A 51,395-nucleotide genomic window follows, 5' to 3' on the forward strand; every position below is an offset into this window, starting at 1 on the left:
GAGCAGATGCGGCGCTCGCGCTAAAACTGCCGGTGAGTTCGAAGCGCCGTCGAGATAAGTGTGACTTTGAGCGTCTACGCCAAGCCAATCCAGCCAGTCGAAGACCCTAACGCGGGCGCTGCCGGCCCTTCGTCCGTAGGACGTGACCGTCTGAAGGTGATGCTTTTGATGTTCGATCATGGGTTCCTCTCGCATGCAGCTGCCGAGTTTCAGACGCCGTCCGCTGACGTCTCTCCGACAAGTTCACGGTCATCGCTTCCAAGATGCTTGAAAATAGCGGGATCGGTACTGGTCATGAGTGAAGACTTTCGACGTAGTACGTGTTGAGCCGGTCCCAGACATCCGCTCGATCGAATTGCGCAGTAACCCGGATACGTGCTGCCTCGCCCATGCGGCTGCGCAGGCTTTCATCGGCAATAAGACGCTCCAACGCGTCGGCCAACTCCGTTGCGGAGCCGACAGCGACAATCAGCCCGGTAATCTCCGTGACAACGGAATCTACGGCTCCTGTGGCGTCCGTGGTCACGGCCGGGACGCCCGACGCTGCAGATTCGAGAACGACATTGGGAAATCCCTCACGGTATGTGGGGAGGCAGAAGATATCCATGAGTTGAAAGTAGGGGCGCGTGTCATGAACGTGACCGGTAGCGATCATTTGCCGTCCCGAAAACCTGATCGCTTCGATGAGGGACCCGTCTTCGCCCTCGTCAAGACCACCAACTACCAAGAGCTGATGATCAACCCCCCTTTGGGTTAGGAGCGCCCGCGCCTCAGACAAGACTGTCAGGCCCTTGTCGGCGCTGAGTCGCCCGACGAAGCCGATGACCGGAACTTCAGCGACGATGCCTAAGGATTCGGCGAGGGACGCAATTTTGCCCGGTGCGAAACTATCACGGGTAAACGCCTCCACGTCGACGCCGTTCGAACTGCCGTGACCGAGAACGCGCACTTTTGCCGCTGATACGAGCCCGTATTCAACGACCCTGCGCGAGAGACTTTCACTCACGGAAACCACATCGTGCGCTACGCCCATGGAAATGCGTTCCAGTGCGGCAAGCATGCGTCGCTGCATTCCCGAACAGGTCTCCAGTCGGAGACCGCGCAGTATATATATGCGGCGGGGGACTTTAGCGAGAAACCCAGCTATTCCACCTAGGAGGGCGGCTTTGGGGGTGCCGACGGATATGACGTTGGGACGGACCTGACGTAGCAGACGATGCCAGGCGATGAGAGAGCGAAGGTCCTGAAGTGGTGACGGCTGTCGGACCATAGCGACTGCATGGGTCGCGATACCTGGCACCGTGCCGAGCGCGCTCAGTGCCGGACCTGGAGCGCTGACGACATGCACATCCCACCCCTCGTCACGAAGGTACTCCGGGAAACCCCGCATCAGTGTCAGCGACATATCACTGGTGACGCCGAGCAGAATTCGTGGGGGGTGAGTCATGCGCTTTCGGCGGCTTCGGTCTGAGTGTCCTTGAACCAAGTGAGAGTCTGCTCCAGGCCAGAGGTCAACGAAACCGGTTCAACGGCCGGAAACAGCTGGCGAACACGAACCCCATCCGACTGTGATGCGCGGACATCGCCGACGCGTGTTTCCTGATGCGTTTTGGTGACGGCGTGTCCCAGGAGGGTTTCCATCTCGCTGATGAGTTGCAGGAGCGTGGTGTTGGTGTTGAAGGCAAGATTGACGGGATCGTTGGAGTGAGTCCCCTCGGCGATAGCGGTGGTGATCACGGCGCACACGGTGCCGACGAAGGTGAAGTCTCGAGACTGCAACCCATCGCCATGCACGAGCAGGGGCGCATCGGACAGTGCAGCATCGAGAAATTGAGGTATGACGGCGGCGTAGGCGTGGCCGGCAGCTTGCCCGGGACCGTAGACGTTGAAGAAACGGAACGCTAGGTTCTGCATTCCATAAGAGAAGTTGTACGCGAGCGGGTAGCCCTCCGTTGCTTGTTTGCTCACCGCGTAGGGACTCATTGGCCGAGTCCAATCGAATTCCGACTTGGGCAGCGCCGGGTTGCTGCCGTAGACGGAACTGGACGAGGCGACGATAACCTGATTGATGCCGGATGCCCGTGCGCTCTCGAGCACGTTGAGGGTTCCGGTCGAGTTCGCGTCGTGTGTCGGCCGAGGTGCGGCGACGGAACGCGGGACGCTGGGGATTGCAGCGAGGTGCACGATCGAATCAACGCTCGCCGCGGCCTCGGCCAGAATGTCCAGATCGAGAATACTTCCCTCGAAGAACTGGGCGTTAAGACCGGTCAGGTTCTCGCGATAGCCCGTACTGAGATCGTCGAGGATGCGTACTTCCCAATCGGGAAAGGTGTTGTTGATGTATCGGGTCAGATTCGATCCGATGAATCCGGCGCCGCCGGTGATGAGAACCTTCATTGCAGTTTCTTCTCCTTGATCTGTGACATTCGAGCTAGCGAGCTGGGACGCCCTTGACGGTAGTGGCGTCCGGTACGTCCCGCACGACACAGGCGGCCGCACCGATTGTGCTGTCTGACCCGAGGCTGAGGCCCTGAAGCACGACGGCACCGGCGCCGATGAGCGTTCTGGACTGCACGGTGACGTCACCGGATACGACGGCGGCCGGGTTGACGGAGACGAAGTCGTGAATAACAGTATCGTGACCAATGGTCACATTAGGGTTGAGGTGAACATGGCTGCCCAGCCGCACGTTCGTGGAAACCTGCACGCCGGCACAGATAATACTTCCAGGCCCGATCTGAGAATCAGCGCCGATTCCGGCCGAGGGGTGCACTGCAGTGGCAGCTGTGAATCCTGCCTTGAGGAAAGCCCGCGTCACAGTCGACCGCACGGCCGGGGCCCCGATGGCCACCAGGAAATCTGCCGTCTGCCCCTGACGAAACCAATCGGCTTCGGTCCCAAGATACGAGATGCCGAGGGAGCGGAGCCTAGTGAGATTGACGCTGCTCGGTTTGGCATCGACCACGCCGACCACGCGGAACGGCGGCACCGCTGACGCCCCGTTGAGTGCAGCTACGACGTCAAGGGTCTCACGGCCGAATCCTCCGGCACCGACAATGACCAGTGCCCGTGTCATCGTGTCTCTGGTTCGGTCGGAGAGCCGAAAAATTCGGGCATGGTTGCGTTGCCTGAGGCGCTGATCTCATCGCGTCGGGTCAGCGCCCCCACTGTCTTCAGCAGAATCTTGAGGTCAAGAGCAAAGGAACGGTGTTCGACATAGTAGACGTCGAGTGCAAACTTCTGTTCCCAACTCAAAGCGTTGCGACCCGATACCTGGGCGAGGCCGGTCACTCCGGGGCGAACCTCGTGACGGCGGGCCTGCACGGGCGTGTAGCGGTCGAGGTAAGCCACGAGGAGTGGACGTGGGCCAATAAGACTCATATCGCCGCGGATCACGTTGACGAGCGTCGGAAGCTCATCAAGGCTCGTGGCGCGCAAGGCACGGCCGAACGACGTCAGTCGCTGCTCGTCGGTGACCATGCCTCGACAAGGTGCCGTGTTCTTCATCGTGCGAAATTTGAACAAGGTAAAGACGTCGCCGTTCAAACCCGGCCTGGCCTGTTTGAACAGTACGGGGCGGCCGAGTTTCGCCGCCACAAGTACGCCGACTGCCACCTGAATCGGGAGCGAAACAATCAGAGCACCGCAGGCGAGAATTACGTCGCCGGAGCGCTTGAAGCGATCGTACGCCAATACATGAGCCGCGCTCATTTCGAACCGAGAAAGCCGCGTATTCGGGTACTAATGCGCTCGACGTCCGCATCGCTGAGCACGGAGCCACTCGGCAGGGTGATTCCGGTTTCGAACAGGCGTTGCGAGACACCATTGACCAGCGAACGGTCCTGCGCGAAGACCGGTTGCAGGTGCATGGGCTTCCACAGCGGGCGGCTCTCGATGTTATCGGTGGCGAGAGCGGCCGACAGCTCGCCAGCCGGCCAGCCGGTGACTCCTGGGTTCACCAAGATGGAGGTGAGCCAGAAATTATCTTCGGAGTCAGTCGTGCCCCCAAAGATCTCCACGCCCGCGACGTCCGCAAACAGCGCGCGATACATCTCGCGAATCTGACGGCGCCGAGCGATCATGGTCGGGAGCCTTACCAACTGGGCACGGCCGAGAGCAGCCAGGATGTTGCTCAGCCGGTAGTTGTAGCCGATCTCGGTGTGTTCGTAGTGCGGCACGGGTTGGCGCGCTTGAGTCGCGAGGTAACGCGCGCGATCGGCAATGTCGGCGCTGTCGGTGAGGAGCATCCCTCCACCAGACGTGGTCATGATCTTGTTGCCGTTGAATGAGATTGCCGCTATTGCGCCGAAGGATCCCGCCGGTCGGCCGAGATGACTGGCGCCGAGCGACTCCGCTGCATCAGAAATGAGGGGAATGTCGAAGCGTTCTGCGAGGGCAGCTATCGCCGGGTAATCGGCAACCTTGCCGAGTAGGTCGACAGGAAGCAGAGCCGCGGGTCGCTGACCGCTTGCTTCTAGGTCGGTGAGGGCTTCCTCAAGAAGCGCCGAGTCCATGTTTCCCGTTGATTCAATGGAATCGATGAAGTACGGGTGCGCACCCACGTATCGAATGGCATTTGCTGTTGCCGCGAACGTCATCGTCGAGGTCAGAACGATGTCTCCTGGTTTCACCCCGTGCGCCAAAAGCGCCAGGTGCAGGGCGGCGGTTCCGGAACTCAGCGCTACCGCGTAGGAGCGCTCCGTGAGGGCAGCCAACGACTCCTCGAACGCATTCACGTCGGGTCCCAAAGGTGCGATCCAACCTGAGCGCATCGCATCCAGTACGTAGCGCTCTTCCAACTCGCCCACATCAGGGGCAGACATATACAGGCGGTGATTCATTCTGTTCGCGACTCCGTTGCGCGGCGGTAGGGCGTAGCGACTCCGGCCCGTCGGTCCCATTCGGGCTTGTCAAGGTTCTTGGGGTCGAGGGCATCGACCATGGCGTGGGAAATCTTCGGGTGCAGGGGACGGGAGTCTGACTCGGTGTCGCCAAGAAGGACCTCGTGAATTTTTTCGCCCTGACGCAGCCCAGTGTAGACAATCTCAATCTTCTTGCCGGACATGGCGATCATGCGTTGGGCAATGTCGAGGATGCGAACGGGGACGCCCATGTCAAGAATGAGCACTTCGCCAGGACGGCCGATCCCTCCAGCTTGCACCACCAGCTGGCACGCTTCCGGGATAGTCATGAAGAATCGTGTGACGTCAGGGTGTGTGATCGTGACCGGGCCGCCCGCTTCGATCAGGGAGGTGAAGGTGGGAAGCATCGAACCTCGGCTGCCAATCACGTTTCCGAACCGCACAGACAGATATGCCCGCCCTGTGGCGACGGCTGTCCAGGAGGTGAGCTTCTCGGCGACCCGTTTGGAATGACCCAAAATGCTCGTCGGATTCGCGGCCTTGTCCGTCGAAATGTTGATGAATGTGCCCACATCGACCGACCGCGCCGCCTGAAGCACGTTGAGGGTACCAATGACGTTGGTCTTCCACGCCTCGTCGGGGTACTGCTCAAGCATCGGCAGATGCTTCAGGGCAGCCGCGTGGAAGACGACTTCGGGGCGGCGTTCGGTGAAGATCTTATTCAGCGCTTCGGGGTCTCTGATGTCCGCCAGAATGACGTCTCGCGAGTCCAGCAGGCCGTTGCCGTCGATGGTGATCTGCGTCGCTTGCAGTCCGGACTCATCGCGGTCGAGCATCATGAGCTCGGCCGGGCCGAACCTGGCGATCTGCCTGCACAACACGGAGCCAATCGACCCGCCGGCGCCGGTAACCAAGACCCGCTTGCCGGTGAGGTAGTCGGCAATCGACTCTACTTCCGTGTCGACGGGATTGCGGCCGATGAGGTCTTCTATAGATACGTCTTTGAGATCGCCGACGCCGAAGCCGCCCTCTAGGAGTTTCTCCATCAGTGGAAGCACGAGAACGCGGAGGCCGGCATGGCCTGCTGCGTCCGTGATGTCTCGGATGAGCGCAGCATCGGCCCGGGCCACGCAGACGATCAGCGAGGTTGCCTCAGTGCGCTGTGCAATATCGGTCAGATCATCTCGAGTACCCATGACGTGGATTCCGTGGACGGAAAAATTGCGTTTGGCGGGGCTATCGTCCACGAGCGCCACGGGCAGGTACTTGGAATGCCGGTCCGTGAGCATTTGTGGCACGAGGTGACCGGCTAGATATCCTGCGCCGTAAATGATTGCGCGTTCGGCCTCTTCGCCCGGTTTTGCCTTGATCTCGGCGGCCAGCCTGCGAAGGTACCGCGCCCCCCCCATGAGAACGAGCACGATCGGCAATGCCACGAGAACTGAACTTCTGGGCACGTGCATGACGGTGCCGAAAATGAGGACGGGGACGCCGATGACCACAGCGACGCTGCTCGCCGTTAGGGCGAGGGCTTGGACCTCGTGGAACGTGCCAACCCTGAACCGCCCGCGGTACAAATGCAGCAGCCGTCCAATGCTCCACTGGAGAACAATTGCGACGGCGCACAAAATCAACAGCGACACCCAATTTACCTGACGGACTGAAAATTCGTAGCGAAAAAACACTGCGAGAATGATCGCGAGGGTCCAAGCGGCTGAGTCGAAGACGAATTGGCCACCGAACATCGTTCGTAGGGGAGCGACTCGGAGATACACCCGACGCCGGTAGTTTGGTTTTTTCATGGCCCCTGATTCTCCCACACCACCGGGAGCTTGCCGACGACGCGAACGCCGTCAGGCTCAAACTCTTTCCCACTGCCGACGGTCTCTAGCCGATTAGCCCGTGACGACAGGCGCAGCGGCATTTCAGCTCGCGAACCATATCCAGCCCGTCCAGTCAGTCCAAATCTGCAGTTTGGACCAGCCGGGCACGGACGCTCTACGTACCGACGGCAGCCGATAGGCTTCGAAGACGTATATGTAAAGGACTAAAATGTTTTCCCTAATCGCCTCGCTGATACTAGGGGCACTTCTGCTCGGGCCTCTCGCTTGGCGTGCCAAGGTCATAGGCCCGACGGCGACGTCGCTCGTGATGCACAGCGCGAGCGCAATCTATATATTTCTTGCCTTCGGGATCACCGCAACAGACGCTTCTGTGTATCACACGCAAGCGATGGAGATGTTACACGGCGACTCGCAGCGGGGGATCGCAGCGGGCAAAGAACTCTGGGTTTACATGCTCAATGGCATATATTCGGTCTTTGGAATTGAACCTGGAATTGCTATCGCCCTGAACGTCATTCTGCTGGCGGCACTTCCCGTTATCTCCGCGGCACTTGCTTCTTCGCTGTCCCTTCCCCGCAACACCACAGCATGGATAACCGCCCTAGTTCCCCAGAGTCTCTTCTGGGGAGTCATCTTGCTCAGGGAAAGCCTTGTTTGGTTTCTCATCATGATCAGCGTTCTCGCGCTCGCGAAGATCTGCTCGGATGAACGAATGCTGGTATGGGTTCCAACTCTGTCGGTTTCGTTGGTCCTGTTCTTTTTCGCTCGAGGCACGATAGCCGTTATTTTCGCTGGAGCGTGTCTTATCGTCATGGTGATCGTGCGCCGGAAAATCATTCTCCCCGTTCTGTTCGGCTTCGGACTGTGGCTCTCAAGTCTCTTGTTGCCGGGTGCTGCCGAAATCACTTCGAAAGTTTCCGGCGCGGTCACGCGGACGCCGCCGACTTCTACTGGTTCAGGCGTCGTTACGAGCGGAGGTTCGGCATCAGGAGCCTTTTCCTATTTCGATGTCGGCGATGGGATAGCAGGTTATATCGCCCATAAATTCGCTTCGGGAGCGAGCGTAATGTTCGGGCCGTTCGTGTGGGAGTGGTCCCACATGAATGTGATTTTTATCGCGGATGGACTCATCTGGGTTGTTGCGTTTGTTCTTGCCTTGGTGGGGTTTTTCGCCACGAAAAACCGGCTTCAGGCTCTCGTGCTGGTGATCCCCATTGCCTTTTTAATTCTTAGCATGACTTGGACGTTGTCGGACTATGGAACTTCGGGACGACTGAAACTCATGGCATTATTTGTGATGCTTCCTCTCGTGGCTCAGGGGCTGGTGACTACCTTTTCCTACTGGAAATCAAGGCGGCACCGGCGCTAGTGGATCATGATGCGTGCGCTATCCGCACCGTCCACGTCGGTTCATCGTCATCGATTGTGGTCTGAGCGACAGTGGAGTTTCTGACTTGAATTCCGGTGTCAAGCGTCGCTGGCTCGTTGCACGTGAGAGCTCTCTTGATTGAGAAAGGCGCTCGCGGCGGCGAGCGGAAGGAATATGGCCCACATATGCCCTGGGGCCTGCAAATACGGGTTGGTCGCGTTGCCCACCAGCATGGCGATGGATGTGGACAAAAAGACGATAACCGTGGGTTTGAACCGGAGTGAGTGAGCCACCGATCTCCGGATGAGAAGGAAGCCGACAGCGAGGGTCATGACGAGCAGTAGCAGGCCGACGAGCCCAACGTTGAATGCCAAGAGATGATACTGCAGCTCAAGCACCCACGGTCGTTCTGACGTACGGGCGTAGCCGGGGATCTGTGTGCCGAAGCCGCTTCCAAAGATAGGACTCACTGTCCACGCCTGGGTGAGCTGTGAGGCTTCGTCGGTTCGGATACTTTCGTCGGCATTCAGGCTCGCCGAGGTTCCGGTGAAGAAGGATGAAATCGATCGCAAGGTCGTCTTGAGAGGTGCAAAGAAGTCGATCGCTGGAGCGAAAACTGCAATCGCGCCGACCAAAATTGCGCCGCTAAATAATGCGATTGCAGCGGTTCGGGGACGAACAGTCGCGGAGACGCGGGGGCCAGCGCGAAGATAAACGTGAACCATCAGGACGATGAGCGGCGTTAGCACCATCACGATCATGATGGCGCTTCGGCTGGAAACCATGGCGGCTGCGAGGGCGATGCCCGCGCAGAAAAGCCGAATGGGCCAAGGCGGCAGCAGTGGCGGCCGTTGCACTAGCAATGAGGCGACCCACAGAGGCCCCAATGCGGTCAGAGAGGAGAGACCAAAAGAACGTGCTTGAGTGCCGTCAAAAAAGAACGTCGCTCCCAATCCTGTCTGTTCTTCTAACCAGGGCGGAACTAGTTGCGGAATGGCGCCTGACTCGCCGTAGACGAAGAGAATCAGGGTCATCGACACCAAAACTGTAGCGACAGCTGCCCCCCAAAAAAGGACTTCGAGCGCGAACGGCGTTGCAGCTGCTGCGCAGGCCAGAAGCAGTCCTGGTGCCAATACCCAGATGAGCAAGGTGTAGGGCAGGCCTGGGTTTGAGCCGCCAATGGCGATTCCGTAGGCCGCGAGGATTGCGATGGCGAGTGCAATAGCGATGAGTTCGGGTGCAATTTTGCGCCCTCGCATGAGGGAAGCTACGGCCAGAAATCCAATGATTGTGAAAACGGAGTAGAGCACCAAATTGTTCGAAACAGGGCGAAGCATGATGTACGTCAGGCCGAGTGCGGCGAGAACGGATGTCGCCCGGGCCGGGCCCTTGCCGTGGAATTTTTCCAGTAACTGTGAAGGGGCGCGGGCGGGCAAGAACTTACCTGTCATCGCGTGGACTTCGGGCGAATCGGCCCAGAGGAACAGAGCCGTTCTGAGTAAGTACGATGATTCCGCCTGCGGGAACGGCCAGAAGTTCAAGTTGCGCGAGCACAACGTTGATTCCAGGGATTGTGTCCTTGCCGAGGCACACCACGACCACAGCGCTGTCTACTCGGTCGGGGGACTCCAAGGCTTCCCGACTCCCCAGCCTTGCCGGAGAATCAACAACCGTATAGCGGTCACCGAGTGCCAGGGAAAGGCGTTCGCTTAGCACCGACTTTCCGGGGCGTTCACCCGCCGATACGAGGGCAATGGAATGAACTTCTCGAAACCGCTTCGCAGTCTGAATGATTCCTGCGATGAGGTCCGTTTCTGCTGATTCGCCGGAACGTGCAGTTGCCAGAATTGGAATTGTAGTGGCAGCCTCGATCTGCTCGACGGAGTAGATCGTGCGCGTCCATCCCTGTCGAAAGAGAACAAGCGCGGAACCAAGGAGTAGGCCTCCGAAGATCGCCAAGCCCAGCAAGAGCGGAGGGTTCGGCGTGATGGGCGCGGTCGGAGCGACTGCAGGTTGGACCTGAATAAGTTTCAAGTGTGAAGGAGTCCCTGCGGCCAGAGCAAACGTTGAGATGGCTTCCGTGGCTATTCGGTTCGCGATCGTGGCGGCCGTCTCAGGGTCCGACCACGTGACGTTGATTTCGAGGATCGAAGTATCGAGCGCTGACTGCGCGGTGACGTGTGATGCAAGCATTTCACCGGAGATGCCGAGTATCAATCCCTCAGCGACAGGCGAGAGCACCAGCGGGGTCGAAATCAACTGCTTAAAAGTTATGGTTCGGGCATTTGCCGTTTCGACCGCTTGGCTGAGCTCGTCGATGGAGCTGGTTGAAATCGTTTCAACGTCGACGTAGATCAAAGTCGCGGCGTGGTACGAGGGTGTCTGAAGGAACATCGCCGCGATCGCCGGTATTAGACATATAGCTATCGTGACCACGATCACTCTGTACGCTCGCAGGAGTATCCGGATCAGTTCTCGAAGTTCCAAGCTGTGCACCTAATCCGTCGTCGTAAATTTGGGTCGTTTGCTCGAAGGCTCATTTCGCGCCTGAGCTGAGCACCATATGGGCGCGGGACATGCATTCCCCGCCCGTTGGTAGTGTTAATCACACTATTCTCCCACCAAGAAAGGCCCGCATGACCAAGCTCCGACCGGGTGTCGTTTCCGTTGTGCTCGTGAACTACCGAGGCACCGACGACACGATCGAGGCGCTCGAGCACCTCAAGAACCTGAACTGGCCCGAAAACAAGCTCGAGATCATCATCGTGGAGAACGCCTCGGGTGATGACAGCGAACAGCGGCTCCGAGCCGCTGCGCCGCAGGTGAAACTGATCGTCTCGAAGGAGAACCTCGGGTTTGCCGGCGGCTGCAACCTGGGCGTGGCAGCGAGCTCCGGGCGGTACCTGGCGTTTCTGAACAACGACGCCAAGCCGGATGCGCAGTGGATCGCCGCGGCCGTGGCGACCTTCGAAAAATCTCCTCGTATTGGCGCGGTTGCCAGCAAGGTTGTCGACTGGGATGGCCTTCTGGTGGACTACATCGGGTCGGCCATGACCTGGTTCGGCATGGGCTACAAGCCCCTCACCGGGCAGCCGCTACCGACAACGCCGGATGTTGAGCAGGACGTGCTGTTCGGCACTGGCTCGGCCATGTTCGTTCGCCGGGATGTCTATGACGAGCTCGGCGGCTTCGACGAGCGCTACTTCATGTTCTTTGAAGACGTCGACCTGGGTTGGCGGCTCAACCTCAAGGGATACCGCTATGCGTATGCGCCGGCATCCATCGCCTTCCACAAACACCACGCGTCCATGGGCTCGTACGGATCGTTCAAGGAGACTTATCTTCTTGAGCGCAACGCCCTGTTCACGCAGTACAAAAACCTCGGCGACGAAGCTCTGGCCAAAACGTTCCCCGCCACATTGGCCCTGGCCGTGCGCCGCGCCGTAGCGCGCGGAAGCCTCGACTCCACCGAATTCGATTTGCGCAAAGGCGCCGACAACGGGCCAGACACCACGGTGGCAAAAGAGACCGTCGCTGGAATGTACGCGATTGATCAGTTCGTCGAAAATCTTCCCTCGCTGCTGATCTCGCGCAACGAGATCCAGTCGAGCCGCGTGGTAGCCGACAACCGTATCTGGCCGCTTTTCGTTGAAACGGATGCTCCCTCCTACCCCACCGAGCACTACCTCGAGGGCTACGACAAGATCATTCAGGCCTTCGGAGTGACCGAGGTGCCCGTGCTGAACCGGGTGCTCATTATTACCGGCGACCCGATCGGCGCCAAGATGGCGGGTCCGGCCATTCGTGCCTGGCACATGGCCGAGGCGCTTTCCAAGGACAACGCCGTGACTCTCGTGACTCTGGCGGGAGCCGAGCCGGTCTCTGCCCCATTCGAGATCGTGCACGTGCGACCGGGCGATGACCGGGCCATGCGCAAACTGGAATCGGCCAGTGACGTGATCGTCTTCCAGGGCCTCGCCATGGCGCTGTTTGATTCCCTGCGCAAGAGCGACAAGATCATCGTCGCCGATATCTATGACCCGATGCACCTCGAGCAGCTGGAACAGGGCCGGGAGCAGGGCACGGAGCAGTGGAAGCGGCAGGTCTCCGACGCCACCGACGTACTCAATGAGCAACTCGCTCGCGGAGACTTCTTTCTCTGTGCGTCTGAACGCCAGCGCCACTTCTATCTGGGACAGCTCGCAGCGCTGGGTCGCGTCAACCCGGCAAACTACGCCGACGACCCCGACCTCACCGACCTCATCAACGTCGTGCCGTTCGGCCTCAACCCCGTCTTTCCGCCAGCGACCAGCCCCGTGCTCAAGGGCGTGCTGCCCGGAATCGGTGCCGACGACAAACTGCTGCTCTGGAGCGGTGGGCTGTACAACTGGTTTGACCCGAAGACACTGATTTCTGCCGTGGCCGATCTGTCAACGCGCCACGACAACGTTCGGCTGTTCTTTCAGGGCACCAAGCACCCGCACCCCGGCGTGCCCGAGATGGGAATCGTCGCCGAGTCGCGTGCCCTGGCCAGTGAGCTCGGCGTGCTGGATCGTGCCGTCTTCTTCAATGCCTCCTGGGTTGACTACGCCGAACGGCACAACTACCTCGGTGAAGCGGATGCCGGCGTCAGCACGCATTTCGCGCACGTCGAGACCACTTTCTCCTTCCGCACCCGAATTCTCGACTACCTGTGGGCCGGGCTGCCGATGGTGGTCACCGAAGGCGATCATTTCGCGGAACTCGTCGCAGCGGAGAAGCTCGGCATCGTCGTTCCCTCTGGCGACGTCGCGGCGCTCACGGATGCCCTGGAAAAGGTGCTCTTCGACGAGACGTTCATCAAGGCCGCACGCAGAAACATCAAGCGGGTTCGCGCTGAGTACGAGTGGCAAACGGTGCTGGAACCGCTGGTCAGTTTTGTTGCTGATCCTCGCCACGCTCCCGACCTGATCGAGAGCGGCGTCGTGGCAGCCGGAAACGGCGTTGTGCGTCGTACCTTCGTTCGCCCGCCGAAACATGGCATTCGGCACGACATCGGTCTCCTCGTGCACTACCTGCGTGCCGGTGGACCGCGCGTGGTCGTCAAGAAGGTTCAGAGCAGACTGCGCCGTCGAAAGTGATCGACATATCCGCGCGCGGAGTCATCATCTTTCGGGAGGGCTCCGGTACAGTCAGGTCGTGGGAAGGGACGCTGCCTCGAGTATGAGATTCTTCAACAGGACCAAAGTGGTGCACGAGCCTTCTTATTCGCAGAATTGGGAGTTAGGGCACGGAACGAGCGTGGTTACAGACGGAGTTTCCGAAACCGTTCTGGCTCGAATTTCTATTACCAGCGGTTCCAATTGTTCGATTGACCTTTCCGGGCTTGCCACCTTGAATACGACATTGCAAATATTTATGTCCGACGACTGCCACCTGATCCTTGGCGAAGGGATGATGGTCAACGGTGCACTCCGGCTATTCATGCACGAGCCGTCTTCTATCACCATCGGAAGTCACTGTCTGTTTGGCGGGGGTGATGTGTGGACGTCCGACATGCACTCCATCCTCGACAAGGACACTGGCGAGCGACTGAATCCTGCCGAAAGTATCGTCATTGACGACAGAGTTTGGTTGGGCGCCGAGGTGCTGATCTTGGGAGGGAGTCGCGTTGGACGTGACTCTGTGGTCGCTGCCAGGTCGCTCGTAACGGGCAAGACCTTTCCCGACAACTCCGTTATCGGTGGGCAACCGGCGAAGGTGCTGCGCAGCAATGTCGTCTGGGATATTCGAATCCGATAGCGGAATCGATCGCCTACTGTTGAAACTTGGGTTCACCGCGTCTCCTCGCGGATCTCAGGCTTGATCGAGCAAGGGGAAAATGTGTCATCGTTTCAGACGGGGGGAGCACCATCAGCTTCGGCTGAGTGGTTCGCCCGATATCGCCGGTTCATTTCACCGAAAAGCGACAATCTGCCTCGGGTGCGAGTGCTTCTGGCTCTGCCGGCATTACTCGTGCTGGTGGGAATCGTGCTGGTGGCGCTCGGGATCAATGGATCTTCCTCGGGGGTCTTCCACGACCAGATCTCGTACGGGAGTGACCCTGACCTGATCGCCGGCCAGCCCCAGGCCACTCGATCCGACGAGTGGAACGTGCAGACAGTGTGGGCGATCGCCCAAGTAGAGCAGGGCCTTCCACTCACCAATGCGACGTTTCCGGGCGGGATGGACGCCACCCTGCCTCAGGACCTCCCGCGCGTGGACTGGACCGTTGCCTTTCGCCCGCACCTATGGGGTTTCATGGTGATGGACGTGGACCACGCCATAGCCTTCAAATGGTGGCTGCCGGGATTGGCGCTCATCGCGGCTGCGTACGTGTTTCTCGTGTCGGTCATTCCCCGTCGTCCAATCGTTGTGGCCATGATTTCCGTCGGGTTTTTCTTTAGCCCGCTCTTCCAATGGTGGTATTTATCCACGACTCTTTGGCCCGCAGTGTGGGCTTTGACAAGCATGGCGGCCTTAGTTTGGGCGTTCAAGAGCTCATCGGTGGCATCACGATGGATCTGGGCAAGCATCGTCGGATATCTGACTGTTGTAATGGCGACGGGGATCTACGTTCCATTCATAGTGCCTGCCGTTCTGGTGGTCGTCTTCTTTGCCGTTGGTCAGCTCGTAGATCACCTTCGACAGAGGCCCTTCCGAGGTGGTGTTTTCAAGCGCATAGCTCCACTGCTGGCCGGGGGCCTCGTCGCATCCGCGGTTACCGGTCTCTGGCTGTATTCCAAGCGCACTGTTGTGGATGCGTTTCTTGGAACGGCCTACCCTGGAGACCGCTCGTCGCCGCCCGGAATGGGCGATCTGCCGAGTTTCATGTCAGCTGTCGGATCGTCGTTCACACAATCACTCAACGACCAGCGCGCGGGGCTTTTGGGCGCCAACTCTTCTGAGGCATCCACTTTTTTCTATATTGGGATCTTTCTGCTGCCAGTCGTCATTTGGATCATTGCCCGGGAGATGAAAGCAAAGAGGTCCGTACCGTGGACCCTGGTCGGCCTGATTTTCGTTGTGGTGCTGTTTCTTGCCTACCTTTTTCTCCCCGGCTGGGACGGTCTGTCGAAGCTCCTTCTGCTCGACAAAACAACCGGAAACCGTGTTCGCTTAGGCATGGGGCTGGCCTCAATCGGGCTGCTGGCTTACGTTGTCAGCTATCTGGACAAGTACCGGTTGCGGGCCGGTTGGTGGCTCGCAATTATTCCTGCGGGGTTGTTTTTAGCATCTCAATTGCTCATCGGATACGTGGCTCTTCGCGGGCTCCCCGCGATGTTGGAGACGGCGCAACTATGGTGGGTTTGGGCCACCTTGTCTGCTGCATCAATTTTCTTCTTCGCCCGGCGACAGCCGCGGCTCGGTGCCGCAGCATTTCTCATTGTCACCGTAGCTGGGAGCGCACTCACGAACCCGGTGTACCGCGGCGTGCTTGACCTGCGCGAAACAGACGTCTCGCAGGCCATCATGGCTATTGATGAAGCAAACCCGCAGACCTGGGTGGGGGTCGGTAGCGGGTTGACAACCGCAATGCTGCTTGAATCTGGTGTGCGCGCCTATAACGGTTTTCAAGGCGCGCCGTCACAGCAGATGTGGGCGGCTGTCGACCCGGCGGACGCTTACGAGTTTCAATGGAATCGCCTCGCCGGAGTGAGCTGGACAGCAGCGCTGGGGGAGCCTGTTGTATCGAATCCCGCGGCAGACCAAATCAGCGTTACGTTCGACGCATGCTCACAGTTCGCCCAGGAAAATATTCAATACGTGCTATCGACCGACCAGCGCATTGACCACGCTTGTTTGTCCACAGAGTCGGGTTTCGACCTACCGAAGTCACAAATGTTTATCTACAAGGTCGTACCGAACAGCTAGGAGTCCTGCGCCACCATACTCACCTTGAGTCCTAGAACGTGCCGAACGAGAACTCGCAGGCCTGAGCTGTTACGTGCCGCTACCGCCTCGGGGATCCTGGTCATCGCATTAATCCGCGATGAAGCATGCGTGCGCGCCACCCGGGCGGCACGTCGCCAGCCTCGATTGGAAAATTCTCGTGTAAGATCCCGAAAAAACGCCTGCTCTTCGGCAAACCGGCTGCCCTCGGCTGCACGCCACGACGACACGCTGCCTGAGTGACGCCGATACTCGAATACCACTTGATCATCGACGACCAGTCGTGCACCCGCAAATGCTAGATCGATGGCGAGTGCGAGGTCTTGAACAACTTTGTAATTGGGGCGGAATCCGATACGACAAATAGCATCCCGCTGCCACGCTATGGCCGGGAAGTTCATCCAGTTGCCTCGGGTGAGGCTGAGCGCCATCCGCTCACCGGAAAGCTCGAGGGAACCGTGGAAGCGTGGGCGATATACCGCCTTCATTCGATCAACGAGGTTCATCGTGACATCGCCATTTTCGTCAATTACCCGCGTTCCCGGGTGGATGAAGGTGGCCTCGGGGTGCATGTCGATCAATTCTTTGATACGCGCAACGTAACCGGGGAGCATGACGTCGTCACAACCGAAAATCGTAAGCCAAGGAGCCTCAGCTAGGTCGATGGCGCTCTGAAAGTTTGCGTTGATGCCCACATTCACCGTGTGACGGACGTACCGGATTCGCGGGTCTCCAAGCTCGACCAGCCACTGTCCGGGAGCCTCCTCGGGGTTGTGATCGTCAATGACCACCAACCTCCAGTCAGGGTCAGTCTGGGCGAGGATGCTGTCGACCGCGGCGCGAAAATGGTCCGCTCGGCCGTAGAAGGGCATCATGATGTCCAGTGTCACGTTGAGGCTCCTTTGTCGGGCGGCACACCGAATGGCTCGTGCCTGCACTGCTGCCGGGTAGCATTTGTAGGTGAATCGATCCGCACTCGCGTCCCAGGCCGCTGTCTCCACAGTAGGCGTACTTGTGCTGGGTCTGTCTCGCTTCGGATACTCCGTGCTGATCGGGCGCTTCATGGGGCCCGGCGATCTCGCGCACGTGTCGGCCTGGTTGGCTCTGGCGCTCATCCTGTCCCTGCTGTGGCCGACGGGAGCAGGGAACGCGGCGTCACATTTTCTTGCACACGCGCGTTCGTTAGGTCACACCCCTGTCCATTCCATGCGACTCATCCTGCGAACATTCTGGCTCTCGTGCGTTGTGATGCTTGCCATCGGGATACCCATTAGCATCCTGGCTTTGGGAGCGGAGCTTGCCGACGTCGTGGTGATCGCTGCCCTGATCGTTTCCTATTCTGGGTACATCTTGGCGCGGGGAATTGAAGTGGGCCTCGGGCGAATTGAACGAGCAGCCATATGGGACGTCGTGGCGGCGCTTGCCACCATGACGTTGCTTGCTGTCGTGCTCTGGGCCGGGCTGTCGTGGGCTCTTTTGTGGCCGATCACCATCGGTTATGCAATCTTCGGTATTCAGACCTGGCTGCGGGCGCAGCATGGACACGAGGGATTGCGACAAGAAAGTATTGTTGAACCGACGAGCATTTTGAAGCTGACGTCGTGGAATTCCCTGGGGCTGCTGGCTTCAAACGGTCTGATTCAATTCGCGATGGTCTACGTATTTATTGTTGAATCGCCGGTTAAGGCGGGCTTGTTCGCTGCGGCGATGTCGCTCGCGACTCCCGCCTCGATGCTGAGCCAGGCAGTCACTCAAGTTCTAATTCCCCGTTTCTCAGAATGGTTGGCAACGGATCCAGCTGGAACCCGCCGTCGATATGTTCTGGTCTTGGCGGGTATGGCGGCTGGACTTGCGGCTGTTTTTGGCGCGGTTACCCTCGCGAGTCCCCTCATCGTGAACGTGGTCTTCGGAAGCCAATATGACGGCGCATCCACAATCATGTCCATGCTGTTGGCAGGTATTTTTGCATTCTCCATCGGGCTGGTCGCGACCGCGTACCTTCTCACCAGCAATCGTGTTGTCTCTGCCACGGTCTTCTCCATCACGGGACTGGCCGTTGGACTCGGAACTATGATCGTTGTTACGCCCCTGTGGACGGGAACTATCGCGGCCTCGATCGGCGTCACTGTCGGCTATACCGTGACTGCACTCGGGGTTGTGGTGGTGTCGCTCCTGCCCCAGAGAATGCCCACCCTGCGGGCGACGACTTATGATCCGATAGGCTGAAAAGCCGTCTTCGCAACACAAAAGGATGCAATGCTCGACACCAGCACTATTGAACTCTCGATTGTCATGCCTTGCCTCAATGAGGCCGAGACTTTGGCAGTATGTATCGGCAAAGCGATGGGGTACCTCAAGCGGTCCGGCGTTGTTGGTGAGGTTGTCATTGCTGACAATGGCAGCACCGATGGCTCGCAGCTGATCGCGGAAGAGCGCGGCGCTCGGGTCGTCGCGGTCGAAGCCAAGGGCTATGGCAGTGCGCTAATGGGGGGCATTACCGCGGCGTATGGCACCTACGTGATCATGGGCGACGCCGACGACAGCTACGATTTCGACAACTTGGAGCCGTTCGTTGAACGCCTGCGCGCGGGCGATGAACTCGTGATGGGTAACCGTTTTCGTGGAGGTATCGAGCCGGGAGCTATGCCGCCGCTACACAAGTACCTCGGTAACCCCGTTCTGTCCACGATCGGACGTATGCTGTTTCGTTCCGAGATTCGTGACTTCCACTGCGGGCTTCGAGGTTTCAATCGTGAGTCCATCCTGAGTCTGGGATTGGTCACGACCGGCATGGAATTCGCCAGCGAGGTCGTCGTCAAATCGACTTTGGGGGCGCTCCGCGTCAGTGAAGTTCCGACCACTCTGAAGAAGGACGGCCGGAGCCGCCCTCCTCACCTGCGCAGCTGGCATGACGGATGGCGCCACCTGCGTTTTCTGCTGATCTTCAGCCCCCGCTGGCTGTTCTTGATTCCGGGGACGGCCGCATTCGTGCTTGGTTTTGTCGGCGTGATGTTGCTGGGATTCGGTCCCGTCGTTGTTGGCCGGGTCGGCTTCACCTATTCGTCGCAGCTTTATCTCGCTGCGCTCACCGTGGTGGGCTACCAGTCGGTATTGTTTGCCATTCTCACGAAGATTTATGCGCAGCGTGAAGGATTTCGCATCCCTCGCAGCCGCAACTTCGATCGCTTGCAGAAGCGCATTAGCCTCGAGAGTGGCGCTATCGTCGGCCTTTTGCTCTTTGTCGTCGGACTCGGCGTAGCTGTTGCTCAGCTCGTTGGTTGGGCCTCGAACGGCTTCGGCCCCCTCGAGGCGGGTGCCACGCTCCGAGCGGCAATTCCGGCAGCATTGCTCATGATGCTTGGGGCGCAGACGATCATGGCCGGTATGTTCCTTGGTGTCTTGTCGGTTGGTGTGAAGCGTAGCTAATGGCCGCGCGTGTCTCAGTCGCATTGTGCACCTACAACGGCGCCGCCTATCTTGAAGAGCAACTGCTCAGCGTTTTGGGGCAATCGTTGCGACCCGACGAGATTGTGGTTTCCGACGACGGTTCGACGGACGAGACGTTGGACGTCGTTCAGCGAGTTATCTCAGCCGCGCCTGCCGTGGAGGTTCTTGTGCTGACGAACGCAACAGCCCTCGGGGTAACGGCTAACTTCGAGAAGGCCCTCGCGGCCTGCACGGGCGATCTCATCGCGCTCTGCGACCAGGACGACGTCTGGTGGCCCGACCGGGTGGAGCGCATGGTGGCCGAGTTCACCAGTCGACCGGCATTGCAGATGGTGCACGCCGACGCGCGGCTCGTTGATGCTGCCGGCGCTCCTCTGGGTCTCACCTTGCTGCAAACCTTGGGTGTGTCGGATGCCGACCGCGCGGCTGTGCACGCGGGGCACGCGACTGACGCTTATCTTCGCCGCAATATCGTTACCGGCGCAACGATGATGGTTCGGCGAGAGCTGGTCGAGCGCTCACGGCCGTTCCCCGCCGCGTGGGTGCACGATGAGTGGATGGCCATGGTCGCCGCAGCGACCGGTCTGGTCGACCTGCTCGAAGAGCCACTCACCGACTATCGGCAGCACGGAGGCAACCAGATCGGCGTGACCACGCTCGACGCCTCCGGCAAGCTCGGGCGGCTGCGGGCACCGCGCACGGCACGCAACGCGCGGCTGTTGGCGCGAGCCGCCGAGCTGCAGCGTCGGGCGGCGACGTTCGAGCCGGAGGCATCCGCTTCGGTGTTGGCGCTGATTGATGCGAAGCTCGCGCACGAGGCGCGGCGCAGCGCGCTGCCGGTGGCGCGGTTGCTGCGGGTTGGGCCGATTGTGCGCGGATGGAGGTCGGGGGACTACTCCCGGTTCGGTCTGGGGCTACAGGATGTGCTGCGGGATCTTGTGCAGCCGGTCTGACGTACCTTCGGCCCAAACTTCGAACGCTGTGACGTAGCACCTAGTCGGTGCTGCGCCCGGGGGTGCGTACGCGCAGGCCGACGGCGTCGGCTGCCGTCTGCTGTCGAGCATCGTACGTGATGAACTCGTTCGCTCCCGCTTGAAGCGCCGCGGCGATGTGGAGGGCGTCCAGGCTCCGCAAGCTGGCGCCGCTGAGGAGTCCGGCTTCGCGAAAGACGCTGCGGTTCATGTCCATCAGGGCTAACCGTGAGAGCACGTCAGTGACCGCGGTCTGCGGGATTCCTGTTCGCGTGGCTATGCGCCGTAATTCGGTTTCCACGAGAAAGGCCGAGACCAGATCGGCGTCCCCGCCGGCGACCCTGTCGTCCAGGTGCTTCCGGAGAGCACTGCTCTCTGCCTCGTCTCCGAGCAACTTTGCGACGGCAGAGGTATCCAGGTAGGTAATCAACGCTCGGCGCGCAGCTCTTCCAGAGCGGACTCGGTGCTCACTGCAATCTTGAAGAGCGGCAGGGCTGAAAACCCGCCGCGGATCAGTGGCGGGCGGTGTCGAATCCCGCCGAGCGGCACTACGGGCGGTGGGGACAGTACGGCGACGACCTCGCCGTGATTGGTGACCTGGAGAGTCTCGCCATCCCGGACGGCCCGGAGCACCTCGGCACTGTTGTTGCGTAAATCGCGATGAGCGATTGTTCTCATGCCGTCACTGTAGCAGGCGTAGCAGTTGGGACCCAAGGGGTGGAGCTGCCGAATCGATCGCGTTACGGGGCGTCGGGGTGCGGTTTGTGCGGCAGGGCGCTGCGCCAGCTCAGGCTCTGCGCGGCCTTGACCGAACAGATCACCAGCAGCAGCCAGCCGAACTCGAACAGAATCGTGCTCTCCGCCGCGCTGCTCACTAGCAGGGTGACGAGTATGAGCGGCGCCCAGACGTAGACCAGCGAGCGCTTGTTCGAGGCGAGCAGCCAGGAGCGCACAAAGGCCAGCAGCACCAGGGCGAGAAAAGCGAGAAAGCCGATCAATCCAACCTGAAAGTACACGTCCAGGTAGGCGTTGAGGCCGGTCTGGTGCATCCGTCCGGTGGTGAATTCGAGCCAGCCGTAGGGTGTGACGTCTTGCGGCCAGAATCCGGCCCAGCCCCAGCCCTCAAGCGGATGCAGCTCCACCAGCCGCCACATCTCCCTCCAGAGCGAGGACCGCGCTTCGAACTCGCTGCCCGCGTTGAGGGTATCGATGATGGCCGTGCGACCGAGCCAGGCCGCGCCGGCGGCGACGAGGGCCGCGCTCAGGAGGCCGAGCTGCAGCATCCGTCTGCCAGCAACGGGGGTGCGACGCAACCGGTAGAGCGCCAGCGCTGCGACGGTGACACAGATCGCGACGACGACCACGACGGGGGAGCGGGTGAGTACCAGGCAGATGCCGGCCAGCCACATCGAGCCGAGGCCGAGGCTGCGCGGAATCGACCGGGCGCGCAGCTCGACGTAGAAGGTGACGGCGGCGATGAGCGCGATGAGTCCGAAGACGTTGCGGGAGCCGAAGATGCCCTGGATCGGGCCGAGCTGGTCGATATCGCCGACCACGTCGAGAAAGGCGATCGGCAGGTCGAGCAGCAGGCCGGAGAGCACTTCGAGCACGATTGAGAGGCCGAGCAGCACGCGCAGCACGTCGCCGGTGGCGCGCACCACCTGAAAGGTGTCGCGCACGAGGGCCACGTAGATGGCGAGGAATCCGACGGTGACCTGGTAGCTGACGCCGATGATGGTCGAGGCTGTGTAGCCGCTCCACACACTGGACAGCGCGCACCAGGCCACGAATACGATGATCGAGATGGGCAGCAGGCCGTGCCACTCCACGATGGGGCGGCGGGCGAGCAGGGAGAGCACGGCGAGAACGACCAGGCCGCCGAGAATGCCGATGAGCCCGGCCCAGCCCATGACACTGCGCAGCAGATGGGTGCTGAACGCGGTCGCCAGAATAATGAGCGTGAGTGCGGCCGCGAATTTCGGCGACGCGAACACCCGGCGCAGGTCCTCAGGCAGGGTGGTCATCCTCTAATTTACCGCGCGCAGGTCACGGCATCGGCCTGGGCGCGTGCTGCTGCCGTTTGGTGACGACGGCGAGCACGATGAGAATCACCCAGCCGCTCTCGATCAGCAGCCGGCTCTCGGCCACGCTCTGCGCAATCAGCGCGGCGAGCAGCAGCAGGGGCAGCAGCGCGGAGACGGCGAACGGTTCGGTGTCCTCGATGCCGAGGCGCGGACGGTCGACGGCGAGAAACCAGGCCCGCCACAGGGTCGAGAAGACCAGGGCGGCGAACAGAATCACGCCGACGATGCCGAGCTGCAGCCACACGTCGAGCCAGGCGTTATGCGCCTGCAGGTAGGTGACGCCCTTGCGGACGGCGAGGTCGTTGAACGGTTCGACCCACGGCACCCAATAGCTCACCCAGCCCCAGCCGAAGACGGGGCGTTCCTGGGCGAGATTGGTGACGCTGGCCCAGATGTCGAAGCGACCGGTGAGATCCTCGCTGCGGCCGAGCAGCCCGAACAGCTGCGACGAGAACAGCGCGAGGGTCGCTGCCACCGCCAGAACGGATGCCGCGGCCACGAGATACAGCGGCCGCCGGTGCTGGTCGTGCAGTCGTCGGGCCCAGAGGGCGAACAACAGGGCTGCGACGACGGCGACCAGCGAGACGGTGACCGTGGCGGAGCGGGTGAGCAGCAGCATCCCGACGGCCAGGCCCAGCCAGACGAGGCCGGCGCCGCGCTTGACGAGGCCGGCTCTCAGTTGCACGATGAAGACGATGATGGCTGTTAGCGCGATGAATCCGAGCAGGTTGCGGTTGGCGACGATGCCCTCGATGGGGCCGCCGGCGAGCAGCAGGCCCTGTGACCAGTAGAAAGCGTCGGGAACCTTGGCGTTGCCGTAGTCAACGAAGAACGGCAGTACCGGATTTCGGATGACGACGGCGACGAAAAGCTCGAATACGAGGCTCAGCGCGAGTATCCAGCGCAGGGCGCCGGCCAGGGTACGCAGCAGCTCCGGCCAGGTGAGGGTCACGGCCAGGAACAGGGCGGCGAGGGTCGTGATGAGTTGCAGCGTGATTCCCAGAGCGGATGCCCCCGGGTAATACGACCACGCGATCGACAGGGTGGCCAGCAGCAGGAACGCGGTGATGGTCTTCGGAAACTTGCGCCAGTTCAGTGCGGGGGCGAGGGCGGCCTGGTAGGTGTTTCCGCGGGCGATGTCGCGGTCGGTGGGGGTGTCGTCCTGGGCTGGTGTGGGCGCTGCGGTCGTTGAAACCGCGGCTGCGCCGTCGGCATGTACCGGGACCGAGGCTTCCGTGTCAGCGTGCGAGGAGACTGCGGACGCGTTTGCGGGGGCTGCGTTTAGGCGGGTTGCTGTGGCTGTAGCTGCGTTGGCGGTTGCCCGGCGGCGGGCGTTGTGGCGCTGGGTGCTCAGGCCGATCACGCTGCCGATGACCACGATCACGGCGATGGCGCCGAAGCCCCACCAGCCGCCGAGGTTGCGCCAGAACTGGCCGGCCAGAACGGTGAACCAGACGAAGGTCGCGAAGAGTCGAATGACGAGGCGACTCTGCACGGCGGACATGGCTTCAGATTACCGGTGTTGTTCTCACCCCTATCGCGAGAGCGCAAAAAGTGCCCGATTGGAGTGCCCAATCGGGCACTTTTTGCGCTCTCGTGGGACAACTAGTCGGCGTGGCCCTCGGCGAGGTAGGCGAGGCGGCGCAGGGTCTCCGAGTTGCGGTAGCGGATGGCCAGATCGCTCAGGGTGGTGGGAACCAGGCGTGCCGGGCCGGCGACGACGTCTTCGGTCATGCGCACGAGGCATCCGTTTGGGTGATCTTGAATGTCGATCGACACGTGGGCCTCGCCAATCGGCCAGCCGCGGGCCTGCAGCAGGGCGTGGCGGGGCGCCTGCCATTCGAGTACGGATGTGCTGTCGTCGAGCAGGGCCGGCCAGACTCCGACCGAGTGGTGCAGACGGCTGCCGACCGCGGGCCAGATCGTGTCGACGTCGCGCATGCGGCTCGCGCCGACGACCCAGGTGGGGTAGAGCCATCCGTTGTGCAGCACCGCGAAGACCTGCTCGGGAGTGCAGCGGAATTTTCGATAGTTCACAGCCATCGGGTCTCCTTCGGTTTGTCGCGAGAGCGCAAAAAGTGCCCGATTGGAGTGCCCAATCGGGCACTTTTTGCGCTCTCGCGGGTTGTTAGGGGGAGAGGGCGGGGGGCGTCGTGATGTTGTACTCGTGGCGGAGGGCGCTGAGGGCGGCGCGGTAGCCGCACATTCCGTGCACGCCGGGGCCGGGCGATGTCGACGACGAGCAGAGGTAGACGCCGGGCAACGGGGTGTGCCACGGATCGCCCGAGAGCACCGGACGACGCAGCAGCTGCGCGAGGCTGATGGCTCCGGCCGCGATGTCACCGCCGACATGGTTGGGATTGTGGTTCTGCATCTGCGCGGCGGTCTGCCCAGCCGAGGCGAGAATGACATCGCGAAAGCCGGGGGCGAAGCGCTCGATCTGCCGGGTGATCTGCTCGGTCTGGTCGCGGGTCGAGCCAGCCGGCACGTGTGTGTAGGCCCAGAGCACGTGCTTGCCGGCGGGAGCGCGGGTGGCGTCGAGGATGCTCGGCTGCGCGGCGAGCACGTAGGGGGAGTCGGCGTGCCGGCCGCGGGCGACGGCGTTTTCGGCGCGGGCCTGGTCGGCGCGGGTGCCGCCGACGTGCAGGGTCGGCGCTCGCCGCAGGTCCGCGGCGGTCCAGGGCACCGGTTCGGAGAGCGCGAAATCCACCTTGGCGACGGCGTTTCCGTAGCGAAACCGTGTCATGGCGGCCGCGTAGCGGTCGGGCAGGGCGCCGGCGGCGAGGCCCACGAGGGCGCGGGGGGTCACGTCGAGCAGCGTCACGCGTGCCGGCGGCAGCTCTCGGAGACTTACGATGTCGGCATCCGTTATTATTTCGCCGCCGTGCGCGAGCAGGTCGTCGGCGAGGGCCCGCACGATGGCACCGCTGCCGCCGGTAGGAATCGGCCAGCCGCCGGCGTGCGCGTGCGCCGCGAGCGTCAGCCCGGCGCCGGCGGTCGACGGGCTCGGCAGTCGCCCGATCGAGTGCGCAAACGTGCCGGTGAGCAGCGCCGGCGCGGTTTCCCCGGTGAAACGCCAGTTCCAAACCGGACTGCCCTGCTCCAGCGTGCGCAGCCCGAAGCGGGCCAGCGTGAGCGGATGCCGCGGCACGCGCAACAGCGCATCCCCGGTCAGCTCGGCGATGGCTCCGATCTGGTCGACGAGCGGCCCGAGCAGGTTCAGCCAGGCCGGGCCGTCACTGCCGAGGCCGGCGGCGGTGCGTTCGATGTCGTGCCAGGACACGCCGGCCCGGCCGCCGGGCAGCGGATGCCCGTAGGAGATCTCCGGAACCCTGAGTTCGATGCGATCCTTGAGGCCGAACTTTTGAAAGAACTCGGAGGCCAGCGCGAGCGGGTGCACGGCGCTCCCCACATCGTGGTGAAACCCGGGCAGGGTGAGCTCGGCGGTGGCCGCCCCGCCGCCGATCTGAGGATTGCGCTCGTAGACCCGCACTTTGAGCCCGGCGCGGGCGAGCGTGACCGCCCCGGCGAGTCCGTTCGGGCCGGATCCGACGACGATCGCGTCGAGCTCCTGGTCGGTCGTCACGCCGGTCCGTGCTCGTCAAGTGTCATTCCGACACCGTAGCCCGAGTCGGGCGGACGCACACCTTGCGCGGGCATCCGCTCGCGTAGCCAACGCCGGTAAATTTGCGACACGCTGTCTCAAACGGATTGCGGTGACCCGGCGTGTTGCAAAATTCACCGGCATTACGGACGGCGCGACTCAGACGAAGGCAGCCTGGCCCGTGATGGTGCGACCCACGATGAGCGTGTTCATCTCCTGGGTGCCCTCGTAGGAGTAGATGGCCTCGGCGTCGGCGAAATGGCGGGCCACGTTGTATTCGAGGGTGACTCCGTTGCCGCCGAACAGCTCCCGGCACCAGGCCACGGTCTCGCGCATACGGCTGGTCGTGTAGGCCTTGGTCAATGCGGAGTGCTCGTCGCGCTGCACGCCCTGATCCTGCAGCTGCGACACCCGCACCACCATGCCGAGGCTGGCGGTGATGTTACCGAGGCTCTTCACCAGCAGGTCCTGCACGAGTTGGTGCCCGCCGATGGACTTGCCGAACTGCACGCGTTCGTGTGCGTAGGCGACGGCCGCGTCGTAGGCGCCGATGGCATTGCCGACGGCCGCCCAGGACACCTCGGCGCGGGTGGCCCGCAGCACCTTCGCGGTGTCCTTGAACGAGTTGGCGTTCTGCAGGCGCAGGCTTTCGGGAACGATCACGTCGGTCAGCACGATGTCGGCGTTCTGTACCGCGCGCAAGCTGATCTTGCCCTCGATTTTGGTGGCCGTGTATCCGGCGGTGTCGGTAGGAACGATGAAGCCCTTCACCTGATTGTCGGCCGTGTCCTTGGCCCAGATGATCGTCAGGTCGCTGAAGGTGGCGTTGCCGATCCAGCGTTTGGCGCCGTTCAACGTCCAACTGTCACCGCTGCGGGTCGCGGTGGTGCGGAGGCCCTGCGCTGCGTCGGAGCCGCTCAACGGCTCGGTCAGCCCGAACGCCCCGACGATCTCGCCGGAGGCCAGGCGCGGAATCCACTCGGCGCGCTGCTCGTCCGAGCCGCACGCTTCAAGGGTGCCCGCGGCGAGACCGTTCTGCACACCGACGAAGGTGGCGACGGATGCATCCACTCGCGCCAGTTCCAGCGCCACGAATCCCCGGAACACCGCCGAATTCTCAAACGGTTTCGTCGATTCCCAGCCGAAGGAGTACATGCCGAGCTCGGCGAGGGGCTTGATGACCTGGGTGGGAAATTCGGCGCGATCCCAGCATCCGTTTGCGATCGGCCGCACCTCCTTTTCGAGGTAGGCGCGCAGCTTGATGATCGCGGCTTGCTCGGGCTCGGTGAGCAGGTCTTCGTAACCGAAGAAGTCGCTGCCGAGTAGTTCAAAGGTCATGGTTGCTCCGTTGCATAGACTGCGGCCGACAGGCGACCGGTGAATTGCCGCCAGCCTAGGGGGCTTGTCTGAGCGCCCCAACCCGGTTGGTAGTTTGGTCTAAACAGTTGTAGAAGGAGCCGAACATGTTTGTGGGCATCACCAATACCCCGCGCAATTACGCCTGGGGTTCCACTCGCGCCATCGCCGACCTGCTCGGCCGCACGCCGTCGGGCGGGCCGGAGGCCGAACTGTGGTTGGGAGCCCATGCCGGGTCGCCGTCGGTGATCGAGGATCCGGCCCTGGTCGGCGGGTGTGACACCCTCGCCGCGTGGATCGCGGCGGCGCCGGAGGTAGCACTCGGCGCTGATTGGGCCAGTCGAGAAGCGGCTGCGGCCCCACGCCTCCCATTTCTGCTCAAGATTCTCGCGGCCGGTCGCCCGCTGTCGCTGCAGGCGCACCCGACGAGCGCGCAGGCCCGCGCCGGGTTCGAGCTCGAGAACGAGGCGGGTGTGGCCATCGACGCCGGCAATCGCAATTACCGCGACCCGTTCCACAAGCCCGAGCTGCTCGTTGCGCTCAGCGACACCTTCGAAGCGCTCTGCGGTTTTCGGCCGCTCGCCGAGGTGCGCGGCATCATCGCCGAGTTGAGGCTGCTCGATCTCGCGACCGATGATTCGCAGGCCGCGATCATCGACCTGCTCGAGAGCCACCTGACCCGGGGCCTGCCCGACACCGTCGACTGGCTGCTGCGCGACGGTCGCGGCGGAGACTCCGGCGAGGTGGAATGGCTGGTCGAACGGGTCGTGGCGCTCGCCGAACACGCCCAGTTTCTGGCTGAGGGGGGAGCGGCCATCGGCTATGCCCGCGAACTGGCGGCGGTACGTGTGCTCGCTGCCGAGTACCCCGGTGACCCCGGAATCGTGCTCGCCCTGCTGCTGAACCGGGTCTCCCTGCAGCGCGGCGAGGCGATGTATCTGCCGGCCGGCAACATCCACGCGTATCTGTCCGGGCTGGGCGTCGAACTCATGGCCGCCTCCGACAACGTGTTGCGTGGTGGGCTGACCGCCAAGCACATCGACATCGAGGAGCTGCTCGCGGTACTCGACTTCTCTCCGGCTCCCTCGCCCTACCTCGCGCCGATCGTTCTCGGCGATGGTGTCTCGCTGTATCGTCCGGACGTGCCCGACTTCGAACTCGTGCACATTGAAGCGGATGCCGATGCTGCGTCGTCGTCGCCCGTTACGATGCGACAGATCACCCTCACCGGTCCGGCGATTGCCATCTGCACGGCTGGCGGGTTTCTGGTGGCCGGGGCCGCGTCGTCGCGGCCGCTGAAGCGCGGCCAGGCTGTCTATGTCACGCCCGACGAGGGCACGCTGACCTTCGCTGGAACTGGCGAGGTGTTTCTGGCGACGACGGGCGCGTAAGCCGGGTTTCGCAGGCAGTCAAGCATTGGTCGATTGCGGTCTCGACAAGCTCGACCAGCGGACTGTCTGGGTCTCGTAGGCGAGTCGGGAGCAGCCTCGGGGAGGCAACCATTTCTCGGCGGTCGAGCTTGTCGAGACCGCCGTACGAACGACGTGAGGCCGCGCGGTTAGCCGGCCTTGCGGGGGCCGAAGGCCCGCCGGTAGGCGGTGGGAGTGGTCTGCAGAACCTGCAGAAAATGATGGCGCATCACGGCCGCCCCGCCGAAGCCGGTGTCGATGGCGATCTCCTCGAGGCTGCTTGAGGAGTCCTCGAGCAGTTCCTGCGCCCGAAGCAGCCGCTGCCGGTTGAGCCAGCGGGTCGGCGTGGTGCCGATTTCGGCGCGAAACCGGCGGGCGAAGGTGCGCGGTGACATGAGCGACTTGCGGGCGAGTAGATCGACGGGCAATTCCTGGTCGAGGTGGCGCAGCATCCACTCGGTGACGGCGGCGAAGGATTCGTCCTGGCAGTCGACGACCGATGCTTCGATGTACTGGGACTGGCCGCCATCGCGCTGCGGCGGCACGACCATGCGGCGTGCGATCACGTTCGCGACGGTCGCGCCCAGTTCCTTGCGCACGATGTGCAGCGCGGCGTCAATGCCGGCGGCGGTGCCGGCTCCGGTGACGACGTGATTGTCTTCCACAAACAGGACGTCGGGGTCGACGGTTGTATTCGGGTAGGCCCGGGCGAGGGCCTCGGTGTACATCCAATGGGTCGTACTGCGGCGCCCATCGAGGATGCCGGCCTCGGCCAGCACGAACGCGCCGCTGCACACGCTGAGCACCCAGGCACCGCGAGCCTCGGCGTCGCGCACGACCTGCAGCACGCGCGGGTCGATTGCCACTCCGATAGCGTAGGCCGGGATTGCGATGAGGTCGGCGTCAGCGGCGGCGGCGAGGTCGTCGTGCACGACGATGTCGAAGCCGATCTTGGTGCGGATCGGGCCGGGTTCGGCGGCGACGACGTGGAAGTCGAACGCCGGCCCTCCGTGCACGCTGCGGTCGATGCCGAACACCTCGCAGATGACGCCGAATTCGAACGGCGCCAGACCGGGGAGGGTGACGCAGACGATTTTCTGAAGCATGGGCATCCGTTCTGCTGAGGTTGGATATGGCAGAAATGTGTCGAACAACGTCAACTGTGCCACTCGCGGCAGAAAAGCACAATACATAGAGTTTCTGCCATGTTCATTCTTATTTTTCTCCTCATAGTCCTCGCGATCGCCGGTGTTGTGGCCACGATTCGCTCTTCCGGGCGCGACGGTTACGGTCGCCAAAGCGTTCGAGCAACCGACGACGATGACGCACTGATTCGCTGGCGCTAGCCTGAAGCGGTGGCACATCGGTGTCACCGCGAACGAGCGGGGCAGTATGGCGTGGTTGGTAACCGGCGGAGCGGGCTATATCGGATCCCATGTGGTGCGCGCTTTCCAGGCTGAAGGGCTCGACGTGGTTGTGCTCGACGACCTCTCGAGCGGCCACGAATCTTTCGTGCCGGTCACAGTGCCCTTCGTGCGGGGCAGCGTGCTCGACGGCGATCTGCTCGTGCACACCTTTCGCGAGCACGACGTGCACGGCGTCGTCCACGTCGCTGGATTCAAGTACGCCGGCGTCTCGGTGCAACGCCCCCTGCACACCTACGAACAGAACGTCGCCGCGACGGCCACGCTGCTCGCCGCCATGGAGGGGGCGGCGATCGACCGCATCGTGTTCTCCTCGAGCGCTGCGGTCTACGGCACGCCGCACACCGACCTCGTCACCGAAAGCACCGCGAAAAGCCCGGAATCGCCCTACGGCGAATCCAAACTCATTGGCGAGTGGCTCCTGCGCGACCAGGGCGTAGCGACCGGCCTGCGGCACACATCGCTGCGCTACTTCAATGTCGTCGGCTCGGGCGACCTCAGCCTGAGCGACACCAGCCCGCACAACCTCTTTCCGCTCGTCTTTGCGGCGCTGCTAGAGGGTCGCACCCCGCGCATCAACGGCGACGACTATGCCACGCCGGACGGCACTTGCGTGCGCGACTACATTCACGTCGCCGACCTCGCTCTCTCGCACGTCGCCGCGGCACGCCGGCTCGACGCTAACGAGGCGATCGAGCCGGTCTACAACCTCGGCAGCGGCGACGGCGTCTCGGTCGGCGAGATCATGGCGACCGTGCGTCGGGTCACCGGCATCGACTTCGTTCCGGAGCTCGGACCGCGACGCGTGGGCGACCCCGATCGTATCGTCGCGTCTGGCGCGCTCGCGGCCCGCGACCTGCGCTGGAGCATGCGCCATACCCTCGAGCAGATGGTGCAGAGCGCCTGGGACTCGTCACGCGCGGCCGTTCATTGAGGGTCGACACGCCGCTGAGGGCGCATATCGTGCTCTGTTCGCAACGTTCAGACGCCCCCAAATGGCCGAATTTGTCGCCATGGGCGCGTCGCAACTCTCTAGCCCATATTGAGGGTTTACGATTTGCGACTTGACGATATCGAATTACACGGGTGTAATTAGGTGCGGCACTGATTGGTGCGGATCGAGCGCTGGGAGACGATATGGCATTACCTGACTATCGTTCCGGAGTACCAGAGGACTGGTTCGTTGACCCCGTCACCCTCGGTGTTCCGGGAGTACGACAAGACCACGGCGACGAGAACCTATTGGCCTGGCAGGCCGACTCCCTCTGCGCGCAGACCGACCCTGAGGCATTCTTCCCCGAAAAGGGCGGCTCCACCCGCGACGCGAAGAAGATTTGCTCCGGTTGCGAGGTGCGCAGCGAATGCCTCGAATACGCGCTCAGCAATGACGAGCGGTTCGGAATCTGGGGTGGGCTGTCCGAGCGCGAACGGCGCAAACTGCGCAAGCGCGCCTAACCCGTTCCGCGCAGTTTTTAAGCGGATGCTGTCGGCTGGCTCGGTCCGGGCGCAGCTTTCTCGGCCCTGACGCGGTCGGAAGCGAGCCAGGTTGCGGCCGCGCTACGCCTGGGCGAAGGGGAAGCGGATGCTGACGCATCCGCTTCGCTATTGCCCTGCCAATATTTGAGGCGCGCCCTCTCGGTTGAGGGGCAGCGACCGATCCCGACCTAGGCTGGTGCTGTTATGCAACCGAGAGTCACCGCCATCCTTGTCGCCCGAAACGGTGCGAAACACCTTGAGCGAACTCTCAAGGCGTTGTCGTTGCAGACCCGCAAACCCGACATTGTGATCACGGTGGACTGCGGATCGAGCGATGCGACAGCCAAGATGCTGGCCGATTTCGGGCCGACCCAGTTCATTGCCGCCGATGCCGACCTGAACTTCGGGCAGGCGATTACCGCCGCCGTGCGCGTGACCACGCCGCCCACGCACGACCGGGAGCTGCTCTGGCTGCTCGCCCAGGACAGCGCCCCAGACCCGACCGCCCTCGAAGTCCTGGTCGACGCGCTCGAGATTGCGCCGTCCGTTGCGGTGGCCGGGCCCAAGGTGATGGAGTGGATCGCCGGCGAATACATCCACAACTTCGGCGAGTCGATGACGCCGTTTGGCGCGACCGTCACCCTGGTGGAGAGCGAACTGGACCAGGGCCAGCACGACGGATTGAGCGATGTGCTCGCCGTCAGCGCCGGCGGCATGCTCGTGCGCCACCAAGTGTGGGAACAGCTGGGTGGTTTCGACCCGGCGCTGCCCACCGTCGACGATTCCCTTGACTTCTGTGTGCGGGTGCGCCTCGCCGGGTATCGCGTTTCGGTGGTGCCGGCCGCACGGGTGGCTTCGGCCGGCGACGGCGTGGCCGGCCCGAACCAGTCCTCCCGCGGGCGGCTGCGCCGCCGCCGGGTGCGAGCCGAACGCTCGGCGCAGCTGCATCGCCGCCTGGTCTATGCGCCGGCCGGAGTGCTCGCCCTGCACTGGCTGACCCTGCTGCCGCTCGCCTTCATCCGCTCGATCGGCCAGCTGCTGCGCAAGGAGCCCGGAGCGATCGTGGGCGAATTCTCGGCCGCATTCGGCGCTGCCTTCAACGGCCTGCGCGTCAGCAGCGCCCGTCGCATGTTTACGAAAACCCGCACCCTCGGCTGGGATGCCATCTCCACCCTGCGCGTTCCGTCGGCCGAAGTTCGCCGGCGGCAGTCACTCAAGCGCGAGGCAAGCCTGTTCGGCCTGCACGGTGAACGCTCCGAGATTCGGTTCTTCTCCGGCGGCGGAGCCTGGACCATGCTCGCCGCCGCGGTGGTCGGCATCGTGATGATGGTGCCGCTGCTTGGCGCCGACACCCTCATCGGTGGTGGGCTGCTGCCGCTGTCGCCCAGCCTGCCCGAACTGTGGGCAAGCGTCGGCTACGGCTGGCGGGACCTCGGACTCGGCTTCGTCGGCGCCGCAGACCCGTTTGCCGCTGTGTTGGCCGTGCTCGGCTCCATCGCGTTCTGGTCGCCGTCCTTTGCCTTCGTGCTGGTCTACGCGCTCGCCTTTCCGCTCGCTGCGGTCGGCGCCTGGATGGCGGCGACCCGCCTGACCGACCGGGGCAGCCTGCGCGCCCTGGCCGCCGCCCTGTGGGTGCTGGCGCCGAGTTTTCTGGCCGCCCTGGCAGACGGCCGCCCGGCCGCCATCCTCGTGCACCTGCTGCTGCCGTGGCTGTTTTTCACCTGGTTCGCGGCCGCGCGCACCTGGTCGTCCTCCGCCTCGGCTGCACTGTTGTTCGCGGCGGTCGTGGCCTGTGCGCCCTCCCTCGCCCCGGCGCTGCTCGTGGCCTGGCTGCTCAGCGTGGCCATTGCTGGTCGCCGGGTAATGCGTTTCATCGGCATTCCGCTTCCGGCGCTCGCCCTCGCGCTTCCACTTATTGCCGACCAGGGCCTGCGCGGCACCTGGCTGAACCTCGTCGCCGACCCCGGCCTGCCGGTACCGAGCGATCACGCACCGACCCTGCAACTGCTGCTCGGGCTGCCCGGCGGCAGCGGTTGGGCCGGTGTCCTCGATCGGTTCGGGGTGCCTGGTCTCGACCCGCAGCTGTTCGTTCCCATCCTGCTCACGCCCATCGCCGTGCTCGCACTGCTGGCGCTGTTACTGCCGGGCGCCCGGCTCGCGGGCGGCGCCTGGCTGGTCGCCCTGCTCGGATTCGGCACCGCCCTCGCCGCCAACCAGCTCGTTCTTGCCGCCATCGGTGCCGAACCGGTGCGGGTGTGGTCGGGCGCCGGGCTCAGCCTGTACTGGCTCGGCCTGGTCGGCGCCCTCCTGATCGGCCTGCGCGCCCTGCGCCGATTTGCGCCGGCGCCCGGGGTCGTCGCCGCGCTGGCCTTGGCCGTCGTAGTGCTGCCGCTTCTGGGCTCCCTGCACCTCGGTACCGCCGCCGTGCGCGAGGGAACCGGGCGAACCCAGCCGGCCTTCGTCGCCGCCGAAGCGCAGATCGATGACCGGGTCGGCACCCTGCACCTCGTTCCGCAGGCCGACGGAGGCCTGCTCGCCACGATCGAGCGCGGTGTCGGCGCCACGCTGAACCAGCAATCCACCCGCGGCAGCACCGACCAAACGCTCAGCGCCCGCGAGAAAGCGCTGGCGGAGCTCGCCGGTAACCTGGCCTCACGCAGCGGGCTGGACACCAGCGCGGATCTGGCCGAATTCGGCATCCGCTTTATCGTGTTGCAGCCGGCGGGCGCTGATGTTCTTGCCGGTGACACCCAGCTGCGCACCGAAACCGCCCTGGACGGCGATGCCGCACTGGCCCCGGTGGGCGACACCGAATTCGGCCGACTGTGGCAGTTCGGCGAAACGGATGCTGCCGGTGGCGTTCCAGCGCCGGCTCGCGCCGGCGGCGTCTTCGGCCTGGTCACCCTGCTGATTGCCGTTGCCGTGGTGGGCAGCGCCGTTCTGCTGTCGCTGCCGATCGGCGCCGGCCGTGAAGCCGTGCGCCAAGCCAACCGTGATGCGATTCGCCGTGCGGCCAGGGCCAACGCCAAGCCGAAACCGAAACGAACCCGCCGGGGCAAGAGCATGGTCGTTTCCGACCTGGACGCCGATCGGGAACCGCCGCTCGGTACCGATCTAGAGGCCGACCTGGCCATGGACCAAGAAACCGGCGTCGGTACCGGGCTGGAATCGTCCACGGAAGACACTGTGGAGGACGATCATGCCCGCTAGAAGCACTCTCGTCCGCATTGGTGGTCGGGCCGGTCGCGGCGTGCTCGGTCTGGTCGGCATCGCCGTCGTTGTCGCTGTCGGCGCGGCCTCGACCCTCGTAACGCTGCCGACCGTTGAGAACGAACCCCGCTCGAGCGAGATCGTGCCGCTGCCGAGCGAGCAGCAACGGGTCTGCCCTGGACCGCTGCTCACCCTCGCCGAGGATTCGACGCAGGCCCAGTCGGCGTCGAGCGTCGGGTTCGCTGCAGCCGTGTATGGCGCTATCGACGCTGCCGGGAGCGACTTTGACCAGATTCGCCCGGACGTCACCGAGATCAGTGCGGTCGACGACTCCAGCAGCCGGCAGCCGCCGCTGTTGCTGACCGTTCCCGTGCAGGATGGCGCCACCGTGCCGCCGCTCGTCGCCGGCAGCCAGTCGCAGGTCGTCGGCACCGACACCCTGGGCGGGCTCGCCGTCGCGTCCTGCACCGAAGCGGCCAGCGAGAGCTGGCTCGTTGGGGGATCCACCGATATCGGCGGCAGTAGCCTGCTGCTGCTCAGCAACCCGTCGACCGTGCTCGCGACCGTCGACGTCACCGTCTACGGTGAGAGCGGAATCGTCGACGCGCCCGGCGCCTCCGGCATTCTGGTGCAGCCCGGCGAGCAGCGTGTCATTTCGCTGGCCGGCCTCGCCCCGAACCTGAAATCCCCGGTCGTGCGCGTGTCGTCGCGTGGTGGGCAGGTGGCGGGAGCATTGGAGCAGAGCAGCATCCGGGGGATTGAACCCGGCGGAGTCGAGATCATTGGCGCCACCGCCACGCCGGCACTCAACCAGACAATTGCCGGGGTGCGTGTCACGTCGGCGGTCGCCGCGGACACCGTCACCACCGGCGAAGGGTTCAACGCCGATACCCCGTCGATTCGGGTGTTCGTGCCCGGCACCGAGGCGGCGACCGTGCAGATCGGCGTCACGAGCGCCGACGGGGCTGCTGACGGCACCTCGACCCAGGTGGAGATCGAGCCCGGAGTTGCGACCGAAATTCCGCTGTCGCCGTTGACCGTGGGCAGTTTCTCGGTGAAATTGCGTTCCGACCAGCCGATCGTCGCGGCCGCCCGTACCTCCAGCGCGGGCGCTGACGGCCGGGACTTCGGTTGGTTCGCGGCCTCGGCGTCGCTCGAGGGTTCGTTCACGGTGGCCGTTGCCGAGGGGCCGTCGCCGACCCTGCACCTCGTCAACGGCGGGGGAGCGGATGCTGCGCTCACCCTCACGCCCGACCGCGGCTCTGCCGTCGACCTGCAGATCGATGCCGGGGCGAGCGCGACGGTTCCGCTGCGGAGCGGGGCTCGCTACCTGGTGAGCGGCGGGGAGTCGGTGTGGGCGCTCGTGGACTACTCCAGCGACGGCCTGCTGTCGTCATTCACCGTGAACCCGCCCGGACCGCTCGCGTCGTCGATCCGCGTCTACACGCACTAGCCGGTTGTCGTTCCGGGCGTTCCTCATTTGGGGCTTCGTGCGCGTTCGGGGCATTCTGTGCGGACGGGGCCATTCTTTGCGGACGGGGCCCGAGCCCGGAACACCTGGGGCCGCCGTCCGCGGCGCGGGCTCGTCGGCCATTTAGGACCGGGCCGGGTCAATCGGGGCGGGGGCATCCATTTTGGTACGGCGGGCTTTCGAGGGCACGCAGCTTTCAATGGCAGACTGAACACTCGACTCGTAACCCGCTGGGAGCCGCTAGTGACGATTGACCCTGTGCTTGACCCGACCGCGCGCGCGGACGTCGCCGTGATCGGCGGATCCGGCCTCTACGAACTCGTCGACCCCGCAACCGCGGTCACGCATCGGATTCCGACGCCGTACGGGTCGGCGTCGGTCACGATCGGCCTGCGCGCGGGTCGCCGCGTCGCTTTTCTGCCCCGGCACGGCAGCGGCCACAGCGTCGCGCCGCACCTGATCAATTACCAGGCCAATCTGTGGGCCCTCGCCTCGATCGGCGTGCGGGCGATCATCTCCTCCTCGGCGGTGGGCGGGGTCACGCCGGAATATCCACCGGGTCTGCTCGTCGTCACCGACCAGTTCATCGACCGCACGTCGGGCCGCCCCGACACGTTTTACGACCGGGAATCGGTGCAGCACCTTTCCGCCGCGGACCCGTTCGACCCTCAGCTGCGCGGGTACGCCCGGCGCGCGCTCGAGGACCTTGGCGAGAACTTCGCTGCCTCCGGCACGGTCGTGGTCATCCAGGGTCCACGGTTTTCCACCCGGGCGGAGTCGGTCTGGTTCCGTTCGATGGGCGCGCACATTGTCAATATGACCGCGTACCCCGAAATCGTGCTGGCCGGTGAGCTCAACATGGGCACGGTCAACCTCTCCTTCGTGACGGACGCCGACGCGGGACTCGCGCCGACGCCTTTTGCCGTCGAGGTTGGTCCCGTGGTCGATGCCTCCGGTTCCGCGGCTCCTGGCTTGCCTGTGCCCGGCGTGGCCGCTGCGGGCTTGGCCGTGTCCGGGTCACCGGCTTCAGCGTTGTCCGCGCCCGGGACTTCCGGCGGCCCCGTAACGTCTGGCCCGACCGCGACCAGCGAAACGGATGCCGTCACCGCATCGGTCGTGTTCCGTCGCCTCCGAGAGGCCCAGCCGCGCATCCTCGCGGCCATCGACGGGATCTTGCGCGCCTTGCCGACCGACTTCACCCCGCGCGAGCTCATCGACCCGGCCCAGGTCGACGCCGTTCTGGCGCGGGCAGTGAGTTTGGACCCCGCGCCCGATGCTTCCCCGCCCGTGCTGTCCGCCCCAGCCGGGGATCTCACGTGACGACCGGTCGGTCCGAGCCTCGTCGCAGGTTCCCCGGTGCGTCCTGGCCGACCAACCGACTAGCTCGTGCCTGTTACCGAGGCCTCGCATGAGCGGCGTCCGTCTGCTGATCACCGGCGGCGCCGGATTCATCGGTTCCGCGATCGTTGAGGCAGCCCTCGCCCGCGGCTACGAGGTGCGCGTGCTGGACTCACTGCGCGCCGACGTGCACGGCCCCGCGGCAGAGTCCACAACCGGTCCGGGCCCGGGTCCGGGCCCGGACCCAGAAAGTGGGCCCATGATAGAACATGGGCCCCGTTTCCGGGCCCGGGCCCGGAACCTCAGGCCGGCGGGACTGGACCCGCGGGTTGAGTTCGTGCACGGGGACGTGACCGACCCGGCCACCGCAGCCGGCGCCCTCGCCGACATCGACGTGGTCTGTCACCAGGCAGCCAAGGTCGGCCTCGGTGTGGACTTCGCCGACGCCCCCGACTATGTGCACAGCAACGAAATCGGGACGGCCGTGCTGCTGGCCGCGATGGCCGCGCGGGGCATCCGTCGCCTGGTGTTGGCGTCATCCATGGTCGTCTACGGCGAGGGCAGCTACCGGGGCCCGAACGGCTTCACCCGGCCCGGCCCCCGCTTGGCCAGCGACCTCGATGCCGGACGCTTCGATCCCCGTGACCCGGCCACCGGGGAGCCGCTCGAGCCCGTTCTGGTCAGCGAATCCGATCCGCTCGACCCGCGCAACGTCTACGCGAGCAGCAAACTCGGCCAGGAATATCTTGCGACCGCGTGGGCCCGCTCGACCGGCGGACGCGTCGCAGCCCTGCGCTACCACAACGTTTACGGGCCGGGCATGCCGCAGAACACGCCCTATGCCGGAGTCGCCTCACTGTTTCGCTCGGCACTCGAGCGTGGCGAGGCTCCCCGCGTGTACGAAGACGGCCGGCAGCGCCGCGACTTCGTGCACGTACGGGACGTCGCCGCGGCCAACATCGCCGCGCTTGACTTCACCGGGCTCGACTACAGGCCGCAGGCTGCCGGCCTTGGCCGAGCGCCCGCCGACTCTGCAGCTGCTGAAATCGCACCCACCAGCTCAATGAATTCCGATGCCGGAATATTTCGTCCGTTCAACGTCGGCAGCGGAATCGTTCACACCATCGGAGACATGGCGACCGCCCTTGCCGCGGCGGCGGGCGGCCCGGCACCCATCGTGACCGGGCAGTATCGGCTCGGCGACGTGCGGCACATCACGGCGTCCTCGGAGCGTTTGCGACGAGAACTCGGCTGGTCGGCGCAAATCTCCTTCGACGACGGAATGCGCGAGTTTGCGACCGCCCCGCTGCGCGCCGCCGTGCGCCCCTGATTGGTCGTTCCGGCGCATCCGTGAGGTGCCACCTTTTGGCCCTTGAGCAGGCCCCGCGGTGCCACCCCTGAGCGGGTGAATGGTCGCAATCGGCGCCGCATCAACACCGCTCAGCCAAGCGGATGCTGCGGCAGCAGCAAATCAAACCGACACCCATTCCCCACATTGGTCACCGTCACCAACCCGTGATGGGCCTCAGCGATCCCCTGAACAATAGCGAGTCCGAGCCCGGCGCCGCCGCTGCGACCGCCGGTTCCCCAGGCAGACACGGTCCGCGGCTCGCTCGCCCGCCACCCGGCCTCGAACACCCGGCCGAGGTCCTGTTCGGGGATACCGCCCGCCGCGTCAACGACCGAGATGATGGCCCGCCCGTCGACGTGCCGGGTTGCAGAGACCACGATCACACTGTCGGCCGGCGAATGTTGGATGGCATTCATCACCAGGTTGCCCACCGCGCGGGCCAGCTGGCGGGCATCCGCTTGCAGCATCAGACCGCGTTCACCCTCGAAGCGCAGGTCGAGCGATTTCGCGAGGGCAACCGGCGCCAGATCGGCCACCGTATCGCTCATCAGGTCATACAGGGAGACCCGTTCGAGCGACAGCTGCAGCGCTCCCGAATGGATTTTGGACAGCTCAAACAGGTCGTCGACCATTCCGCTGAGTCGGTCGACCTGCCCGCGTATCTGCACGTAGTACCGCTCGGGATCTGGCGCCATGCCGTCTTCCAGCGCCTCGGCCATGGCGCGGATTCCAGCCAGCGGGGTGCGCAAATCGTGCGAGATCCAGGCCACGATTTCGCGTCGGGACGCCTCAACGCGTTCTTCCCGCTCGCGGGATTCGGTCAGCCGATCGGCGGTTGCGGCGAGCTCCCCGGCCAGCGCTGCGAACTCCAGACTCGTGTGCCGATCCGGGGAGAGAACCGATTCGCCTCGACCGATGCTCGCCGCGGCGGCCCGAAAATACTTGTTGTCGCGTGCCAGTGAGCGTCCGAGCACCGACGCCATCACAAGCGACACGACACCCGCCACCGCAGCGACCGCGTAGAACACGATCAGATCGTGCGCCGACAGGTACATCAGCGAGGCGACCGCAGCTGTTCCACTGACCACCGATGCGACGGTGGCGAAGGCGACGACGACGATCTGGGCTACCAAAGACCCGCGAGACAGCAGCCGCAACGCGAGCAATCCGAGCGCGCCCACGACCAGCGCGCAGCCGAGTGCGATGCCGGCGACCGCGGCGAACACCGAGGCGGTCATGTCGTGCCGCCGGCATTCTTCGGGCCATCCGCGCTCTGTGCGCCCCGCGCAGTCCCAGCGTTCTCCGCCGACACCGTGCCATCCGCAGCCCCCGCGCCCAGCGGCACAGGGTCGAACCGGTAGCCGACACCCCAGACCGTGTTCAACACGAGCGGATGCGCCGGGTCGGCTTCGATCTTCTCCCGCAGCCGCCGCACATGCACGGTCACCGTAGACAGGTCACCGAATTCCCAGCCCCAGACCGAGCGGAGGAGTTCCTCGCGGGTGAGCACCTTGGAGGGGCGCCAGATCAGGTAGGCGAGCAAATCGAATTCCCGCGCGGTGAGCACGAGGGGGGTCCCGCGCAGGCGAATCTGGTGCGCGGCCAGGTTGAGCGTGAACTCGCCAGCCTCGAGAATCCCCTCCGGAATCGACTCCGACCGGCTACGCCGCAGCACCGACTGCACCCGCAACACAAGTTCCCGCGGCGAGAACGGTTTCACCAGATAGTCGTCGGCACCGGCCTCGAGTCCGGCGATGCGGTGCTCTTCCTCGCCGAGCGCGGTGAGCATGATCACCGGAAGGGCGCCCCAATTTTGCCGAATGCGCCGACACACTTCGATGCCGTCGAGCAGCGGAAGCATGCGATCGAGCACGACCAGGTCGGGCGGCACCGCCTCGGCTCGGCGCAGTCCGGCGAGCCCGTCGACGGCTTCGTCCACGACGAATCCGGCGGAGCGCAGGTATTGTCCGACCACCTCACACACCATCGGATCATCCTCGATGACGAGCACGCGGCGCCCGGCCAGGGCATCGGCTTGCGGCGGCGCGAAATATTGGGAGGGGGACACCCCCTCAGACTAGGCGCGCGGTCGCGTCACCGCGCGGTACCGCGCGGCCGATCTGTACGCCTGGTCAACGGATGCCCCGCCCCATGCCGCCACTAACCGTTCGGGGACTGGGCCCGGAACGCGGGCCCAGTCTGCAAACTGGGCCCCGGTTCATAGGGTGGGCCCGGTCGATGGCTTGGCTTGCTGTGGAGCTGCTCGGTATCCTTCCCAGGTTCGTAACCACTTTCGCCCCGAACACTCAGACCCTGTGCATAGGGTCGAACCATGACGAGTATTCGGGTTGACGTGGTGCTGCCCTGCCTGAACGAGGCACAGGCGCTTCCGTGGATTCTCCAGCGGATGCCCGCCGGCTACCGGGCGATCGTGGTTGACAACGGATCCACGGACGGTTCGGCGGATATTGCCCGTGCCCTCGGCGCCGAGGTCGTGCACGAAACCCGTCGTGGATTCGGCGCCGCAGCCCACGCCGGGCTCCTCGCCGCGACCGCCCCGATCGTTGCGTTTTGCGACGCCGACGCCTCGATGGACCCGCGCGACTTGCCGCTCGTGGTCGACCCGGTCGCTCAAGACGACGCCGATCTCGTGCTCGGAAGACGCCGCCCAACCACCCGAAATGCGTGGCCGCCGCATGCCCGGTTAGCAAATACCTATCTTTCCTGGCGACTGCGCCGAATAACAGGTGTGAACATTCATGACCTCGGCCCCATGCGGGCCGCCCGCCGCGACCACCTCCTCGCCCTCGATTTGCGCGACCGCCGCAGCGGGTATTCGCTGGAGATGTTTCTCGGCGCTGCCGCGGCCGATTGGCGCATTCGTGAGGTCGACACCGGCTATGCGCCGCGGGTCGGCCGCAGCAAGGTGACCGGAACCGTGCGCGGCACCCTCACCGCCATCCACGACATGTCCGCTCTGCTTCGAGCCAGCAGCGCCGTCCGGAACGAGATTGACGACAGCCCACGCCGGAATGACAGCGACGCCAGTGGCAACGCTGCCCGCGCCAGCCGCATTGGGGACCGCTCATGACCGCCATCGTCGTCATCGCCAAGGAATGCCTGCCCGGCAAGGTGAAGACCCGTTTGCACCCGCCGCTGTCGCTCGGGCAGGCCGCTCTTCTCGCCGCATCGAGCCTCGCCGACACCCTAGCGGTCGCCGCCCAGCTACCCGTGACGCGCCACATTCTCGCCTTCGATGGTGTCACGCCTCCCCCAGAAGCATCCGGTTGGCAGATTCTGCCGCAGACCAGCGGCGGACTCGATGAACGCCTCGCCGCCATCTTCGACCACCTAGACGAGCCGACTCTGCTGCTCGGAATGGACACCCCGCAGGTCAGCGCCGAGCTGCTCGCACCAGTATTCCAAAACTGGAATGAAACGGATGCCTGGTTCGGCCCCGCCAACGACGGCGGGTTCTGGGCGCTCGCGCTGAAAGACCCGAGCGGCGCGCTGCTCCGAGGCATCCCGATGAGCCGCTCCGACACCGGCGCACACCAGCTGGAACGTCTCGATCAGGCCGGCCTCACCGTGCGCCTGCTGCCCGCGCTCACTGACATCGACACCATAACGGATGCCCAGACCGTCGCCTCGATCGCCCCCCACACGCGCTTCGCGCGTGCCTTCGCGGGGGTGCGGGCATCCGCTCAACCCGGTGATGCAAACCAGCCCGCGACCGAACGGCGCTCGCCGGATCGGACCCCCGCGGAGGGGCGAGCTGTCGACGCGGGTGCCCCCGACCTGCACCCGGTGGCCCCGTACCCGGCCGACCTGCACTCGGCGGCCACGCGCGCTGCCGACCTGCTCACGCTGACCGGAACACGCTCGTGACCCTCGTCTCCCCGCGCCTCTGGGACCAGCCGGCGAAATGGCCGGTCAGCGAGGGTCCGAATGCCGCTGACCGATTCACTTCGGAACTCGTCGGGGAATTGGCCGAGCATGGGGCCGCGAACCGTTCGGCTGCCGACCAGACGACGGCCGACCGTTTTCGGCGCCCGACTACCTTCGGTGCCGGCGGATCCGAACCCTACGCCCAGGCACTGCAAAGCGACGACAACGTGCTCTACCTGCACGGCCGCCGCCACGACGCCGATCCGGAAACGGCCGCCCGCGTTTCCACCATGCACGCCGGACGGTGGAGCGCCGGAGCCGATGCGATCGACCGTTCCCTGCTGGCGGGCGTCGCCGGACCGGTGCTCGATATCGGCTGCGGACCGGGCCGAATGATCCGGGCCGCGATGGACGAAGGCCTCGACGCACTCGGCGTCGACGTGTCACCGACCGCCGTGCGGATCGCCCTGGCCGCCGGACTTGCCGTGCTGCACCGCTCCGTCTTCGATCACCTTCCGCTCGAGGGAACCTGGGCAACGCTGCTGCTCGTCGACGGCAATATCGGCATTGGCGGCGACCCCGACGCGCTCCTCGAACGCTGCGCCGCGCTGCTCGCCCCCGACGGCATGCTCGTCGTCGAGGTTCACCGCGACCCCGAACACGACCTCGCCTATGTGGGCACCCTGCACGACGCCGCCGGACATATGAGCGACGCCTTCCCCTGGGCCGAACTCGGTGTCAGCGCCCTGCGCCGCCGGGCCGCACAAGCAGGCCTGACCCCGGTCGCCGAATGGTCCCGCGGCGGCCGCACCTTCGCCCGCCTGGCTCGCGCCTAGTCGTTTATCTTTCCGGGCCCGGGCCCGGGAATCGGGCCCATGCTGGATCATGGGCCCGGTTCCCTAAGGTGGGCCCGGACCAAGGTGCTTAGGAGTCTGACCGTGCACCGATGATCTTCAACGTCTGAGCGAGACGCGGATGACCCGCTGGCGCCGCTCCCGCAGCAGCGCCCACACCGACAACCCCGCCGTCAAAACCGCCAGCACGAGCCAGAAAATCCCCAGGTTGAGCCCGTAATCCAGCGGCAGCACGGTCGGATTCGCCGGAGCAAAATTCTTCGCCACCATCGTCGGCACCGCGATCAGCGACACAATAGATCCGACCACAATTGCGCCCTGCACGATCGCAATGACCGTGCCGGTCGTCCGCCGCCCGACTCGGCGCAGCGCAATCCCACACGCAAACACGATCGGCGCCAAAATCGCATCGTGCAGCACGATCGCCGCCGCAATCCAGAGCGCCACCCCGGGAATCCGGGTCAGCCGCACCGAATCGAACATCACAAACGCGCCCCAGGCCAGCAGCAGCACACCAGCACCCACCAGCACCAAACGGATGCTCCGCATCCGCCGGCTGGTCGACGCCGCGATCCCGGCCGGTGGCGGAAACAGGCCAGTCCCGGCGTTCTCGGTTGACGTGGTGGCCGAACCCATCGGGGCACCCCTGCCGGTCACCCCCACTCCGGTGTCGACACCGACGTCACCGCCGGCCGTCTCGCCGCGTGATCCGCGCGCATCCGCTCTCATGATTCGATCGCCTCGATTCGGCTCAGCCATTTGGTTTGCAACACCCCGGGCCGCCCCGGCGCGATCATGCGGGCCGGATACCCATGCTCGAGGTCGAGAGTCTCGCCGTTGAGCTCGAGAGCCACGAGCGTGAGCGAGTCGCGCACATATTCCTGGCCCATCTGGGTTTTGCTGAAGCTGCCGCGTTCTTCCAGGCTGATCAGACGAAACGAGGTCTCCGGGTCGGCTTTCATCAGGTCGGCGAGGTCGCGCAGCCGCACACCGCGCCACGTCGCCATCTGACTCCAACCCTCGACGCAGGCGATCGGCAGCCGAACCTCGGTCTGAGGCAGCGCGAGCAGTTCGGCCCGGGTGAAGGAGCGCTCGGTGCCGGCCACCGCGAGGGTAAGAGTCCACGATGAAGCGAGGGCGGCATCCGCCACCTGCGCCTGCTCGCTGGTGCGATTCACCGGAACCCCCTGCTGGCCGACGCCCTTCTTGCGCGGCGCGAACAGGTTGACCGCGTTCAGCGGCGTGAAGGTCTGGCCGGCGGTCAGGGCCACGACGGCCGTCGTGGCGACGCCGACGGTGGTGAGAAACCCGCGCCGGCTGACCCGCGAAGACGGACGCGGCGTCGCATCGATATAGTCGAGCAGTCGCCCGGTGAGGCCCCCCGGCCGAGTCGTGCCCCACAGTCGCACCGCCTCCGCATCAGCCGCCCGGTCGGCCGACACCGCGTCGACCAGATGATCGCCGTCGCCCGAGTCAGAACCCGAACCCGACGACTTACTCCAATACCGCGTAATCACCGGCAGCTTGACCGCAATGTGAATCACCAACAGCCCGATCAGCACCCAGCCGAGCGCAAAGTGCACCTGCCGAAACGGAAAGGGCCACGGATACCACTGAAACGTGTTGAGCAGTCCGATCGTGATCTGCACGAGCGAGGCCCCCACGAACAGGGCGATCGAGGCCCGTTCGAGAAAATGCACGAAACCGCGCACCGGGGGATAGGCGAACAGGTCGGGAAAAACGATGTACAACTTGGCCAGCAGCAGCGGAAAACAGGCGATGCCGGCGATGATGTGCGTGCCCTGGGTTACCTGATACAGAAATTCCGGCCGGGTCGCGAAGCGCATCCAGTCGAGCGGTTCCTGCAGAAAATGGCTGTACAGGCCGGTGCCGAAGCAGATCAGAAAGGCGGCACCGAGCAGCCGCCCGATCACGGTCGCCATGCGCGGATTGCGCACCGGTGACGCCAGCGCTCGCTGGGCCTCATACATCAATTGCCGCATACTTCTATTGCATCACCACAGCGCGTTGCAAACCGGAAAAATTCCTTACGATGTGCGGGTGAGTTGGGGAACGATCACGGGCAAACGAACACCGTACGAGAGACTGAACCGTGCGCATAACGATCATCGCGGTCCTGCTGGTGCTCAGCGCTGCCCTCACCGTATTCAGCGTGACAACCCTCGACCTGTTCCCGCCCGAGCGTGACGAAGTGCAATTGGTGTTGGTCACGGCTGCGCTCTGGTTTGTCTTCGGCCTCGCCTGCTGGCTGCTGCATAAAATCAACGGCAAAGCGGTGGTTGCCCTGATCCTGGCTGGCTCCGCCCTGATCGGCGGCGCGGCCATGGTCGGCCCGCCCAACACGAGTACCGATTCGGCCCGCTACGCCTGGGATGGCATCGTGCAAAACGCAGGAATCAGCCCCTACGCCTTCACCCCAGCGGATGCCCGCCTCGATTCCCTGAGACCAGGCTGGCTGTTCCCGACGCCCCAGAGCGAGGCGGGCGGGGAGGAGAAATGTGTCGGCGAACGCATCGCCACCGCACGCACGACCGACGGCGACCTGCTCTGCTCGTCCCTGAACCGCACGGCCCTACCCACGATCTACCCTCCGGCCAGCGAAATCTTCTTCGCCGGCGTGCGTTTCCTCACCGGACCCGAGCCGGCCTACTGGCCGTTGCAGCTCGCCGGGCTGCTGCTCAGCCTGGGCACCACGGTCATGCTGCTGGTCGGCACTCGCCGCCGAGGCCTCGACCAACGCAACGTCGCCCTCTGGGCCTGGTGTCCACTCGTAGCGACCGAGGCGATCACCAACTCCCACGTGGATATGCTCGGCGTCATCTTCGTCGTCGCGGCCGTATTTCTCGTGTCCACGAAGAAGGTCTGGCGTGGCGGCATCGCCCTCGGGATCGCGATCGGCACCAAGCTCATCCCGGTGCTCGCCGCGCCAGCGCTGCTCCGGCGCGGTGGCTGGCGAATGGTGACGGCATCCGTTCTGAGTTTTGCCCTGCTCTACGTTCCCTATGTGATCGCGACCGGCATCGGGGTCCTCGGTTACCTGCCCGGCTACCTGAGTGAAGAGGGGTATCAGGACGGGTCGCGGTTCGCGCTGGTGTCCCTGGTGGCGCCGGGGGCATCCGCTGTGATCGTCGCTGGCCTGATTCTGGCCATCGTCGCCGTGCTGGTGATTCTCAAGACCGACCAGAACCAGCCGTGGGTCGGCCAGCTCGTCATGATCGGCGCGACCCTGCTCGTACTCAGCCCTCGATACCCCTGGTATGCGCTGCTGCTGCTGCCGTTCGTGGCGCTCAGTGGCCGCTGGGAATGGCTGCTCGTGCCGATGGCGCTCACGCTGCGTCTGCTGGTGCCGAGCGTTCCGCTCACCCGAGCGTCGATCGCGATCGCGATCATCGTGATCGTGGCGGTTTCCCTGCGTCGCGCTGGTCCAGGCTCAGTCAAGCGGATGCTGCGCCCCCTGCGCGCCCGCCGGTCCTGACCTCGCCGCTTGGCAGCCCTGCCTGACCGCCCTGCTGTCTGACCGCCGTGCCTGACCGCCTTGGTGCGGCAGCCCGCCTCAACCCGCTCGCGGCACTCGTTAGAGTTCGTGGCATCCCTAGCACCGGGCGCCCGTTTCGCTAACGAGTGCCGCGAGGCGCACACGTGCCGCAAAGGCCCCCGGGCACGCAACAAACGGGGCCCGCCGTGTGGCGAGCCCCGTTTGTGCTGTACAGCCGAAAGCTGTGGAGAAGAACTACTTCGTGGCGGCGGTGATGGTTGCGATGCCAACGAGCATCTGGTCGGCGACGGCGTCGGTGCTGAAGGTGGAGTTCAGCAGGCCGGCGGCGACGGAAGAGATGTGAACCGTGGTGCCGGTGAGGATGGCGTTGTCGCCGTCCATCTTGAGCGGCTCAAGGGTTCCACCGTAGAGGTCGAACAGCAGGGCCTGGGTGGCAGCGGACTCGCCGTTGACCGAGACGTCACCGAAGAGCTCCGAGGTGCCCGGGTCGATGGTGAAGTTGGTCAGCTCGACGACGATGTCGCCGGCGGTCAGCGAGAAGCCGGATCCCTCGTGCTCAATGGAACCCTGAACGAAGGGGCGGTAATCTTCGGCCGGGTCGTAGTAGTCCACGTTTCCGCCGGTGATCGGGAAGTGCAGGCTGCCCTCTTCCAAGGTGGCCGTTCCCACGGTTCCGGCGGCCAGGCCGAGGCTCGTCAGAGCGGCGCCGAAGTCGGCGTCGAGCAGCACGGCGGTGTCCACGCCGGACAGGCTGGGGATCGAGGCGAGCGGCGTCGCGTCAGCGGAGGCCGAGTCGGACGAGCTGGAGCTCGAAGCGGGCGCCGGGGTCGTCGTGCCGGCGTCCGACGAGCAGCCGGCGAGACCGGCGATGAGAATTCCGGCGGAGGCGAAACCAATGGTGGCCTTGGTGAATGTGCGCATGGGATGAATCCTTTTCTGTCAATCGAGCAGGTGGTGTTGGGGTCTGCATGGTGTTCGGTTCCACCCTTGAAATGGTTTGGAATTGCCTCAATCCGTTACCGTTCTGTTACTTAATTCAGCAAACGTTCAGACAATGCTGGCGCGCCAAACACCCCTCAATCCCGCTCCTGGACAGGGATCGACGCTGATCAGCCGAGCGGATGCCGCCCTCGCTCGCGGTCCACGTTCTGACCACATGCGAGCTTTTCAAGCGCGCGCCGCGCCGACCTGCGCAGCGGTTTGGCATCAGCGGATGCCCGACTTGGGCGCAGCACGGCTTGCGCAGCCCAAGCGGTGACGGCCGAGAAGTGGCGGCGGCCTAGAAGTGGCGGAAGCGATCCGGTGCGAGATCCCACGGGTCTTTGCCGAGCAACTCGGCGACTCCGCGAAAGACGCAGGTCTCGATCATCATTCGCTGGTGCATCTCGTCGTTTTCGTGCAGGCGGGACAGTCGCTGAATTGGCAGCCGGTAGAACACCACCCGATTCGTCGCCGGCGTGACCATCCAGCGTTCCACGCCGATGCCCGGCTTCACCGAGCGCGGGCCGGAGGCCACCTCGAACACGGCGTGGCCGAGTTCTTCCGGCCAGACGCCGCGCAGGTATTCGATTGTGGAGGCGACCGTTATGTCGAACAGGTCGATTCGGGTGCGCAGCGGCGGCAGAAACGGACCGGTCGCCGAGCTGCGAATTCCGCGGCCGTGCCGGTCGCGCCCGCGACCGCGTACGGTCGGTTCGGGCGCTGCAGAACGTCGAGATCGGGCCATGCTGCCATCCTAGGCGGGTCGACGGGTACCCTGAGAGGCAATGACATTCCGTCCGTGTTCCCGCGTTGCCTGCCTCGAACCCTCGGTGGCCACGCTCACCTTTGACTATCGAGACTCGCTGGCCGTACTCGGCCCACTCGCCGGCCGCAAAGAACCGCACACCTTCGACCTCTGCGCACGGCACGCGGAGCGAACGACCGCTCCGCAGGGGTGGCAGCTGATGCGGCACCGCCTCGTCGCCGACGAGTCCGACCCCGTCGAGTAGCCAGCTCCGACTTGCCCCGGCCGCCTCGTCCCGCGGTCGAACCCCTGACCCGGCCCGCTGCCCTGCTCGTCTATTGGGTCGTTTCGGCCTCGCCGACTAGTGGCCGTTTCGGCCTCGCCGACTAGTGGCCGTTTCGGCCTCTTGGAATTACTTCGTTGACAAAACCTGGCCGTCTCGTCCCGCAGGCCGTCTGCCCACGGAAGTGGGCAGCATCCGTTCCGCCGCTGCTTAGCATTATCAGCGTGCGGTCGAACCGATTTTCGTCGGGGGCGTTCAGGCGGAAATGGCAAGATAGCACCATGACTGTCGCTTCGGCCACCGCGCCCCCCACGTTCACCTATAAGATCGCCGATTTGTCACTCGCCGAGGCTGGACGCCACCAGTTGCGCCTGGCCGAGAACGAGATGCCCGGGCTCATGGCCCTCCGCACCGAATTCGGCGAATCGAAGCCGCTCGCCGGAGCCCGCATCGCCGGATCCCTGCACATGACCGTGCAGACCGCCGTGCTGATCGAGACCCTCGTCGCGCTCGGCGCCCAGGTGCGCTGGGCCAGCTGCAACATTTTCTCGACGCAGGACGACGCCGCCGCCGCGATCGCGGTCGGCCCCACCGGCACAGTGGATGCCCCGGCCGGCGTTCCCGTGTTCGCTTGGAAGGGCGAAACCCTCGAGGACTACTGGTGGTGCACCGCGCAGATCTTCGACTGGAGCGCTGAAGCGCAAGCCGCCGGAACCAGCTGGACCGGCCCGAACATGATCCTCGACGACGGCGGTGACGCCACCATGCTCGTGCACAAGGGTCGCGAGTTCGAATTGGCTGGCGCCGTACCAGCGGATGCTGCCGGTGACAGCCACGAATACGGCGTCATTCTCGCCGCCCTCCGTCGCTCTCTGGCCGAGTCAACCGACCGCTGGACCCTGGTCGCGGCCGACCTCATGGGCGTCACCGAAGAGACCACCACCGGTGTGCACCGCCTCTACGAGCTCGCAGCGAGCAAGGAACTGCTCTTTCCGGCCATCAATGTGAACGACTCCGTCACCAAGAGCAAGTTCGACAACAAGTACGGCATTCGCCACTCGCTGCCCGACGGCCTCAACCGGGCAACGGATGTGCTGATCGGCGGCAAGGTCGTCTTCGTCGCCGGTTATGGTGACGTCGGCAAGGGCGCCGCCGAAGCGCTGCGCGGCCAGGGTGCCCGCGTCATCGTGAGCGAAATCGACCCGATTAACGCCCTGCAGGCGGCGATGGATGGATTCCAGGTCGCCCGCCTCGACTCCGTCGTCGAACAGGTCGACATCTTTGTCAGCGGCACCGGAAACTTCAACGTCATCGGTGTCGACCACATGCTGCGCATGAAGCACCTCGCCATCGTCGCGAACGTCGGTCACTTTGACAACGAGATCGACATGGCCTCGCTCGAGTCGCTGCCGGGCGCCGTCAAGGTTCAGATCAAGCCGCAGGTCGACGAATGGCGTCTGCCGAGCGGGCGCAGTGTGCTCGTCCTGTCCGAGGGACGCCTGATGAACCTCGGCAATGCCACCGGACACCCCTCGTTCGTGATGAGCAACTCGTTCACCAACCAGGTGCTCGCGCAAATCGAGCTGTATGTCTCACCGGAGAAGTACCCGGTGGGCGTGTATGTGCTGCCGAAGCTGCTCGACGAGAAGGTAGCGCGCCTGCACCTCGACGCCCTCGGGGTGGAGCTGACCGTGCTGACCCCCGAGCAGTCCGCCTACATCGGTGTTCCCGCCGAGGGCCCGTACAAAGTAGCCCACTACCGCTACTAGCCCCCGTCCGGACCGGGCCCATGTTCTATCGTGGGCCCGGCTCCATAAGGTGGGCCCGGTCGTTCGAGTCGGGGAGCGGTTTCGTGGTTCTCGCTGGTCGAGGAGTGGGCCCGTTTTGGCCCGCGTCTCGGCGCCGAGCCGGGCGACACGCCCGGGTGGGGGGCGTTTTGACGGGTGGGTGGTCTGGCCGTAATGTATCTATACGTACCCCAAAGGTGCGGAAAGCCGTAG

The 51,395-nt window shown here is 64.2% G+C and carries 45 protein-coding genes (1 of these 45 running past the window's edge); 21 read left to right on the forward strand and 24 right to left on the reverse strand.

All coding sequences use genetic code 11. The features are described from left to right. The 7 genes from CXY80_RS06275 to CXY80_RS06305 all read right to left on the reverse strand — a co-directional run. A protein-coding gene (locus CXY80_RS06275; protein ID WP_158251584.1) for a glycosyltransferase crosses the window boundary here: on the reverse strand, positions 1-180 show its start. Its footprint begins 876 nt before the window's first position; 180 of the gene's 1,056 nt are visible here — the first part of the coding sequence; the start codon lies at positions 178-180; its stop codon lies off the left edge, out of view. Positions 181-292: 112 nt separating this feature from the next. After that, positions 293-1,447 (reverse strand): glycosyltransferase family 4 protein, encoded by a 1,155-nt coding sequence (locus CXY80_RS06280; protein ID WP_104131986.1) that lies wholly within the window; start codon positions 1,445-1,447, stop codon positions 293-295. Continuing rightward, positions 1,444-2,397, reverse strand: coding sequence for an NAD-dependent epimerase/dehydratase family protein (locus tag CXY80_RS06285; protein WP_104131987.1), 954 nt, complete (start codon positions 2,395-2,397; stop codon positions 1,444-1,446). Before CXY80_RS06285 ends, CXY80_RS06280 begins: the two co-directional genes overlap by 4 nt. A 34-nt stretch (positions 2,398-2,431) precedes the next feature. Then, positions 2,432-3,076, reverse strand: coding sequence for an acetyltransferase (locus CXY80_RS06290; RefSeq protein WP_104131988.1), 645 nt, complete (start codon positions 3,074-3,076; stop codon positions 2,432-2,434). Then, positions 3,073-3,711, reverse strand: a complete 639-nt coding sequence (locus tag CXY80_RS06295) for a sugar transferase (RefSeq protein ID WP_104131989.1) — start codon at positions 3,709-3,711, stop codon at positions 3,073-3,075. The genes CXY80_RS06290 and CXY80_RS06295 overlap by 4 nt, the downstream gene beginning before the upstream one ends. Continuing rightward, on the reverse strand, positions 3,708-4,823 hold the full coding sequence (locus tag CXY80_RS06300; RefSeq protein ID WP_369828644.1) for a DegT/DnrJ/EryC1/StrS family aminotransferase: 1,116 nt from the start codon (positions 4,821-4,823) through the stop codon (positions 3,708-3,710). The genes CXY80_RS06295 and CXY80_RS06300 overlap by 4 nt, the downstream gene beginning before the upstream one ends. Before the next feature lie 14 nt (positions 4,824-4,837). Next, entirely contained in the window at positions 4,838-6,664 is a 1,827-nt protein-coding gene (locus tag CXY80_RS06305; protein WP_199182235.1) for a nucleoside-diphosphate sugar epimerase/dehydratase, read from the reverse strand. Between the two features lie 250 nt (positions 6,665-6,914). Between CXY80_RS06305 and CXY80_RS06310 the strand changes: the two genes are divergently transcribed. Further along, the gene (locus tag CXY80_RS06310; RefSeq protein WP_104131992.1) at positions 6,915-8,075 is read left to right on the forward strand and encodes a hypothetical protein; all 1,161 of its coding nucleotides are present in this window, start codon (positions 6,915-6,917) and stop codon (positions 8,073-8,075) included. A 98-nt stretch (positions 8,076-8,173) separates the two neighbouring features. On the opposite strand, the gene CXY80_RS06315 is transcribed toward CXY80_RS06310, so the two are convergent. Beyond that, positions 8,174-9,526, reverse strand: a complete 1,353-nt coding sequence (locus CXY80_RS06315) for a hypothetical protein (protein WP_104131993.1) — start codon at positions 9,524-9,526, stop codon at positions 8,174-8,176. After that, the gene (locus tag CXY80_RS06320) at positions 9,516-10,562 is read right to left on the reverse strand and encodes a YveK family protein (RefSeq protein ID WP_158251586.1); all 1,047 of its coding nucleotides are present in this window, start codon (positions 10,560-10,562) and stop codon (positions 9,516-9,518) included. The genes CXY80_RS06315 and CXY80_RS06320 overlap by 11 nt, the downstream gene beginning before the upstream one ends. 149 nt (positions 10,563-10,711) lie before the next feature. Here CXY80_RS06320 and CXY80_RS06325 point away from each other — a divergent pair, with 149 nt between their 5' ends. The 3 genes from CXY80_RS06325 (at position 10,712) to CXY80_RS06335 (ending at position 15,968) form a co-directional block, all read left to right on the forward strand. Further along, a complete protein-coding gene (locus CXY80_RS06325; RefSeq protein ID WP_104131995.1) occupies positions 10,712-13,195 on the forward strand; it encodes a glycosyltransferase in 2,484 nt (827 codons plus the stop codon). Between the two features lie 160 nt (positions 13,196-13,355). Next, positions 13,356-13,856 carry an acyltransferase gene (locus CXY80_RS06330; protein ID WP_146070693.1) on the forward strand — a complete coding sequence of 167 codons (501 nt, stop codon included), beginning with the start codon at positions 13,356-13,358 and terminating at the stop codon, positions 13,854-13,856. A gap of 180 nt (positions 13,857-14,036) precedes the next feature. Beyond that, complete coding sequence (locus tag CXY80_RS06335; RefSeq protein ID WP_146070694.1) at positions 14,037-15,968, forward strand: hypothetical protein; 1,932 nt, start codon at positions 14,037-14,039, stop codon at positions 15,966-15,968. Here CXY80_RS06335 and CXY80_RS06340 read toward each other — a convergent pair. Continuing rightward, positions 15,965-16,876, reverse strand: coding sequence for a glycosyltransferase (locus CXY80_RS06340; protein WP_104131998.1), 912 nt, complete (start codon positions 16,874-16,876; stop codon positions 15,965-15,967). The genes CXY80_RS06335 and CXY80_RS06340 overlap by 4 nt on opposite strands. Positions 16,877-16,946: 70 nt before the next feature. Here CXY80_RS06340 and CXY80_RS06345 point away from each other — a divergent pair, with 70 nt between their 5' ends. From CXY80_RS06345 to CXY80_RS06355, 3 genes are read left to right on the forward strand one after another with little or no spacing between them, the layout of a single operon-like run. Next, complete coding sequence (locus CXY80_RS06345; protein WP_104131999.1) at positions 16,947-18,212, forward strand: lipopolysaccharide biosynthesis protein; 1,266 nt, start codon at positions 16,947-16,949, stop codon at positions 18,210-18,212. A gap of 30 nt (positions 18,213-18,242) precedes the next feature. Further along, positions 18,243-19,412, forward strand: a complete 1,170-nt coding sequence (locus tag CXY80_RS06350) for a glycosyltransferase family 2 protein (protein ID WP_104132000.1) — start codon at positions 18,243-18,245, stop codon at positions 19,410-19,412. Then, on the forward strand, positions 19,412-20,386 hold the full coding sequence (locus CXY80_RS06355) for a glycosyltransferase family 2 protein (RefSeq protein WP_104132001.1): 975 nt from the start codon (positions 19,412-19,414) through the stop codon (positions 20,384-20,386). Before CXY80_RS06350 ends, CXY80_RS06355 begins: the two co-directional genes overlap by 1 nt. A 40-nt stretch (positions 20,387-20,426) precedes the next feature. Here CXY80_RS06355 and CXY80_RS06360 read toward each other — a convergent pair whose 3' ends face one another. The 7 genes from CXY80_RS06360 to CXY80_RS06390 all read right to left on the reverse strand — a co-directional run bounded on the left by CXY80_RS06360 (position 20,427) and on the right by CXY80_RS06390 (position 27,430). Further along, positions 20,427-20,834 (reverse strand): type II toxin-antitoxin system VapC family toxin, encoded by a 408-nt coding sequence (locus CXY80_RS06360; protein WP_092452606.1) that lies wholly within the window; start codon positions 20,832-20,834, stop codon positions 20,427-20,429. Next, a complete protein-coding gene (locus CXY80_RS06365) occupies positions 20,831-21,082 on the reverse strand; it encodes a type II toxin-antitoxin system Phd/YefM family antitoxin (RefSeq protein ID WP_092452609.1) in 252 nt (83 codons plus the stop codon). The genes CXY80_RS06360 and CXY80_RS06365 overlap by 4 nt, the downstream gene beginning before the upstream one ends. Before the next feature lie 62 nt (positions 21,083-21,144). Further along, the gene (locus CXY80_RS06370) at positions 21,145-22,428 is read right to left on the reverse strand and encodes an O-antigen ligase (RefSeq protein WP_092452612.1); all 1,284 of its coding nucleotides are present in this window, start codon (positions 22,426-22,428) and stop codon (positions 21,145-21,147) included. Positions 22,429-22,450: 22 nt separating this feature from the next. Then, entirely contained in the window at positions 22,451-23,992 is a 1,542-nt protein-coding gene (locus tag CXY80_RS06375) for an O-antigen ligase (protein ID WP_104132002.1), read from the reverse strand. Positions 23,993-24,093: 101 nt separating this feature from the next. After that, the gene (locus tag CXY80_RS06380; protein ID WP_104132003.1) at positions 24,094-24,531 is read right to left on the reverse strand and encodes an SRPBCC domain-containing protein; all 438 of its coding nucleotides are present in this window, start codon (positions 24,529-24,531) and stop codon (positions 24,094-24,096) included. A gap of 85 nt (positions 24,532-24,616) precedes the next feature. Next, a complete protein-coding gene (locus CXY80_RS06385) occupies positions 24,617-26,074 on the reverse strand; it encodes an NAD(P)/FAD-dependent oxidoreductase (protein ID WP_104132004.1) in 1,458 nt (485 codons plus the stop codon). A gap of 177 nt (positions 26,075-26,251) precedes the next feature. Then, positions 26,252-27,430, reverse strand: a complete 1,179-nt coding sequence (locus CXY80_RS06390) for an acyl-CoA dehydrogenase family protein (RefSeq protein WP_104132005.1) — start codon at positions 27,428-27,430, stop codon at positions 26,252-26,254. A gap of 125 nt (positions 27,431-27,555) precedes the next feature. On the opposite strand from CXY80_RS06390, the gene manA reads away from it, so the two are divergent. After that, positions 27,556-28,839: a mannose-6-phosphate isomerase, class I gene (manA, locus tag CXY80_RS06395; protein WP_104132006.1), complete on the forward strand. Its 1,284-nt coding sequence runs from the start codon at positions 27,556-27,558 to the stop codon at positions 28,837-28,839. Between the two features lie 167 nt (positions 28,840-29,006). Here manA and CXY80_RS06400 read toward each other — a convergent pair whose 3' ends face one another. After that, positions 29,007-29,963, reverse strand: a complete 957-nt coding sequence (locus CXY80_RS06400) for a GlxA family transcriptional regulator (RefSeq protein ID WP_092452628.1) — start codon at positions 29,961-29,963, stop codon at positions 29,007-29,009. Positions 29,964-30,062: 99 nt separating this feature from the next. On the opposite strand from CXY80_RS06400, the gene CXY80_RS19415 reads away from it, so the two are divergent. The 7 genes from CXY80_RS19415 to CXY80_RS06430 all read left to right on the forward strand — a co-directional run bounded on the left by CXY80_RS19415 (position 30,063) and on the right by CXY80_RS06430 (position 39,106). After that, a complete protein-coding gene (locus CXY80_RS19415) occupies positions 30,063-30,203 on the forward strand; it encodes a hypothetical protein (protein ID WP_158251588.1) in 141 nt (46 codons plus the stop codon). Positions 30,204-30,249: 46 nt separating this feature from the next. Beyond that, positions 30,250-31,215 carry a UDP-glucose 4-epimerase GalE gene (gene galE / locus CXY80_RS06405; protein ID WP_104132007.1) on the forward strand — a complete coding sequence of 322 codons (966 nt, stop codon included), beginning with the start codon at positions 30,250-30,252 and terminating at the stop codon, positions 31,213-31,215. A gap of 203 nt (positions 31,216-31,418) precedes the next feature. Continuing rightward, complete coding sequence (locus CXY80_RS06410) at positions 31,419-31,736, forward strand: WhiB family transcriptional regulator (RefSeq protein WP_104132008.1); 318 nt, start codon at positions 31,419-31,421, stop codon at positions 31,734-31,736. Positions 31,737-31,961: 225 nt separating this feature from the next. Continuing rightward, positions 31,962-34,967, forward strand: a complete 3,006-nt coding sequence (locus CXY80_RS06415; RefSeq protein ID WP_104132009.1) for a glycosyltransferase family 2 protein — start codon at positions 31,962-31,964, stop codon at positions 34,965-34,967. Beyond that, the gene (locus tag CXY80_RS06420; protein WP_104132010.1) at positions 34,957-36,420 is read left to right on the forward strand and encodes a DUF5719 family protein; all 1,464 of its coding nucleotides are present in this window, start codon (positions 34,957-34,959) and stop codon (positions 36,418-36,420) included. Before CXY80_RS06415 ends, CXY80_RS06420 begins: the two co-directional genes overlap by 11 nt. Positions 36,421-36,681: 261 nt before the next feature. After that, positions 36,682-37,758, forward strand: coding sequence for an MTAP family purine nucleoside phosphorylase (locus CXY80_RS20050; RefSeq protein WP_233195076.1), 1,077 nt, complete (start codon positions 36,682-36,684; stop codon positions 37,756-37,758). Positions 37,759-37,846: 88 nt separating this feature from the next. After that, positions 37,847-39,106: an NAD(P)-dependent oxidoreductase gene (locus CXY80_RS06430; protein WP_104132011.1), complete on the forward strand. Its 1,260-nt coding sequence runs from the start codon at positions 37,847-37,849 to the stop codon at positions 39,104-39,106. Between the two features lie 110 nt (positions 39,107-39,216). On the opposite strand, the gene CXY80_RS06435 is transcribed toward CXY80_RS06430, so the two are convergent. Further along, entirely contained in the window at positions 39,217-40,365 is a 1,149-nt protein-coding gene (locus CXY80_RS06435; RefSeq protein ID WP_092452648.1) for a sensor histidine kinase KdpD, read from the reverse strand. Continuing rightward, positions 40,362-41,195, reverse strand: a complete 834-nt coding sequence (locus CXY80_RS06440) for a response regulator transcription factor (protein WP_198415614.1) — start codon at positions 41,193-41,195, stop codon at positions 40,362-40,364. Before CXY80_RS06440 ends, CXY80_RS06435 begins: the two co-directional genes overlap by 4 nt. Before the next feature lie 264 nt (positions 41,196-41,459). Between CXY80_RS06440 and CXY80_RS06445 the strand changes: the two genes are divergently transcribed. Genes CXY80_RS06445 through CXY80_RS06455 form a run of 3 tightly spaced genes read left to right on the forward strand, consistent with a single transcriptional unit; the run spans position 41,460 to position 43,851 of the window. Further along, complete coding sequence (locus CXY80_RS06445; protein WP_104132012.1) at positions 41,460-42,218, forward strand: glycosyltransferase family 2 protein; 759 nt, start codon at positions 41,460-41,462, stop codon at positions 42,216-42,218. Beyond that, positions 42,215-43,015 carry a DUF2064 domain-containing protein gene (locus CXY80_RS06450; RefSeq protein WP_104132013.1) on the forward strand — a complete coding sequence of 267 codons (801 nt, stop codon included), beginning with the start codon at positions 42,215-42,217 and terminating at the stop codon, positions 43,013-43,015. The genes CXY80_RS06445 and CXY80_RS06450 overlap by 4 nt, the downstream gene beginning before the upstream one ends. Then, positions 43,012-43,851 carry a bifunctional 2-polyprenyl-6-hydroxyphenol methylase/3-demethylubiquinol 3-O-methyltransferase UbiG gene (locus CXY80_RS06455; protein ID WP_233195078.1) on the forward strand — a complete coding sequence of 280 codons (840 nt, stop codon included), beginning with the start codon at positions 43,012-43,014 and terminating at the stop codon, positions 43,849-43,851. Before CXY80_RS06450 ends, CXY80_RS06455 begins: the two co-directional genes overlap by 4 nt. A 117-nt stretch (positions 43,852-43,968) precedes the next feature. Here CXY80_RS06455 and CXY80_RS06460 read toward each other — a convergent pair whose 3' ends face one another. Then, positions 43,969-44,505 (reverse strand): hypothetical protein, encoded by a 537-nt coding sequence (locus CXY80_RS06460; protein ID WP_134479010.1) that lies wholly within the window; start codon positions 44,503-44,505, stop codon positions 43,969-43,971. An 89-nt stretch (positions 44,506-44,594) separates the two neighbouring features. After that, entirely contained in the window at positions 44,595-45,872 is a 1,278-nt protein-coding gene (locus tag CXY80_RS06465; RefSeq protein ID WP_092452661.1) for a molybdopterin-dependent oxidoreductase, read from the reverse strand. Positions 45,873-45,982: 110 nt separating this feature from the next. Here CXY80_RS06465 and CXY80_RS06470 point away from each other — a divergent pair, with 110 nt between their 5' ends. After that, complete coding sequence (locus CXY80_RS06470; RefSeq protein ID WP_104132014.1) at positions 45,983-47,365, forward strand: glycosyltransferase family 87 protein; 1,383 nt, start codon at positions 45,983-45,985, stop codon at positions 47,363-47,365. 255 nt (positions 47,366-47,620) lie between these two features. Here the strand turns inward: CXY80_RS06470 and CXY80_RS06475 are convergent, their stop codons facing one another. Further along, positions 47,621-48,307, reverse strand: a complete 687-nt coding sequence (locus CXY80_RS06475; protein ID WP_104132015.1) for a hypothetical protein — start codon at positions 48,305-48,307, stop codon at positions 47,621-47,623. Positions 48,308-48,665: 358 nt separating this feature from the next. Continuing rightward, complete coding sequence (locus CXY80_RS06480; protein ID WP_092452669.1) at positions 48,666-49,112, reverse strand: metallopeptidase family protein; 447 nt, start codon at positions 49,110-49,112, stop codon at positions 48,666-48,668. A gap of 40 nt (positions 49,113-49,152) precedes the next feature. Between CXY80_RS06480 and CXY80_RS06485 the strand changes: the two genes are divergently transcribed. Together CXY80_RS06485 and ahcY are read left to right on the forward strand one after the other, a co-directional pair. After that, positions 49,153-49,377: a DUF3499 family protein gene (locus tag CXY80_RS06485; RefSeq protein ID WP_092452672.1), complete on the forward strand. Its 225-nt coding sequence runs from the start codon at positions 49,153-49,155 to the stop codon at positions 49,375-49,377. A gap of 299 nt (positions 49,378-49,676) precedes the next feature. Beyond that, positions 49,677-51,164 (forward strand): adenosylhomocysteinase, encoded by a 1,488-nt coding sequence (gene ahcY / locus CXY80_RS06490; RefSeq protein WP_104132016.1) that lies wholly within the window; start codon positions 49,677-49,679, stop codon positions 51,162-51,164. Positions 51,165-51,395: the final 231 nt, after the last annotated feature.

The sequence above is a fragment of the Cryobacterium sp. M91 genome, from assembly GCF_002929615.1.
Lineage (GTDB): Bacteria > Actinomycetota > Actinomycetes > Actinomycetales > Microbacteriaceae > Cryobacterium > Cryobacterium levicorallinum.

What these genes read in the sequence shown, in the direction of transcription:
- CXY80_RS06280 (WP_104131986.1), bottom strand. Translation starts at nt 1,447, where the DNA reads ATGACTCACCCCCCACGAATTCTGCTCGGCGTCACCAGTGATATGTCG.
- CXY80_RS06285 (WP_104131987.1), bottom strand. Translation starts at nt 2,397, where the DNA reads ATGAAGGTTCTCATCACCGGCGGCGCCGGATTCATCGGATCGAATCTG.
- CXY80_RS06290 (WP_104131988.1), bottom strand. Translation starts at nt 3,076, where the DNA reads ATGACACGGGCACTGGTCATTGTCGGTGCCGGAGGATTCGGCCGTGAG.
- CXY80_RS06295 (WP_104131989.1), bottom strand. Translation starts at nt 3,711, where the DNA reads ATGAGCGCGGCTCATGTATTGGCGTACGATCGCTTCAAGCGCTCCGGC.
- CXY80_RS06300 (WP_369828644.1), bottom strand. Translation starts at nt 4,823, where the DNA reads ATGTCTGCCCCTGATGTGGGCGAGTTGGAAGAGCGCTACGTACTGGAT.
- CXY80_RS06305 (WP_199182235.1), bottom strand. Translation starts at nt 6,664, where the DNA reads ATGAAAAAACCAAACTACCGGCGTCGGGTGTATCTCCGAGTCGCTCCC.
- CXY80_RS06310 (WP_104131992.1), top strand. Translation starts at nt 6,915, where the DNA reads ATGTTTTCCCTAATCGCCTCGCTGATACTAGGGGCACTTCTGCTCGGG.
- CXY80_RS06315 (WP_104131993.1), bottom strand. Translation starts at nt 9,526, where the DNA reads ATGACAGGTAAGTTCTTGCCCGCCCGCGCCCCTTCACAGTTACTGGAA.
- CXY80_RS06325 (WP_104131995.1), top strand. Translation starts at nt 10,712, where the DNA reads ATGACCAAGCTCCGACCGGGTGTCGTTTCCGTTGTGCTCGTGAACTAC.
- CXY80_RS06350 (WP_104132000.1), top strand. Translation starts at nt 18,243, where the DNA reads ATGCTCGACACCAGCACTATTGAACTCTCGATTGTCATGCCTTGCCTC.
- CXY80_RS06355 (WP_104132001.1), top strand. Translation starts at nt 19,412, where the DNA reads ATGGCCGCGCGTGTCTCAGTCGCATTGTGCACCTACAACGGCGCCGCC.
- CXY80_RS06365 (WP_092452609.1), bottom strand. Translation starts at nt 21,082, where the DNA reads ATGAGAACAATCGCTCATCGCGATTTACGCAACAACAGTGCCGAGGTG.
- CXY80_RS06370 (WP_092452612.1), bottom strand. Translation starts at nt 22,428, where the DNA reads ATGACCACCCTGCCTGAGGACCTGCGCCGGGTGTTCGCGTCGCCGAAA.
- CXY80_RS06375 (WP_104132002.1), bottom strand. Translation starts at nt 23,992, where the DNA reads ATGTCCGCCGTGCAGAGTCGCCTCGTCATTCGACTCTTCGCGACCTTC.
- CXY80_RS06380 (WP_104132003.1), bottom strand. Translation starts at nt 24,531, where the DNA reads ATGGCTGTGAACTATCGAAAATTCCGCTGCACTCCCGAGCAGGTCTTC.
- CXY80_RS06390 (WP_104132005.1), bottom strand. Translation starts at nt 27,430, where the DNA reads ATGACCTTTGAACTACTCGGCAGCGACTTCTTCGGTTACGAAGACCTG.
- manA (WP_104132006.1), top strand. Translation starts at nt 27,556, where the DNA reads ATGTTTGTGGGCATCACCAATACCCCGCGCAATTACGCCTGGGGTTCC.
- CXY80_RS06400 (WP_092452628.1), bottom strand. Translation starts at nt 29,963, where the DNA reads ATGCTTCAGAAAATCGTCTGCGTCACCCTCCCCGGTCTGGCGCCGTTC.
- CXY80_RS19415 (WP_158251588.1), top strand. Translation starts at nt 30,063, where the DNA reads ATGTTCATTCTTATTTTTCTCCTCATAGTCCTCGCGATCGCCGGTGTT.
- galE (WP_104132007.1), top strand. Translation starts at nt 30,250, where the DNA reads ATGGCGTGGTTGGTAACCGGCGGAGCGGGCTATATCGGATCCCATGTG.
- CXY80_RS06410 (WP_104132008.1), top strand. Translation starts at nt 31,419, where the DNA reads ATGGCATTACCTGACTATCGTTCCGGAGTACCAGAGGACTGGTTCGTT.
- CXY80_RS06415 (WP_104132009.1), top strand. Translation starts at nt 31,962, where the DNA reads ATGCAACCGAGAGTCACCGCCATCCTTGTCGCCCGAAACGGTGCGAAA.
- CXY80_RS06420 (WP_104132010.1), top strand. Translation starts at nt 34,957, where the DNA reads ATGCCCGCTAGAAGCACTCTCGTCCGCATTGGTGGTCGGGCCGGTCGC.
- CXY80_RS06430 (WP_104132011.1), top strand. Translation starts at nt 37,847, where the DNA reads ATGAGCGGCGTCCGTCTGCTGATCACCGGCGGCGCCGGATTCATCGGT.
- CXY80_RS06435 (WP_092452648.1), bottom strand. Translation starts at nt 40,365, where the DNA reads ATGACCGCCTCGGTGTTCGCCGCGGTCGCCGGCATCGCACTCGGCTGC.
- CXY80_RS06445 (WP_104132012.1), top strand. Translation starts at nt 41,460, where the DNA reads ATGACGAGTATTCGGGTTGACGTGGTGCTGCCCTGCCTGAACGAGGCA.
- CXY80_RS06450 (WP_104132013.1), top strand. Translation starts at nt 42,215, where the DNA reads ATGACCGCCATCGTCGTCATCGCCAAGGAATGCCTGCCCGGCAAGGTG.
- CXY80_RS06460 (WP_134479010.1), bottom strand. Translation starts at nt 44,505, where the DNA reads ATGGGTTCGGCCACCACGTCAACCGAGAACGCCGGGACTGGCCTGTTT.
- CXY80_RS06465 (WP_092452661.1), bottom strand. Translation starts at nt 45,872, where the DNA reads ATGCGGCAATTGATGTATGAGGCCCAGCGAGCGCTGGCGTCACCGGTG.
- CXY80_RS06475 (WP_104132015.1), bottom strand. Translation starts at nt 48,307, where the DNA reads ATGCGCACATTCACCAAGGCCACCATTGGTTTCGCCTCCGCCGGAATT.
- CXY80_RS06480 (WP_092452669.1), bottom strand. Translation starts at nt 49,112, where the DNA reads ATGGCCCGATCTCGACGTTCTGCAGCGCCCGAACCGACCGTACGCGGT.
- CXY80_RS06485 (WP_092452672.1), top strand. Translation starts at nt 49,153, where the DNA reads ATGACATTCCGTCCGTGTTCCCGCGTTGCCTGCCTCGAACCCTCGGTG.
- ahcY (WP_104132016.1), top strand. Translation starts at nt 49,677, where the DNA reads ATGACTGTCGCTTCGGCCACCGCGCCCCCCACGTTCACCTATAAGATC.